General features: G+C 43.9%; 53 protein-coding genes and 1 pseudogene (1 of these 54 running past the window's edge). 24 read left to right on the top strand and 30 right to left on the bottom strand.

The window, feature by feature from the left end:
* Together ACED53_RS11620 and ACED53_RS11615 are read right to left on the bottom strand one after the other, a co-directional pair.
* A protein-coding gene (locus tag ACED53_RS11620; protein ID WP_032499333.1) for a response regulator crosses the window boundary here: on the bottom strand, positions 1–2,127 show its 5' portion. The gene continues 531 nt to the left of window position 1, outside the view; the window shows 2,127 of its 2,658 coding nt (coding positions 1–2,127); its start codon is at positions 2,125–2,127; the stop codon falls past the left edge of the window.
* Positions 2,124–3,311, bottom strand: coding sequence for an acyl-homoserine-lactone synthase (locus ACED53_RS11615; RefSeq protein WP_017101399.1), 1,188 nt, complete (start codon positions 3,309–3,311; stop codon positions 2,124–2,126). Before ACED53_RS11615 ends, ACED53_RS11620 begins: the two co-directional genes overlap by 4 nt.
* 416 nt (positions 3,312–3,727) lie before the next feature.
* On the opposite strand from ACED53_RS11615, the gene ACED53_RS11610 reads away from it, so the two are divergent.
* The gene (locus ACED53_RS11610) at positions 3,728–4,120 is read left to right on the top strand and encodes a cystatin domain-containing protein (protein ID WP_009845784.1); all 393 of its coding nucleotides are present in this window, start codon (positions 3,728–3,730) and stop codon (positions 4,118–4,120) included.
* A 125-nt stretch (positions 4,121–4,245) separates the two neighbouring features.
* Here the strand turns inward: ACED53_RS11610 and ACED53_RS11605 are convergent, their stop codons facing one another.
* On the bottom strand, positions 4,246–4,839 hold the full coding sequence (locus ACED53_RS11605) for a hypothetical protein (RefSeq protein WP_032499336.1): 594 nt from the start codon (positions 4,837–4,839) through the stop codon (positions 4,246–4,248).
* A 212-nt stretch (positions 4,840–5,051) separates the two neighbouring features.
* Positions 5,052–6,650, bottom strand: coding sequence for an isocitrate lyase (locus tag ACED53_RS11600; protein WP_017097741.1), 1,599 nt, complete (start codon positions 6,648–6,650; stop codon positions 5,052–5,054).
* 141 nt (positions 6,651–6,791) lie between these two features.
* Between ACED53_RS11600 and ACED53_RS11595 the strand changes: the two genes are divergently transcribed.
* Together ACED53_RS11595 and ACED53_RS11590 are read left to right on the top strand one after the other, a co-directional pair.
* Entirely contained in the window at positions 6,792–7,745 is a 954-nt protein-coding gene (locus ACED53_RS11595) for a LysR family transcriptional regulator (RefSeq protein ID WP_009845781.1), read from the top strand.
* Between the two features lie 174 nt (positions 7,746–7,919).
* On the top strand, positions 7,920–10,106 hold the full coding sequence (locus ACED53_RS11590) for a malate synthase G (RefSeq protein WP_017101400.1): 2,187 nt from the start codon (positions 7,920–7,922) through the stop codon (positions 10,104–10,106).
* Between the two features lie 166 nt (positions 10,107–10,272).
* On the opposite strand, the gene ACED53_RS11585 is transcribed toward ACED53_RS11590, so the two are convergent.
* On the bottom strand, positions 10,273–11,700 hold the full coding sequence (locus tag ACED53_RS11585) for an NAD-dependent succinate-semialdehyde dehydrogenase (protein WP_017101401.1): 1,428 nt from the start codon (positions 11,698–11,700) through the stop codon (positions 10,273–10,275).
* A 468-nt stretch (positions 11,701–12,168) separates the two neighbouring features.
* On the opposite strand from ACED53_RS11585, the gene ACED53_RS11580 reads away from it, so the two are divergent.
* Together ACED53_RS11580 and ACED53_RS11575 are read left to right on the top strand one after the other, a co-directional pair.
* Positions 12,169–12,741, top strand: coding sequence for a malate synthase (locus tag ACED53_RS11580; RefSeq protein WP_017094519.1), 573 nt, complete (start codon positions 12,169–12,171; stop codon positions 12,739–12,741).
* A 494-nt stretch (positions 12,742–13,235) separates the two neighbouring features.
* Positions 13,236–14,843 carry a BCCT family transporter gene (locus tag ACED53_RS11575; RefSeq protein ID WP_009845765.1) on the top strand — a complete coding sequence of 536 codons (1,608 nt, stop codon included), beginning with the start codon at positions 13,236–13,238 and terminating at the stop codon, positions 14,841–14,843.
* Between the two features lie 201 nt (positions 14,844–15,044).
* Here the strand turns inward: ACED53_RS11575 and ACED53_RS11570 are convergent, their stop codons facing one another.
* On the bottom strand, positions 15,045–15,971 hold the full coding sequence (locus ACED53_RS11570) for a M14 family metallocarboxypeptidase (RefSeq protein WP_017100697.1): 927 nt from the start codon (positions 15,969–15,971) through the stop codon (positions 15,045–15,047).
* 174 nt (positions 15,972–16,145) lie between these two features.
* Between ACED53_RS11570 and ACED53_RS11565 the strand changes: the two genes are divergently transcribed.
* Positions 16,146–17,051 (top strand): DUF808 domain-containing protein, encoded by a 906-nt coding sequence (locus tag ACED53_RS11565; protein WP_017100698.1) that lies wholly within the window; start codon positions 16,146–16,148, stop codon positions 17,049–17,051.
* Between the two features lie 153 nt (positions 17,052–17,204).
* Here ACED53_RS11565 and pyrC read toward each other — a convergent pair whose 3' ends face one another.
* Together pyrC and ACED53_RS11555 are read right to left on the bottom strand one after the other, a co-directional pair.
* Positions 17,205–18,233: a dihydroorotase gene (pyrC, locus tag ACED53_RS11560; RefSeq protein ID WP_017100826.1), complete on the bottom strand. Its 1,029-nt coding sequence runs from the start codon at positions 18,231–18,233 to the stop codon at positions 17,205–17,207.
* 192 nt (positions 18,234–18,425) lie between these two features.
* Positions 18,426–18,584, bottom strand: coding sequence for a YqaE/Pmp3 family membrane protein (locus ACED53_RS11555; RefSeq protein ID WP_017059962.1), 159 nt, complete (start codon positions 18,582–18,584; stop codon positions 18,426–18,428).
* 218 nt (positions 18,585–18,802) lie between these two features.
* Between ACED53_RS11555 and ACED53_RS11550 the strand changes: the two genes are divergently transcribed.
* Positions 18,803–20,644 carry a hybrid-cluster NAD(P)-dependent oxidoreductase gene (locus ACED53_RS11550; protein WP_017100825.1) on the top strand — a complete coding sequence of 614 codons (1,842 nt, stop codon included), beginning with the start codon at positions 18,803–18,805 and terminating at the stop codon, positions 20,642–20,644.
* A gap of 108 nt (positions 20,645–20,752) precedes the next feature.
* Here the strand turns inward: ACED53_RS11550 and nadE are convergent, their stop codons facing one another.
* Positions 20,753–21,583, bottom strand: a complete 831-nt coding sequence (gene nadE / locus ACED53_RS11545) for an ammonia-dependent NAD(+) synthetase (protein WP_017100824.1) — start codon at positions 21,581–21,583, stop codon at positions 20,753–20,755.
* Between the two features lie 109 nt (positions 21,584–21,692).
* On the opposite strand from nadE, the gene ACED53_RS11540 reads away from it, so the two are divergent.
* Both ACED53_RS11540 and ACED53_RS11535 read left to right on the top strand, forming a co-directional pair.
* Positions 21,693–22,214, top strand: a complete 522-nt coding sequence (locus ACED53_RS11540; protein ID WP_017097080.1) for a nicotinate-nicotinamide nucleotide adenylyltransferase — start codon at positions 21,693–21,695, stop codon at positions 22,212–22,214.
* Between the two features lie 22 nt (positions 22,215–22,236).
* Positions 22,237–22,728 carry a hypothetical protein gene (locus tag ACED53_RS11535; protein WP_009845744.1) on the top strand — a complete coding sequence of 164 codons (492 nt, stop codon included), beginning with the start codon at positions 22,237–22,239 and terminating at the stop codon, positions 22,726–22,728.
* A 122-nt stretch (positions 22,729–22,850) separates the two neighbouring features.
* Here ACED53_RS11535 and ACED53_RS11530 read toward each other — a convergent pair whose 3' ends face one another.
* Positions 22,851–23,477, bottom strand: coding sequence for a hypothetical protein (locus tag ACED53_RS11530; protein ID WP_017097078.1), 627 nt, complete (start codon positions 23,475–23,477; stop codon positions 22,851–22,853).
* A gap of 175 nt (positions 23,478–23,652) precedes the next feature.
* Here ACED53_RS11530 and ACED53_RS11525 point away from each other — a divergent pair, with 175 nt between their 5' ends.
* On the top strand, positions 23,653–24,759 hold the full coding sequence (locus tag ACED53_RS11525; protein WP_029223825.1) for a 1-acyl-sn-glycerol-3-phosphate acyltransferase: 1,107 nt from the start codon (positions 23,653–23,655) through the stop codon (positions 24,757–24,759).
* Positions 24,760–24,924: 165 nt separating this feature from the next.
* Here the strand turns inward: ACED53_RS11525 and ACED53_RS11520 are convergent, their stop codons facing one another.
* Positions 24,925–25,524 carry a hypothetical protein gene (locus ACED53_RS11520; protein ID WP_012600255.1) on the bottom strand — a complete coding sequence of 200 codons (600 nt, stop codon included), beginning with the start codon at positions 25,522–25,524 and terminating at the stop codon, positions 24,925–24,927.
* A gap of 101 nt (positions 25,525–25,625) precedes the next feature.
* Between ACED53_RS11520 and ACED53_RS11515 the strand changes: the two genes are divergently transcribed.
* Positions 25,626–25,928: a YnjH family protein gene (locus ACED53_RS11515; protein ID WP_012600256.1), complete on the top strand. Its 303-nt coding sequence runs from the start codon at positions 25,626–25,628 to the stop codon at positions 25,926–25,928.
* A gap of 36 nt (positions 25,929–25,964) precedes the next feature.
* Here the strand turns inward: ACED53_RS11515 and ACED53_RS11510 are convergent, their stop codons facing one another.
* The gene (locus ACED53_RS11510) at positions 25,965–26,264 is read right to left on the bottom strand and encodes a YfcZ/YiiS family protein (protein ID WP_009845739.1); all 300 of its coding nucleotides are present in this window, start codon (positions 26,262–26,264) and stop codon (positions 25,965–25,967) included.
* Positions 26,265–26,793: 529 nt separating this feature from the next.
* On the opposite strand from ACED53_RS11510, the gene ACED53_RS11505 reads away from it, so the two are divergent.
* Complete coding sequence (locus tag ACED53_RS11505; protein WP_009845738.1) at positions 26,794–27,255, top strand: TetR/AcrR family transcriptional regulator; 462 nt, start codon at positions 26,794–26,796, stop codon at positions 27,253–27,255.
* A gap of 393 nt (positions 27,256–27,648) precedes the next feature.
* Here the strand turns inward: ACED53_RS11505 and ACED53_RS11500 are convergent, their stop codons facing one another.
* The 6 genes from ACED53_RS11500 to ACED53_RS11475 form a co-directional block, all read right to left on the bottom strand.
* Positions 27,649–28,431 (bottom strand): heme ABC transporter ATP-binding protein, encoded by a 783-nt coding sequence (locus ACED53_RS11500; RefSeq protein ID WP_017100823.1) that lies wholly within the window; start codon positions 28,429–28,431, stop codon positions 27,649–27,651.
* Entirely contained in the window at positions 28,431–29,468 is a 1,038-nt protein-coding gene (locus ACED53_RS11495; protein WP_029225469.1) for an iron ABC transporter permease, read from the bottom strand. Before ACED53_RS11495 ends, ACED53_RS11500 begins: the two co-directional genes overlap by 1 nt.
* 141 nt (positions 29,469–29,609) lie before the next feature.
* Positions 29,610–30,500 (bottom strand): hemin ABC transporter substrate-binding protein, encoded by an 891-nt coding sequence (locus tag ACED53_RS11490; RefSeq protein WP_017100821.1) that lies wholly within the window; start codon positions 30,498–30,500, stop codon positions 29,610–29,612.
* 175 nt (positions 30,501–30,675) lie between these two features.
* Positions 30,676–31,089 carry a biopolymer transporter ExbD gene (locus ACED53_RS11485; RefSeq protein ID WP_009845734.1) on the bottom strand — a complete coding sequence of 138 codons (414 nt, stop codon included), beginning with the start codon at positions 31,087–31,089 and terminating at the stop codon, positions 30,676–30,678.
* Positions 31,086–31,787: a MotA/TolQ/ExbB proton channel family protein gene (locus tag ACED53_RS11480; protein ID WP_012600261.1), complete on the bottom strand. Its 702-nt coding sequence runs from the start codon at positions 31,785–31,787 to the stop codon at positions 31,086–31,088. Before ACED53_RS11480 ends, ACED53_RS11485 begins: the two co-directional genes overlap by 4 nt.
* A gap of 2 nt (positions 31,788–31,789) precedes the next feature.
* A complete protein-coding gene (locus tag ACED53_RS11475; RefSeq protein ID WP_029225468.1) occupies positions 31,790–32,551 on the bottom strand; it encodes an energy transducer TonB in 762 nt (253 codons plus the stop codon).
* Positions 32,552–32,711: 160 nt separating this feature from the next.
* Here ACED53_RS11475 and hutW point away from each other — a divergent pair, with 160 nt between their 5' ends.
* From hutW to hutZ, 3 genes are all read left to right on the top strand, one after another.
* Positions 32,712–34,121, top strand: coding sequence for a heme anaerobic degradation radical SAM methyltransferase ChuW/HutW (gene hutW, locus ACED53_RS11470; RefSeq protein WP_017100819.1), 1,410 nt, complete (start codon positions 32,712–32,714; stop codon positions 34,119–34,121).
* A gap of 49 nt (positions 34,122–34,170) precedes the next feature.
* On the top strand, positions 34,171–34,692 hold the full coding sequence (hutX, locus tag ACED53_RS11465; protein ID WP_017100818.1) for a heme utilization cystosolic carrier protein HutX: 522 nt from the start codon (positions 34,171–34,173) through the stop codon (positions 34,690–34,692).
* Between the two features lie 141 nt (positions 34,693–34,833).
* Positions 34,834–35,364 carry a heme utilization protein HutZ gene (gene hutZ / locus ACED53_RS11460; protein WP_012600265.1) on the top strand — a complete coding sequence of 177 codons (531 nt, stop codon included), beginning with the start codon at positions 34,834–34,836 and terminating at the stop codon, positions 35,362–35,364.
* Positions 35,365–35,417: 53 nt separating this feature from the next.
* On the opposite strand, the gene ACED53_RS11455 is transcribed toward hutZ, so the two are convergent.
* Positions 35,418–36,332: a chemotaxis protein gene (locus ACED53_RS11455; RefSeq protein WP_012600266.1), complete on the bottom strand. Its 915-nt coding sequence runs from the start codon at positions 36,330–36,332 to the stop codon at positions 35,418–35,420.
* A gap of 283 nt (positions 36,333–36,615) precedes the next feature.
* On the opposite strand from ACED53_RS11455, the gene ppiC reads away from it, so the two are divergent.
* Together ppiC and ACED53_RS11445 are read left to right on the top strand one after the other, a co-directional pair.
* Positions 36,616–36,894 (top strand): peptidylprolyl isomerase PpiC, encoded by a 279-nt coding sequence (gene ppiC / locus ACED53_RS11450; RefSeq protein WP_017062750.1) that lies wholly within the window; start codon positions 36,616–36,618, stop codon positions 36,892–36,894.
* A 283-nt stretch (positions 36,895–37,177) separates the two neighbouring features.
* Positions 37,178–38,563 carry an alpha-amylase family glycosyl hydrolase gene (locus ACED53_RS11445; protein WP_017100817.1) on the top strand — a complete coding sequence of 462 codons (1,386 nt, stop codon included), beginning with the start codon at positions 37,178–37,180 and terminating at the stop codon, positions 38,561–38,563.
* A 166-nt stretch (positions 38,564–38,729) separates the two neighbouring features.
* Here the strand turns inward: ACED53_RS11445 and ACED53_RS11440 are convergent, their stop codons facing one another.
* The 4 genes from ACED53_RS11440 to ACED53_RS11425 form a co-directional block, all read right to left on the bottom strand.
* A complete protein-coding gene (locus tag ACED53_RS11440; RefSeq protein WP_012600268.1) occupies positions 38,730–40,601 on the bottom strand; it encodes a methyl-accepting chemotaxis protein in 1,872 nt (623 codons plus the stop codon).
* A gap of 456 nt (positions 40,602–41,057) precedes the next feature.
* Positions 41,058–42,428 carry a YjiH family protein gene (locus ACED53_RS11435; RefSeq protein WP_012600269.1) on the bottom strand — a complete coding sequence of 457 codons (1,371 nt, stop codon included), beginning with the start codon at positions 42,426–42,428 and terminating at the stop codon, positions 41,058–41,060.
* A gap of 228 nt (positions 42,429–42,656) precedes the next feature.
* Positions 42,657–43,331, bottom strand: a complete 675-nt coding sequence (locus ACED53_RS11430) for a YoaK family protein (RefSeq protein WP_009845723.1) — start codon at positions 43,329–43,331, stop codon at positions 42,657–42,659.
* A gap of 150 nt (positions 43,332–43,481) precedes the next feature.
* Positions 43,482–43,964 carry a GFA family protein gene (locus ACED53_RS11425; protein WP_017100814.1) on the bottom strand — a complete coding sequence of 161 codons (483 nt, stop codon included), beginning with the start codon at positions 43,962–43,964 and terminating at the stop codon, positions 43,482–43,484.
* 32 nt (positions 43,965–43,996) lie between these two features.
* On the opposite strand from ACED53_RS11425, the gene ACED53_RS11420 reads away from it, so the two are divergent.
* From ACED53_RS11420 to ACED53_RS11410, 3 genes are all read left to right on the top strand, one after another.
* Positions 43,997–44,644, top strand: a complete 648-nt coding sequence (locus ACED53_RS11420; protein ID WP_017100813.1) for a hypothetical protein — start codon at positions 43,997–43,999, stop codon at positions 44,642–44,644.
* A gap of 123 nt (positions 44,645–44,767) precedes the next feature.
* Complete coding sequence (locus ACED53_RS11415; protein WP_012600273.1) at positions 44,768–45,067, top strand: isoamylase early set domain-containing protein; 300 nt, start codon at positions 44,768–44,770, stop codon at positions 45,065–45,067.
* Positions 45,068–45,312: 245 nt separating this feature from the next.
* Positions 45,313–46,605 carry a peptidoglycan DD-metalloendopeptidase family protein gene (locus tag ACED53_RS11410; RefSeq protein WP_017100812.1) on the top strand — a complete coding sequence of 431 codons (1,293 nt, stop codon included), beginning with the start codon at positions 45,313–45,315 and terminating at the stop codon, positions 46,603–46,605.
* Positions 46,606–46,755: 150 nt separating this feature from the next.
* Here ACED53_RS11410 and ACED53_RS11405 read toward each other — a convergent pair whose 3' ends face one another.
* Positions 46,756–48,600 carry a bifunctional diguanylate cyclase/phosphodiesterase gene (locus ACED53_RS11405; protein WP_029225467.1) on the bottom strand — a complete coding sequence of 615 codons (1,845 nt, stop codon included), beginning with the start codon at positions 48,598–48,600 and terminating at the stop codon, positions 46,756–46,758.
* A 180-nt stretch (positions 48,601–48,780) separates the two neighbouring features.
* Entirely contained in the window at positions 48,781–49,677 is an 897-nt protein-coding gene (locus tag ACED53_RS11400; RefSeq protein ID WP_017100810.1) for a LysR family transcriptional regulator, read from the bottom strand.
* 108 nt (positions 49,678–49,785) lie between these two features.
* Here ACED53_RS11400 and ACED53_RS11395 point away from each other — a divergent pair, with 108 nt between their 5' ends.
* From ACED53_RS11395 to ACED53_RS11385, 3 genes are all read left to right on the top strand, one after another.
* Positions 49,786–50,991: a multidrug effflux MFS transporter gene (locus ACED53_RS11395; protein ID WP_017100809.1), complete on the top strand. Its 1,206-nt coding sequence runs from the start codon at positions 49,786–49,788 to the stop codon at positions 50,989–50,991.
* Positions 50,992–51,113: 122 nt separating this feature from the next.
* Positions 51,114–51,464, top strand: coding sequence for a hypothetical protein (locus ACED53_RS11390; RefSeq protein ID WP_017100808.1), 351 nt, complete (start codon positions 51,114–51,116; stop codon positions 51,462–51,464).
* Between the two features lie 243 nt (positions 51,465–51,707).
* A complete protein-coding gene (locus tag ACED53_RS11385; protein WP_009845714.1) occupies positions 51,708–51,842 on the top strand; it encodes a hypothetical protein in 135 nt (44 codons plus the stop codon).
* A gap of 152 nt (positions 51,843–51,994) precedes the next feature.
* Here ACED53_RS11385 and ACED53_RS11380 read toward each other — a convergent pair whose 3' ends face one another.
* The 3 genes from ACED53_RS11380 to ACED53_RS11370 all read right to left on the bottom strand — a co-directional run bounded on the left by ACED53_RS11380 (position 51,995) and on the right by ACED53_RS11370 (position 54,716).
* The gene (locus ACED53_RS11380) at positions 51,995–52,612 is read right to left on the bottom strand and encodes a glutaredoxin domain-containing protein (RefSeq protein WP_017100972.1); all 618 of its coding nucleotides are present in this window, start codon (positions 52,610–52,612) and stop codon (positions 51,995–51,997) included.
* A gap of 68 nt (positions 52,613–52,680) precedes the next feature.
* Positions 52,681–53,571 (bottom strand): DMT family transporter, encoded by an 891-nt coding sequence (locus tag ACED53_RS11375; protein WP_017100971.1) that lies wholly within the window; start codon positions 53,569–53,571, stop codon positions 52,681–52,683.
* Between the two features lie 155 nt (positions 53,572–53,726).
* Positions 53,727–54,716: a porin gene (locus ACED53_RS11370; protein WP_029225491.1), complete on the bottom strand. Its 990-nt coding sequence runs from the start codon at positions 54,714–54,716 to the stop codon at positions 53,727–53,729.
* 376 nt (positions 54,717–55,092) lie between these two features.
* Between ACED53_RS11370 and ACED53_RS11365 the strand changes: the two genes are divergently transcribed.
* On the top strand, positions 55,093–56,106 hold the full coding sequence (locus ACED53_RS11365; protein WP_017100970.1) for a succinylglutamate desuccinylase/aspartoacylase family protein: 1,014 nt from the start codon (positions 55,093–55,095) through the stop codon (positions 56,104–56,106).
* A gap of 195 nt (positions 56,107–56,301) precedes the next feature.
* Here ACED53_RS11365 and ACED53_RS11360 read toward each other — a convergent pair whose 3' ends face one another.
* A complete protein-coding gene (locus ACED53_RS11360) occupies positions 56,302–56,751 on the bottom strand; it encodes a PTS sugar transporter subunit IIA (protein WP_009845709.1) in 450 nt (149 codons plus the stop codon).
* Positions 56,748–57,617: pseudogene (locus tag ACED53_RS11355) on the bottom strand (PTS ascorbate transporter subunit IIC); the annotation flags it as partial. The pseudogene ACED53_RS11355 and the gene ACED53_RS11360, both read right to left, overlap by 4 nt.
* Positions 57,618–57,671 lie beyond the last annotated feature (54 nt).

The following is a 57,671-nucleotide window of genomic DNA, read 5'->3' as shown; positions in this document are numbered from 1 at the left end:
ATCTTCCGTCGATTGGTTGTGTTTCCAACCGTTGAAATAAGGCGTACGCAGCGTCTCCGCTTTTGGAGCATTGGGTACAATAGGGAAGTACAGGTGAAACTCAGTAAATTCACCAAGTTTGGAATGGCATTCCACTCTGCCACCAAATGAGCGCATCACTCGTTGGCAATACCCCAGTCCTAAGCCGCTACCACCGCTTTTTTGGAAAGAGAAAAAGTCATCAAAGACCTTATGAACAATGGCTTCGTCAATGCCGGGGCCGGTATCACGAAATGTGAGAACGTTCTCGTAAGATCCTGTTTTGGTGCTGATCTCAATTTGGCTGTCTGGGTAAGAATCAAAGTAATAGATTGCATTGCGTATCAGATTGAAAATGACGAAGTTGAATAGAGTTTCATTTAGTTTTGCCACAAAATCAGCGTGTTGTGGTAAACGAATTCGCTCAATGATCTTCTCGTTCTCAAAGCCATAGTGGCTGACGGCTTGGTCCACGGCCTTGTGGATAGATGTCATGGTGATTGGTCCATGCTCAGGCGAGCTATCACTGACTTCTCGTAAGATGATATCAATCAGTTGCCGCCCGCGTTGAATCGCTGCTTGGCCATTCTCAATGTCAGTCAAGATTTGTTGAGTTGGTGCTTGATTATCAATGTGCTGCTTTAACACCTCAAAATGCAGTTGCACTTGAGCGAGTGGGTTACGCATCTCATGAGCGATCGAGTTAGCAAGAGCACGACTTTGGCGAATTCGTCTATCGGCTTCGATGGTGCTTTGTACACGCGTTAACAAGGTTTGCAGTGCAGAGATTTCTTCATTAGAGAACATACGATTGTTGCTTTTGTGCGATGATACTAGCAAGTGTGTGACTGATTTTTTGTGTCCGAATAGTGGCATTACCAACGCGGTGTTGTTTGAACTCATCTTGTCATAAAGTGCTTTTAGCGGCCGTTTAGCGAGCGCAGTATCATCTAGCTCTTCAGAAAGCTCATCGAACACTAGAACGGACTCTTTGCTAGATAGGTAATCTTCGTAGAAGGTTTCGTTGTAATTACTGTTAACTAGTCGAAGCTTATCTTCTGGGATTTGCAGTTGGCGACCTAAACGACGCATGGCATCGTCAATCGACAACTTAAAGCCTTCTTCTAATGCGAGTATCTGTTGTACCGGTGTCTTTTTGTTTCTATAGACAAGCAATGAGGAGTAAGGACTTACACGTTTGTAGATTGGACTCCATGTAATGCCGATAATCGCGCAGATGGGTATCGCTAATAGCCATTGGTTACCGTCAGTTAGGGGAATAAATACCGTACAAAAAGGTATCACTAAAATTGCACACACCAGCAGCACATTAAGGCTTATGTATGTAAGGTATTTGAAACTGTAGAAGCGAGAGGTCAGCAGAGCATAGCCTACAAATAACATCTCACTGAGCGACAACGCTGGGGGGAGCCAAGTGAGCGAGAAATCACGTAGGAAATAGGCAACGCCAATGTGAATCGTTGCTGTAGATAGCATGAATACCAAGATGCCTGTAATCATGTAGTTGGCTTTGGCTAATGTTAGCTTGCTGCTATTGGTACGCATGGTCACTAGATTAGTCAGTGTAAGGGCAATCAAGCTGATAACCCCCATGAAAAAATAGGGTGTATGCGGACCAAACTCGATCACGAATTGGCTTGGAGCAGTAATGGTGACATCTTCTACCGTTAACCCTGGGGTCAAATTGATATAGAAAGAGTAGCCCGTCATGCTCGCGAGAATGGTTTGTTGCCACCTATGGATTTTACCACTGCGGTTTTCGGCTGCGAGCTGACACGAGAAGTAATACGCAAAGGCAAAAGCAAGGAAAGAGCTGAGGTTGGCCAACTTTGCTGCGAATATGGCTGCTGTGGTACCAAGTCCAGGCAAAAAGCCGGTGTGGAAGTAGGCATTACTGCTGATCCACGTAATAATACAGATGGAATATGCGATGTAAGGTACATGGTGTGTCCCCACTATCGCTTCGTTCTTTTGTTTAAGGCGATAACAATAGTAGAACAGCCACATTACAACAACAGCGACCGTTGCAAGCAGAGTGATGGCTTTAGCAAAGAATATCGCCTCTAGCCCAAGATCAAACGTCTTCATATTATTTGCCACGCTGTATTTTTATTTTCACGGAGGCACCGTCTATAGTCTCGAAAGTTGACATGATTGAATGCCTTCAACATCAGTTCAATATTCCATAACCCGCGGTAAGTCAGTAAGTTCGTTTCGTTCAAGTCACAAGACCCTAGCGGCAAGTATGCTTGTGGTTCGATAGCCTTGTAAAAATTGAGTATCAAAGGTTGATCTATAATGGTGAAACCAATTTTATAGCTCGCTTGATGTAACAAGTTAAGCATCTCTTTTTGAGCAAGATAAAGGAAGTAGACTTTTTGTTGAATATTTCCACTCACGGTTAGGCGTAGAATTTCACATACAGCTTGCATTTCGGCTAATTGTAATTGGAACTTATTATCGAACTCTGGAATAGAGTCACACTTTGATAGGGCCGGTTGAGTAAAAATATGTAGCTCTGCCAGTCCCTTATAACCACGTCTGGATAAACCGTACTTCCATTTGTCGTTGCTAAACATGGGGGCGTAGCTTAGCCAAGTCTCATTTTTTGACCAGTCCTGAATTAGGGCTGAAGAGACTAGGGTTGGAAAGGCTTCATCTGTTGGGTGTTTGAGTAGAATAAAGTGCTTACCTGTTTGTGATAAGTGGAGTAAAGGCAGCATCTCATACCACTTCTCACCTTTAATAAAAACCTCAAGGTTGCTTAAAGCAATAGCATCGTTGATTGGTATTCCTTGAGGGCGACTTGGCGTTTGTACTAAGAGTGGGCTATTTTCTATTTGGTCAATGATTACACCATAGTAAGCACTATCTTTAATGGGCAGATCTATAGGATAAGGGGCATGGGTGCTCAATGGTAATTTTGCTTTGATTGCGGAAATTTCACATTCACACCAAAAGTCCAACCAATGCATATAGCATTGTCCTACCGCTTCCTCTAAGAGAGCAACTTCTGCGGATAAGGTATTTGGATAGCGCTGAACCAGATCGCGGTAGTCCATCACTTCAAACATTACTGAGTCGCTTTTTGTTTGATGTTCAGGGAAAAGCAATTCTATTTGGCTTCGACGATGTTCTGCCACTGTTTTGAAAAGAGCCGTGCGCTGTTGCGGTTGATAAGTGTCGAGTACGAGTTCAACCAGAGCGTGTTGTTTTTTTTCGATAGGCAGGCTGCTAGCCAACAGTGAACCTAAAGACGACATTAATTCCATGTAGTGAACCGCCTAAGTTTATCTAATTATTTTTATGTGACTTGTACCCGTTTATGAGAGATGTATCTATGGCTGATGTTTGAGAGTAGTTACTTTATAAAGTTGTCCTAACTTTTTGTGCGTTTAGTTTCTCAAAAACAAGCTGCATTTAAAGTGGGAGTTTACTACTTGTACTAATCCTAAACAACATGGTTTCGCCATTTTTCAATCAATTCATGAACCCCTAAATTAGTGTATTCTCAAATACTTACTTGTCTGCTTATTGTCCGGCTTTGGTTTTCTGACAGTGCTCTGTATTTACAGATTAGTTACAACATAATTTCTGATGAAGTGATGACATTCGAGGTTTAAGCTTGTCTGCATATGAAACATCATTGCGGGTAACGCCTCGTGAATGACAGAGGTAGAGAGAATTTATGAAGAAAGTACGATTAACATCATTACTTGGAGTAGCAACCTTGTTTAGTGTCGCTGTGTTAGCAGGATGCAGTCAGAAATCTGAGGTTCCAGTTCAATCACAAGAGAATACGAATCCGATCTGTAGCACTAAAAACCTGACAGGTGGTTGGTCGCAAAGCGCTATCACACCACAAGCTAAGCAAGCTTTAAATGCAGTTCTTGGCCAAATGAACACTTCAGCTGAGCTAAAGCAGATTCTGAGTGTGCGAACTCAGGTTGTCGCGGGTTTGAATTACGCTATTGAGTTTGAAATGGATAATGGTGAAGTGTGGAATACCGTTGTGTATCGCTCACTACAAGGTGACATTGAAATGACGCAACCTGCACAGCAAGGTCGTCTGTGTCCATAGATCAACTGGTCCATAAATTTACTGGTCTATTGATTAACTAGCATGTGAATAACTTCGCACATAAAAAATGGCTCCTACTTAGGAGCCATTTTTTATTCTGAATAGTGCTTACGTAATGAACCTGATTAACTGGTCAGTTCCGGCTCTGACAGCTCTGGTTCATAAAGCTCTTGCACGCAAGCACGACTGATGTCTTCATCAATGTAGGCCATTCCAAGTTTATTGAGATAATCCATACGATCCGCAGTGCGCAGTTCGATGCTTGGGCCTGCGATGTTGTTCTTTTGATAGATCTCAGTTAAGTGAGCCATGAATTGCTCGCCAACACTCATCATTAATAGGCTCATTGCGCCAACGTCAGGCCTTACTTTGGCTTGTTGTTTTTCAGATAGATTGACTGCTAATACGATAGGGCGCTCTTCACCCTCAAAACGAGTGCTGCGCTCGCGAATGGTTTGCTGAGCCCAGTAATACGCCAGTTCTTTACTCTGGGTGAGAAACACTGGTTCAACCGATTCGGTGTAGTTGTTACCGATGGTCGCCATGGTTTTTGACGCGGCTTCATTGAGCGCTTTGTCTCCAGAGCGCTTTAGCCCTTGACCTTGAATAGACGCGAGTAAAGCTGAAGATGTGCCGTGATACCAAGTATCACCCGTTGCGAAACCATTTTCTGATAACAGTGTTTTTGCATCTTGTAGGTGTGTCGGTATTGAAGTCATAGGCACTCTCAAAAAATAAGAATCTCAACAAATAGGAATCTGAACAAATATGTATACAGTTAGCTTAAACAGAAGTTGTTCGGTTAACCGTGGTGTGGAACACAAATCTGAGGCTTTGAGATAAAGCTGGCAGTAGTAGCTTTATCTCAAAGCCTTCCCCCGGATCTTACCTAAGTAAGAGAGAAGGGCGGGGGAGGCTTTAGCGTTAGCGATTAATCAAATTGATTAGACGTATTCGCTTCACCCGCTGCTTTTAGTGCATTTTCACCAGCAAAGTATTCTTTGTGGTCATCACCCATGTCTGAACCAGACATGTTTTGGTGTTTAACACATGCGATACCTTGGCGAATCTCTTTACGTTGAACATTAGCAACGTAGCCCAACATGCCTTGGTCACCGAAGTATTCTTTTGCAAGGTTGTCGGTAGACAGTGCTGCTGTGTGGTAAGTCGGCAGAGTAATCAAGTGGTGGAAGATACCCGCTTCGCGAGATGCGTCTGCTTGGAATGTACGAATCTTCTCGTCAGCGCTTGCAGACAGTTCAGTTTCATCGTATTCCGCACTCATTAGGCTTGCACGGTCGTAAGCTGATACATCTTTACCTGCTGCTGCCATTGCATCGTATGCTTGTTGGCGGAAGTTTAATGTCCAGTTGAATGATGGAGAGTTGTTGTAAACCAGTTTCGCATTAGGGTGTACTTCACGTACGCCGTCCATCATCTCTTTGATTTGACCGATGTGTGGTTTCTCAGTCTCAATCCAAAGAAGGTCAGCACCCGCGTTGATTGCTTCAATACAGTCGAATACACAGCGGTCTTCACCCGTACCTTCGCGGAATTGGTATAAGCCTGAAGGCAGACGCTTAGGACGAACTAGCTTGCCGTCACGGTTGAAGCAAACATCACCTTCAGCCATATCTGCAACATCAATCTCTTCAACATCTAGGTAAGAGTTGTAGATGTCACCTTGGTCGCCTGGCTCTTTCACTACCGCGATTTCTTTTGTTAGGCCAGCACCTTGTGAATCGGTACGAGCAACGATGATGCCGTTGTCGATGCCTAGTTCAAGGAAAGCGTAACGAAGTGCGCGAAGTTTTGCGTGGAAATCAGCATGAGGAACCGTTACTTTGCCGTCTTGGTGACCACATTGCTTCTCATCGGCTACTTGGTTTTCGATTTGTAGACAACATGCACCCGCTTCAATCATTTGCTTAGCCATTAGGTAAGTCGCTTCTGCGTTACCGAAACCTGCATCGATATCCGCAATGATTGGTACTACGTGTGTTACGTGGTTGTCGATTTTGTCTTGGATTTGGTCTTGTAGATTCACATCACCCGCTTCACGTGCTGCGTCTAGCTGACGGAACAAGCCACCTAGTTCACGAGCATCCGCTTGGCGTAGGAAGGTGTATAGCTCTTCTACTAGGCCAGCAACCGACGTTTTTTCATGCATAGATTGGTCTGGAAGTGGACCGAAGTCAGAGCGAAGTGCTGCTACCATCCAACCTGAAAGGTATAGGTAACGACGGTCTGTCTTGCCATCAAAGTGCTTCTTAATCGAAATCAGCTTTTGTTGGCCGATGAAACCGTGCCAGCAACCCAGAGACTGAGTGTACTGAGAGCTGTCTTCGTCGTAAGCCGCCATGTCTGCACGCATAATATCTGCCGTGTATTGCGCAATATCCAGACCTGTTTTGAATTTGTTTTGAGCTCGCATACGAGCTGCAGATTCAGGGTTGATTGCATCCCATGGAGCACCAGCAGCGCTTTTTGCAACTTCAATCTTTTCGATATCTTGTGTAATTTGCGACATAACTATTCCTTAGTTTCACGTGGACATGTTGGCCAATTTGGCGAGGTCATTCGATTTGGATTAAATCTAACCATGGACAAAGAATAACCATGTATGTGATAATTTTGTTAATTTATAGTTATTATATTCGGTATTTTTCTTATGAATATTGCTCGTATAGACCTTAATTTACTTGTGTATTTAGACATGTTGCTACGTGAAAGAAACGTAACACGAGCAGCAAATCAGTTAGGAATAACTCAGCCAGCCATGAGTAATGGCCTGCGTCGATTGCGTGATCTATTTGAAGACCCGTTGTTGGTGAGAACCAGTGAAGGGATGATACCGACCGAGCGAGCACATAAACTGCAGCCATTGATTAGAAACATCTTGGCGAATGTAGAAAAGACATTGCAACCGACCACGGAGTTTAATGCAGAAGACAGTGAGCGTGTGTTTCGTATCATGGCGAGCGACTATGCTGAGTCGACCATTATTCAGCCGCTATTGAAAAAGTTGAGCGAGATAGCACCGAAAATACGCTTAGATATTATGACGCCAAGTGACGTGAGTTATCAGGATGTGGAGCAAGGCACCGTTGATATTATCATCAACCGTTTTGACGATATTCCACAGTCATTCCATCAGATGAGCCTTTGGCACGACGGGTTCTCTTGCCTATTTAGTTGTGATAACCCGATAGCGGACAACTTCGATATTTTGTCTTATTTAAAGGCGCAACATATCTGGGTAAGTAAGACGGGTATGGGCACCGGCGTTGGGATTAACCCAAGCGAAGCGCAAAAGCTTGGTTGGATAGATGAAGCACTAATGCGCATTGGCAAAACGCGTAACATCACGGTGTTCACACGACACTACCTGTCGGCGATTCTCTTCGCTCAACAGAAGAACCTGATCCTGACCATTCCAACCAAAGCGGCACAATTGCAGCGCAATAATCCTCGGTTGTTAATCAAACCTGCGCCATTTGCTATTGAACCCTTTGAGGTGAAAATGGCTTGGAGTCCATTATTACAAACCAATCCAGACCATCAGTGGATGCGCCGATTGATTAAAAGTGTCGCCAATGAAATAGAGAGTGGTGTGACGGAATAACACAGTTTGTAGGGTATTTTTTATATGAATATCCAGTATAACTGGCATAAATTAGCTAAATTTATGTCCGTTGCGTAAGTTTAATCTAGTAACGTAAATTTGAGCTAGTAACGTGAATTTAAGCCAGTTACGTAGATTTAATGAGTAGTCATCAGTTAGTTTGAGAGAGATTTTATGAGCAGTCGTATTCAACAGGGAAGCTTGAACATTGATAGCACCCTCTACCAATTAATTAATGAGCAGGTCATTCCTGGAACAGGCATTGTCGCTGAAGACTTTTGGCAATCATTTGCAACTATCCTTGAAGACTTGGCTCCCAAGAACCGCGCACTGCTTATCAAGCGTGAAGATCTTCAACATCAAATTGACGTTTGGCACCAAGAGCGTGCGGGACAAACGCTAGATGCGGCCGAGTACAAACAGTTCTTACAGCAGATTGGCTACCTAGTTCCTGAGGGTGATGACTTTCAAGTAACTACTGCCAGCGTTGAGCCTGAAATTGCAACACAAGCGGGTCCGCAGCTTGTTGTACCTATTATGAATGCACGTTTTGCACTTAACGCGGCTAATGCGCGTTGGGGCAGTTTATACGATGCGCTCTACGGAACCGATGTCATCAGTGAAAGTGACGGCGCGGAAAAGGGAGGAAGCTTTAACCCGGTACGCGGTGCTAAAGTGGTGAGCTACGCTCGAGGTTTCCTTGATGATGCTGCACCTCTCAACGGTGTCTCTCATAAAGACGTCACCAAATACAGCATCAGCAACGTCAGCATTGGCAATACATTGACAGCGACCTTAGACAACGGAGAAGAAGTCACTCTGATTGATCGCAACCAGTTCATTGGTTACCAAGGTGATGCGAGTGCGCCTTCAAGTATTCTGCTTAAGCACAACAATCTACATATTGAAATTCAAATCGACCCTAGCGCGCCAATTGGCAGCGTTGATGTGGCTGGTATTAAAGATGTGCTGGTGGAATCGGCACTGACTACGATTATGGATTGCGAAGACTCAGTAGCTGCCGTTGATGGTGAAGATAAAGCACTGGCTTACCGTAACTGGTTAGGCTTGATGAAGGGTGACCTGCAAGAGTCGCTAGAGAAAAACGGCAAAACCATCGTTCGTAACCTTAATCCAGACCGCCAATACACTAGCGTGACGGGCGGTGAGATCTCGCTGAAAGGTCGCAGCATGTTGTTCATACGCAATGTGGGCCACCTGATGACAAACCCTGCCATTATTGATGCAGACGGTAACGAAGTCCCTGAAGGCATTATGGATGGCTTGGTCACCTCGCTAATCGCAATGCACGATTTAAAAGGGAACAGTGCTTACCAAAACTCGACCGCGAACAGCATCAATATTGTTAAACCTAAGATGCATGGTCCTGAAGAAGTCGCCTTCACTAATGAACTGTTTGGTCGCATTGAAGATGCATTAGGGCTAGATCGATTCACGATCAAAGTCGGCATCATGGACGAAGAGCGTCGTACTTCGGTTAACCTTAAAGAATGTATTCGAGCGGCTAAAGATCGTGTTGTGTTCATCAACACAGGTTTCCTAGATCGAACGGGTGATGAAATTCACACCAGTATGGAAGCGGGTCCGTTTGCTCCTAAAACACAGCTGAAAACCATGACTTGGATTGGCGCATACGAAGATCAGAACGTTGACCTTGGCTTAGCTTGTGGCCTGCAAGGTAAAGCCCAGATTGGTAAAGGTATGTGGCCAGAGCCAGATAACATGGCCAAGATGATGGATGCGAAAATCGGACACCCACAAGCTGGCGCGAATACCGCTTGGGTTCCTTCTCCAACTGCGGCGACTCTGCATGCTTTGCACTATCACAAGGTGAGTGTACCAAGTCGTCAGAAAGAGCTTCGTGAGCGAGTGAGAGCGAACGTTGATGATATTCTGACTATTCCGCTATTAGGTGATCAAAAGCTGACAGCTCAAGATATCCAAAACGAATTGGACAACAATACGCAAGGTATTCTTGGTTATGTAGTGCGTTGGATTGACCAAGGCGTCGGGTGTTCTAAGGTGCCAGATATTAACGATGTAGGTTTGATGGAAGACCGCGCTACGCTGCGTATTTCGAGCCAACACATTGCGAACTGGTTACGTCATGGGATTTGTAATGAAGCCCAAGTAATGAAAACCATGAAGCGCATGGCCGCAGTGGTTGATGAGCAAAATGCAGGTGATTCTAGCTACCGCAATATGGCGCCAGATTTTGAAAATAGCATCGCTTTCTCAGCGGCTTGTCAGCTGGTATTCGAAGGCTGTGCTCAACCTAGTGGTTATACCGAGCCAGTGTTGCATGCGATGCGACTGAAGCTGAAAGGAACCGCACAATAAATAATAAAAAAAGTAGTACCCCTATTTGAACCGAGCCCAAGGTGCCGCGCTAATTTAGCGCGGCTTTTTTTGTGTGGGAAGGGGAGAGAATGGGGCAGGTTAGTGATCACTAAGACTTAATTATTTCCGAGCCCTAATCACTGCCGAAACCTAGTTACTACCAACCTTATTTTCCGCCAAAGCAAAGATACTTAATGTCCATGTATTCATCGATGCCTTCTTTTGCGCCTTCACGGCCAATACCTGATTGCTTAACACCGCCGAACGGCGCGACCTCGGTTGAGATGAGACCATCATTAATACCGACCATACCGTACTCAAGTGCCTCTGCGATGTTCCATACTCGATGAATGTTCTGACTGTAGAAGTACGACGCTAATCCATAAATGGTGTCGTTTGCCATCTCAATAAGCTCTTCGTCTGTCTCGAATTGCATCACAGGAGCGACAGGACCAAAGATCTCTTGCTGAACAATGTCCATGCTGTGTTTCACATTTTTAAGAATGACAGGCTGAAGGAAAAGCCCATCAAGCTCTTGAGTTGGCGTCACAGGTGTCGCGCCTTGTTCTACCGCTCTGTCTATTAATGCTTGGATGTTGTTCTTCGCATTCTGACTGACAACAGGACCAATGGTGACACCCTCATCTAAGCCGTTACCAATCTTAAGCTGCTGAACCGCTTGATCGAATTTAGCCACGAACTCATCGTATACTTTACTGTGAACATAGAAACGGTTCGCACAGACACATGTTTGTCCCGCATTACGGAATTTCGACGCCATTGCGCCTTGAACGGCCGCGTCGATGTCTGCATCGTCAAACACAATAAAAGGTGCGTTGCCACCGAGCTCCATTGAGGTGCGCTTGATGCCTTTTGCCGCTTGAGCCATCAAGATACTGCCCACTCGAGTCGAACCAGTAAAAGAGATCTTTTTGATCAGTGGGTGTGATGTGAAAAGCTCGCCAATCTGTTCAGGGCTGTCGCCAAGTACGACTTGGAGTAGATCTTTAGGAATGCCCGCTTGGTAAGCCAATTCAACCACAGCAAATGCAGAAAGCGGCGTTTCATCTGAGGGCTTCACAATAAAACTACAGCCAGCAGCAAGGGCAGGAGCGGCCTTACGAGTGATCATCGCAATCGGAAAGTTCCATGGCGTAATTGCACACGCGACTCCAATAGGCTGCTTGATGGTCACCAAGCGTTTGCCAGCGACGGTGCTAGGAATGGAATCACCATAAGTACGCTTGGCTTCTTCTGCAAACCATTCAATAAAGCTCGCGCCATACACCACTTCGCCCGTTGCTTCTGCTAACGGCTTACCTTGTTCAATGGTCATTAGGCGAGCAAGATCTTCTTTGTTTTCAAGGATCAATTGATGCCAACCACTTAGCAATGCAGCACGGGATTTCGCGGGAATTTTTGTCCACTCTTTCTGCGCAACATGAGCGCGCTCGATAGCGCTCTCTAACTCTGCCTCAGATGAGATTGGCGCATGCCCAATAAGCTCACCCGTTGCTGGGTTTGTGACTGCAACTGCGTTGTTCGCTTCTGTCACCATAAAAGAGAGTAAGTGCTGGTTCTTAATGTTTAGCATCGTGATTCCTTTGTTGTGATTACTTTAGACGTGTTGCTTATATGCGGGTTGGCGAGTCTTTAAATGACTTCGACCAAATGTTGATTGGTCGAAGATTGTGGTTACTACTCAATAATACAGTGTTTCTTGTTTTCAAGACGAAAACACCTACCCTTTTTCTTGAAATGATTACCATAGCGCTGCGTGTTGACGGTGATTGAATCGGTGATTACACAAAATCAAACAACATGTAAAAGTGTGTCTAATGAGCTCTCAGCCCAATTAAATAAAGGGTTGGGGGCGGAAATTTCGGTTTGTGTAAAAAATCAATTTAGTAAAATTCACACTGTGAAATTTTTGTTGTGAAATTGTTTAAAAAATACAAGTAGTATGAAATACATGGAAGCCACACAGTAAAGAACACATTTGAAAAGGGTCAATCAGGATTTTTGACCTACATGAAATTCAAAGCCGTAAGAGGGAAAGATTATGAATATGCTGACACTAGACAAAACAGAACTTCACAGAAACCATTCAACATTTATTGCTGAAGCTGTCTTTGCCGTAGAAATGGTGAAAGCAGACAAGCAACTCGAAAAACAAAAAATGGCGAAACAGTTGCTTGATACTCTATTCCCTTTAGAGGCGGGTTCACACGAAGACGCAGTGAGCTACGAGATTGATTATCGACATGTTCAGGTTTACTTCAAAAACGGCGAACATACTGGCTTAAAACGAGCGAAGCACTTTGTTGCTTTCACGGGCGATAAGTCTAAGCCTTCAGCAATCCTATTTCGTGATGAAAGCGGTACACACGTTGAAGTGACAATCGGTGCTCGTAAAGGTACTGGCTACTTAGAATTGGTTGATATTCAAGATATCCAGTTAGAGACATGCACCACGTTTGGCCAAACTGAGGCGAGCCGTTCTTCTGGCATCCGTCACTGGGTGAGCTTAGTGAAAGGCGATGAGAGCGGTCGACCGAACGCTTCAAGTGAAGATAAAGAGTTCACGGCAAAAAATGGCGAAGACTATAACCTAGGTTTTTGCTTCGCCATCTAGTGTGCTGTCTTTGAAATGTACAGTTCTGTGGCGAGAAGCGTAGCAAGACATAGCACTGACATTTAAATACTGATTTCTCTTTTACCTTTGGTAATTTCCCCGCCCCTATAGCGGGGCTTTTTTATTAGAGCTATAAATAAATCAGGCTATTGTTAATATTATCTGTAGAAAGTTTGCATGAGATTTTACGGTGCGTCATTTTAATTTAACATGTTGTATTTTAATGTTTTTGTCTATTTGTTTTATTCTGCTTTTATTGGGTTAACTATCACTATCAATGGCGGTCTGGGTAACTATTGAGCTAAAACTCAGTCAAAATGCTTCGACCTGTGCTATAATACGCGCCTTGGGATTGAGCCAGTAAGTCCATTTATCACCAACCATTGTGATTTTTATCGCCTCTATTTAGGTGGTGCGGCGAGCCAATCAAGTAGTAATTGGATATGGAGAGCGTCCTTATATTCGTTGATTCGGATATGTGAACATCATAATTTATGAGTTTTAAATCAAAAAAATACAGTATCGATTCTACTGACTATCAAGTTGGTCAAGATAACGTCAGTAAATGGGGCATGGATGTCCACAACACCGTCTTCATAGCCTCAGTAGGCTTATCTCTTCTCTTCATCATCACTCTTCTTGCTCTTCCTCCAGCAGACGCTAAAGCTGCTATTGATTCTATTAAGGGTGCTGTTTTATCAAAGTTTGACTTCCTGTTTATGTGGGGAGCTAACATCATGCTAGCGTTTGCTGTTGTTCTAGCATTTTCACCGTTGGGCAAGATTCGTCTAGGTGGCGAAGATGCGACGGCGGACTATTCGATGTCATCTTGGATTGCGATGTTATTCGCAGCCGGTATGGGTATCGGGCTTATTTTCTGGGGTGTTGCTGAGCCAACCGCGTTCTTCACGAACTGGTTCGGAACACCATTAGATGCGGAACCTTTTACAGAAGCAGGCCGTGAACTGGCACTTGGTGCAACCGTATTCCACTGGGGCTTTCATGCATGGGCTATCTATGGCATGACGGCGCTTTGTCTAGCGTACTTTGTTTACAACAAAGGCTTACCGCTATCAATGCGTTCTGTGTTTTACCCAATACTGGGTGAACGAGTTTGGGGTAAAACAGGTGATGTGATCGACGTACTAACGGTACTGGTTACTCTGTTTGGCCTTGCGACTTCATTGGGCCTAGGTGGTACGCAAGCAGCAAGTGGTATTAGCCACGTGTTTGGCTTGGAAAACAACATCTACCTTCAGCAATCTATTATCGTTTTGATTATGGGTTTGGCGATCATCTCTGTTATGCGTGGCATGGACGGTGGTGTTAAGTTCCTAAGTAACCTGAACATGGTTATAGCGTTCGTATTCCTTGGTCTTATCGCTGTATTGAACTTTACGACAGTGCTTGATTCTGTGGCGACTGCGGCAACGGGCTATGTGAAAAACATCGTAGCTTTGAGCCAAAGTGCGGGTCGTGAAGACACAACATGGCTGCATGGCTGGACTGTGTTCTACTGGGCATGGTGGGTTGCGTATGCACCATTCTTCGGTATGTTCGTAGCGCGTATTTCTAAGGGCCGTACGGTTCGTGAGTTCTTACTTTGCGTACTGATTATCCCAACATTGGTAACGTCGGCTTGGATGTCGATCTTCGGTGGCGTGGCTATCGAGCAAGTAATTAACCATGTGGGACAACTTGGCCTCGACCAAGGCATTACAGACGTATCTCTAAGCTTGTTCTACATGCTAGATGCTTACTCGTTCGGTAGCATTCTGTCAGTTCTCGCAGTCGCACTGATCATTGTGTTCTTCGTTACAACGCTAGACTCAGGCTCTATCGTTATCGATGGCATGACGGCGGGTGGTAAGCTTGAAGTTCCTGTTAAACAGAAAGTGGTTTGGGCGGTTATCTCAGGTGCTATCGCAATGGTAATGCTGTGGATTGGTGGTACTCAATCTATTCAAGCTCTGCAATCGATCACGATCATTGCTGCACTGCCGTTTACGATCATTCTTCTTATTGGCTGTTTTAGCTTGTTGAAAGGTCTACTGACTGAAGTAGATAAAGGACAAGAAAACGTTAGTGAAACCGCTAAATAAAGTAATCGAGTATGGGGAGTATATAGTTCGCTAATTATTCCTTATTCAGTGTTATTTCAAAGCTCTCTTGTACTGTGTGCAAGGGAGCTTTTTTATGCCCAAGAAGAAATCAAAGGTAAGAGAAAAGACAAAAAAAAGAGCCACAAGTGAATCGTCACTTGTGGCTCTTTTTAGTTTTAGGGAGCCGCTTTAGCTAATAGCTTACGCGTTCAATTCATGTTGAATTACGTAATCCAAAGCACCGACTACCGCTGCAACTTGAGCGTCATTACACTCTTCGTCAGTCACTTTGTCGCTGTCTGGGTAAACCTCTGTGGTTGTTCCGTACTTACAGTCGGTCACGCCGCCACATAAGCCAAGCTTCTTCATTGGGTAGTTGATCACACCGTGTTGAGTGACGTCTGAACCAATGATCTTGCCTTCGTCATCCGCAGGCGCAATATGCGTTACTTGCTCTACTGATTTAATTACAGCTTCTTGGAATTCTGGTTGCGGGTTTTCAGTATCGCCAACCGTGTAGAAACCATCTGGAATCATACCTTCGATGTACTCAATACCATCACGAGCTGCGAGTGCTGGTCGGAATTCAGTTTCATCAGAGTCTGTTGTCTCATGTAGGTCAACGTGAACCAATACTTCTGGCAAAGAGGCCACTAAAGCTCGTAGGTTTGCTGATTCTTCTGCTGGCGTACCGTCATAGAAAGAGCGGTTTGGATCAACAGCATTTGGATTCCAGCGGTTGATCACTTCGTAACCCCAAGGGCTTACACAAGGTGCTACTACAATGTTGAAGTGCGCTGCGTATTGTTCTGCTTGGGTCGCTGCAAATTTGATAGCGCCATGTACACCACTGGTTTCGTAACCGTGAACACCACCGGTTACCAGAATCGTCGGCTTTGACTCGTCCCAGTTTTTGCTCTTAATTGCGAAAAGTGGGAAGCGAGCTTCGTCGTAGCTCAGTGCACCGTATTGTTCGATATCAAAACGGTCTGCAAGTGCTTTAATCTTTGGCACAACTTCTTGTTGGTATTCACGCTTAACCGTTTTTTGAGCTAACCATGCTTCACGTTCTGCTTGTTGCCACTTTTGTCCTGGCTTACCAATTGGGTAGGTAGATTCACTTTTCATCTATACTTTTTCTTTTATGTTCGTGAAAGATTAAGACAGATTATTCCTGTCTAACAGAGACAGCAATAGAAAACACAACTTGTGACTTTATTTTTTACAGACTCATAACTTTGATGAGTGGATTGATGGTGTTACATTTTACCAATTGTTTAATCCCTTAAAAGAGACCATAAAATGGCTGGAGCAAGCTTATTAACGCTACTGGATGACATTGCAACCGTGTTGGATGATGTCGCACTGATGTCTAAGGTGGCAGCTAAAAAAACCGCTGGTGTGTTGGGGGATGATTTAGCGCTGAACGCTCAGCAGGTATCCGGTGTTTCTGCTGAACGAGAGATCCCAGTGGTGTGGGCGGTTGCCAAAGGCTCATTTAAAAACAAGTTGATTTTGGTTCCCGCGGCATTATTGATCAGTGCCTTTATTCCTTGGCTGATCATGCCTTTGCTTTTAATTGGTGGTCTGTTTCTTTGTTTTGAAGGCGCAGAGAAAATCTTAGAGAAGCTATTTCCTCATTCTCATCAACATGACGAGAAGGGAGAGGATACGAGTACTGGCGAATCTATAGAGGAATACGAGAAGAGAAAGGTCGCAGGCGCGATTCGTACCGACTTCATATTATCCGCGGAAATCATCGTGATAGCACTGGGTACCGTAACGGGTACAAGTATCGTTACTCAGATTCTTGTCGTGAGTTTGATTGCAGTTGTGATGACGATTGGTGTTTATGGCTTAGTTGCTGGGATCGTGAAATTGGACGATTTAGGTTTCTATCTCCAGCGAACATCGAATGGGGGGGCCATTAAAACTCAATTGGGTAACGGGTTAGTCGCATTTGCGCCCAAGTTAATGAAGACGCTTGCGGTGGTTGGAACGGCTGCGATGTTTTTGGTTGGCGGCGGTATTGTGGTTCACAACGTCCCTGCGATTCATCATTTAATTGAACCGATTATTATGGACTTCAGTGGACATACGATAGCGACAGCGGTGGCTCCAACTCTGTTGAACGGTGTTATCGGTGTCTTAGCTGGATTGATCGTCGTTGCTGTTTGGACTGTGATTGGAAAAATTCGCGGTAAGTAATCGCTCATTATTTATCTTAATAAAACCCTCTCTCCACGAAACGAAAAAGGGGCACCATAATCATTATGGTGCCCCTTTTAATCTAATGGGTCGTGTTTAATTAACACCACGCTCTTGTTTTGCAATATGAGCGCTTATTTACCGACTAAGCGTTTATTTTACAGACCAAGCAATCGTCTCGCCGCCACGGATTGGCACAACGATGTCTGAGCCGAAAGGCATGGTTTCAGCAACGTTCCACTCTTCTTTAACAAGAGTGATGGTGTCCGTGTTACGTGGAATACCGTAGAAGTCAGGGCCGTTGTGGCTTGCAAACGCTTCTAGGTTTTCGAGCTTACCCTCTAGTTCAAACACTTCTGTGTATAGCTCTACGGCTGCGTGCGCAGTGTATGAACCAGCACAACCACATGCTGACTCTTTTGCACCTTTTGCGTGTGGCGCAGAGTCTGTACCCAAGAAGAACTTCTTGCTGCCGCTTGTTGCCGCCTCGATAAGCGCTAATTGGTGAGTGTTACGCTTAAGGATAGGTAGGCAGTAGAAATGTGGCTTAATGCCGCCAACCAGCATGTGGTTACGGTTGTAAAGCAAGTGGTGAGCTGTGATGGTTGCCGCTACGTTCTCGTTAGCGTTCTTAACGAAAGTCGCTGCATCTGCAGTCGTGATGTGCTCTAGAACGATCTTCAGGTTAGGGAAGTCGTTAACAATCGGTGCTAAAACCGTGTCTAGGAACTCTTTTTCACGGTCAAAGATATCAACATCGTGAGCTGTTACTTCACCGTGTACCAGTAGCAACATATCCACTTCTTGCATTGCTTCTAACACGTGGTAAATCTTTTGTGCTGACGTCACGCCTGAATCGGAGTTAGTCGTCGCGCCCGCTGGGTAAAGCTTTGCAGCCACTACTGCACCAGACTCTTTCGCTTTGCGAATTTCTTCAGGTGTTGTGTTGTCTGTCAGGTAAAGTGCCATTAGAGGCTGGAATTGCTCGCTTGGCTGCTCTGCCATGATGCGTTCACGGTAAGCTAAAGCCATTTCGGTATCGGTTACCGGTGGGATGGTGTTTGGCATGATTAACGCTCGACCATTGTAGCGGCTGATATCGCGCACTGTATCTTTTAATACTTCGCCATCACGTAGATGAACGTGCCAGTCGTCAGGACGAGTAATCGTAAGTTGTGTCATTGAAGGCTCCCACCATTTGAAGTGTTATGTAGTTGGAGCCTAAACTCAGCGAAATCTGTGAAAGCAATCGCTTACGTTTAGGCGACAGGATGATAGTGGAAAAGCACTTTCATTTCATCCTATTTTTAACTCTTCAGGGTTAGGAGCTTGTTTTTATGGATATTTTATTCGGTATCTATTTGTTAATAAGGGTTATCGGGTGGCTACCCACAGACCATGGATCATTCCTGGAACCCAGAAGAAGAAAGTAAGAATGATATTGATCACCAAATCTTTCCCGGCGCCGCGAGCGAAGAACACACCAACGGGCGGAAGCAATACACATAAAATGATAATGACGAGTTTGTTCATGATAAATCCTTTTTATTCAATGAAAGTTCAATGCGATAACCGTGTTCATATTATAGAACGTATAGAGAGTGTTAATGCATTGCTGTCTTAATGTATACAAGGCAGTGATTTAAACATCTCAAGATATTAGCTTAGTATCAAGTGTTTAATGCCTGCCAGTTTATCTATTTATAACCATTTGTTAGCATTGGGACAAACAACAAAACATTGGAATCGTTATGTCGCAGTCACCTTTAGATCAAGCTCCCTCTTTATCTCAAATCAATGTGTTTCCGGTTAAATCAGTGGGCGGGATCGCACTCTCTTCTGCTTGGGTCGAAAAACAGGGTCTTACTTTCGACAGACGTTTTATGTTGGCACTGGCTGATGGCTCAATGGTGACAGCGCGTAAGTATCCGAAAATGGTCAAGGTATCTTCAAGCCTGCAACCAGACGGTTTGATCTTTACTTATGAAGGTAAAGAGCCGCTGCGTCTAAAGTATGCAAATTTCAAGATGCAAGAAGCACCAGCAACGGTTTGGAAAGACAATTTTACGGCTTACACCACCAATGATGAAGCCGATGATTGGTTCAGTGATGTGCTCGGAGTTCGTGTTGAGTTGCTGTTTTCTGGTGAGCAATCGAATCGAGTGCGTGAAAAGCTTGGCCATAATGTCAGTTTCGCTGACGGCTATCCAATGTTAGTGATCAGCCAAGCCTCTCTAGATGAGCTTAATCGCCGCAGCCCTGAAGTTCACTCTATGGATCAGTTCCGGACCAACTTTGTTGTTTCGAATACAGAAGCTTTTGCTGAAGATGGTTGGAAGCGTATCCGTATCGGTGAGGTTGAGTTCGAAGCGGTGAAGCCTTGCGAGCGTTGTATCCTAACGACAGTTGATGTTGAGCGTGGCGAATTTAGATCAACAAAAGAGCCTCTTAATACCTTCTCTACATTCAGAGCTAACGAGCGTGGTGGCGTTTTCTTTGGTCAGAATCTTGTGGCTAAAAATGAAGGTTTGGTTAAAGCGGGTGATGTGGTTGAAGTACTCGAAACCAAAGAGAAAGAACACTACGAAGACACTTGGGTTGAGTCGTTACATTTAACGTGTGTTGAGCGTGAAGAGATCGCTCGTGACTTTACGACCTTTTGGTTAGAGCCTGCCAAAGAAAACCATTCATTGCCAAGTTATCAGCCAGGGCAACATCTTCCGATTGAGATGGTGATTGATGGCGAGAAGGTTTCTCGTCGTTACACGTTATCTTCTAGTCCTTCACGAGCGGGTCGTTTAGCGATTTCAGTAAAGCGAGTGGACGATGGTCAAATCTCAAACTGGCTCAATGATCACTTCCAAGTGGGGGATACTCTTGTTGCTCAAAACCCAGATGGTGCTTTCTATCTAGAACAAAATCCAACGCACCCGTTATTGCTTTTGTCTGCAGGCAGCGGTATTACGCCAATGCTGTCGATGCTTCGCTACCTAGCCGACCATGGTCAAATTGATGACGTAGTTTTCTATCATCAATGCAGCAGCGAAGAAGACATCCCTTATCAAGCTGAGATTGACAAGATCGCCAGTGAGCACGCGGGACTTCGTGTGATTTATTCACTAAGCCAACCAACCAAAGAGTGGGATGGTTTATCTGGGCGTTTGAGCGTGTCTCATGTCGCTAAAGTTGAAGAGTTACACAAGCGCCAAGCGTTCGTGTGTGGCCCTGACGGCTTTATGGATAATGCTAAGAAACTGCTGATTCAAATGGGGCTCAACCCTCAGCATTACCATCAAGAAGCGTTTGGTGTCGCTCAGTCAACAGAAGAGACGGTGAAGCAGCTACAGTTAAGTGTGAACGGCTACCTGTTCGAAGGTAATAATCAATCAACCTTGCTAGAGCAAGCGGAGTCGGCGGGGGTGTCTATTGCTTCAAGTTGTCGTGCGGGTTTCTGCGGTGCTTGTAAAGTGACGCTTGAGTCCGGACAAGTTCATCAACCGGATGTCCCTGCATTGCAAGATCATGAACGTAATATGGGGCAGATCTTGGCGTGTTGTAGCGTGCCTCAAACCGATATCGAAGTTGTAGATTAACGACTCGTTAGATCATTACGAAAAACGCATTAAAGAACACTAAATAGAAAAGGCCGGAAGTTCGTAAATGAGCTTCCGGCCTTTTTGATTCTGAGACTAATTCAAAAATTAATCGTAGATCGTTGGGATTGGTTGACGCTTGTGCTGTGTTGCTTTGTAGGTGCCAACTAAGCGATCGGATACGTCTTGAGGCACTTCTTTGCCTTCAAGGAAATCATCAATTTGATCGTAAGAAAGGTTTAAGGCTGCTTCATCGGCTTTCTGTGGATCAAGCTCTTCTAGATCAGCAGTAGGTACTTTCTTAACAAGTTGCTCTGGAGCGCCCAGCGTTGCTGCAAGCTCACGAACTTGGCGTTTGTTCAAACCAAACAGTGGTGCCAAATCACATGCGCCGTCACCGTGCTTAGTGTAGAAGCCAGTGATGTTTTCCGCTGAGTGGTCAGTACCAATCACAAGACCGCCAACGTAACCAGCAATTTCGTATTGTGCGATCATGCGAGCACGAGCTTTCACATTGCCTTTCACAAAGTCGATTTTTGCAGAATCTGTTGGTAGTAAGCCTGTGCCTTCTAAAGCCACGTGAGAAGCTGCGTGAAGCCCGTCAACACCCGCTTTAATGTTGACAGAAACAGATTGAGAAGGCTGAATGAAAGAGAGAGCAAGCTGTGCTTCGTCTTCATCTTTTTGTTCACCGTAAGGTAGACGAACCGCGATGAATTGGTACTCGTCGCTACCAGCGCTTTCATTTAGGCTATCAACGGCCATCTGTGCCAAGCGGCCACAGGTTGTTGAGTCGACACCACCACTGATACCAAGGATCAGTGATTTGCATCCTGACTGTTGAAGTTTCGTTTTGATAAACTCCACACGACGAGTCACTTCGAAGTGAGGGTCAATTGAAGGTAGTACGCGCATTTCGTCACGAATTAACTGTTCCATTCGTATTCCTTTCCTGCAAGCAAATTAAAAATCTAGTGTTATCATACCTAAATCATCCGATTTAAAAACCTCTTTGCACAAGCTTAGAAAGAGAAGGCAGCAATAAACCATGGAAAAAATAGCCATTTTCGGTAGTGCGTTTAATCCACCGAGCTTAGGTCATAAAAGTGTGATTGATTCACTGGCTCACTTCGACAAAATTCTACTCGTTCCAAGCATTGCTCATGCTTGGGGAAAAGAGATGCTAGACTTTGATACGAGATGTCAGTTAGTTAACGCATTTATTAGCGATCTTTCATTGGATCAAGTAGAACTTTCTTTGGTCGAAAAGAGCCTATTTACTCCAGGTGAAAGCGTAACGACTTATGCGGTGCTCAGCGCACTTCAGAAGTTACATCGTGATGCGGAACTCACGTTCGTTATAGGTCCTGACAACTTCTTTAAGTTCTCATCTTTTTATAAATCAGATGAGATTACCGAGCAGTGGTCTGTAATGGCTTGCCCTGAAAAAGTGAAAATTCGTAGTACTGATATCCGCAATGCGCTGATAAGTGGAAGCGATGTTGCAAAACTGAGTACAAAGTCAGTTACAAAGATATTGCAAGATAGTGGACTGTATACAATAATGTAGATTCACTCACTCAAGAGGTCTGATGACTATGCTAAAGCGCGCGATACCAGCGACGATGATCATTGCAGCATGCAGTTTACCTGCATATGCTGAGTGTGATTTTTTTAGCCTAGATTCGGTAATGCTGACTTCTGATGACGAAAATAGCTGTTTAGACTTTTCTACGAGCCTTGAAGCTTTCGGCCAAAGTATGTTGGAGCTTAGTGGGTTAAGCGAACCAGAACCTCAAACTAAGCCTGATTACTGGTCTGATTGGGTTATTCAAAGCAAAGATGCGCCTTTGTTAACTCAGAGCCTTGAGTCTAACTATGTTGGTCTCGGTATGTGGTTTCCAGAAGAGCTGGAAGATGAACAGTATAATATGTCGACAGAAGAGTGGTTGATGAACCATGGTCTTCAGCTGAGCATAGGTTTTGGTGATAAAGTAGAAGGGCAGCCGCGTATGCGTTTTGATTACCGTTGGCATGACTCTAGTGATGCAGACTTAATGATGCAGGTTGAGCTGCCATTCTAGACAGGTAGTTCATTCTTTTCTGTCTAAGTGCTAAGAATTAAAAAAGCCGCGAAAACTGAGTTTTTGCGGCTTTTTAGTATTTGGCTTGCTAGTTTTAATACCAGCTCTCACTTACCGCCAAGCTATAAATCTTCACCAAACACGAGCATGCACAGTTGCTCGAACTCTTCTTCTTTACCTGAGAACAGGTCATCAATCACAAGAGTACGTTTCTGACCTGATTGCATGCGTTTCTTCGCCTCGCGCATTACCATCACCAATGTGTGCTCTTGCGGTAAGTTCGAATCATCAACATTCCATTGATTGAATCGCTGAGACAGAGCACTTTCACAAAGCAGTGGTTTAAACGACAACACTTCTTGCTTCAATACAGAAAGCATATCTTTAAACGCTTGCTCAGTATTATTCGTTTTTAGACTACGAGACTTAGTAACTTCTAGCTTTTCTAGCAACGCAGAAGAGAGGTTCGTTTGCGTGACGTATCCCGCTTGTCTTGGGAATGAATCCGTCAAGCGCACAGAAAAGTCGACACGATTGACCTGTGTGTTTGGAAAGTAGGTCAGTGATGTTAGGCAGTCATATGGAACCCAGACGCTCTGACCTGGCTCGACGGCATACTCTTGTTTGCCCAGCTTAATCAAAACCAAACCACTTTGAACCGATACAAGGCTATGCTTAAGTACTTTTTTGCGTGGTGTAATCACCAGGTGTGAAAAGTAAGCCGATGTATATTCAATAGCGAAGTTCATAGATAGTACCTTAGTCTTGGGGCGTCAAGATTACCGTTAATCTTAAAGAATGCCAATAATAACAGGGCATTTTCGATGTTTCTGGTCTGACCTTGTCAAAAGTATGGGCTCTGTAGCTGCGATAAGTCAAAACAACGCGTAGAATGAGCCAGCTTTTTATTATATGAATGAAAAAATGACCTCTCCAACCGATCCATATGTTGATATTCGTCCTTACGGCGATGATGAAATTCCAGCGGCACTAAACCGTCTTATTAATGATGAAGAATTTATCAGTGCGATCTTGCACTATCGTTTTTCAAACCATGCGTCTTGGTTCAAAGCGTTAATGAGCCCGATCTTGCGAGTGTACTTGAAAATGAAATGGAGCAAGCTGACTAGCGTTGAATCCATTCAGATCGAAGTGAAAAAGTACTTACGCGATACGCTCGCTAAAACCACCAAAGGGGTGACATACACGGGTTTAGAGTCACTGGATGCGAACCAAGCGTACCTGTTTGTATCAAACCATCGTGACATTGCTATGGATCCAGCGTTAGTTAATTACGCTTTGCATCTGAAAAATCATCAAACTTGCCGTATTGCCATTGGTGATAACCTACTAAAGAAGCCATGTGCGACTGAATTGATGCGTCTGAACAAAAGCTTCATCGTAAAGCGTTCTCTAAAAGGGCCACGTGAAATGATGAAAGCGCTTGGACAATTGTCTTCGTACATTAAGCACTCTCTAGAAACAGGTAACTCTATTTGGATCGCTCAGAAAGAAGGTCGTGCAAAAGACGGCAATGACTTCACAGAGCCAGCAATTCTGAAGATGTTCCATGTTGAAGGGCGTAAGCAAAAAATCGTATTTCCTGAGTACGTGAAATCATTGAAGATCGTTCCTGTGGCTATTTCATACGAAAACGATCCATGTGACACCGCGAAAGCAATAGAGCTTTTTGAAAAAGACGTAAACGGCAGTTACGAAAAGGGTGAGTTTGAAGATATCGAAAGTATCATTCAAGGCATCATCGGTAATAAAGGGCGTGTTCATGTTGGTTTTGGTCAGGTTATTGACCAAGATTTCGATACGCCTGAAGCACTTGCTCAAGAGATTGACCGCCAGATCCATGATAACTACAAACTATTTCCTGTGAACTTACTGGCTGCAGAAAAAGAAGACGAGTCGATTACAGCTGCGGTGAAGCAAGAGTTTGAAGATAAACTATCGAGTTTGCCACAAGGTGCTCGTCAGTACTTGATCGATAGCTATGCGAACCCAGTGAAGAATATTGGTTAACGAGCGTTAGCAAACAAGTTCGTTGATTGAATTGAAAAAGGAGCCTAAGGCTCCTTTTTTATAGCGGTATAGGTGTCTTTTTCTAAGTACTGCTATTACCGTCAATCAATCAATCAATCAATCAATCAATCAATCAATCAATCAATCAATGAATCGAACGGCAGGTTAGCGAGCAACAGCACCACCAAGATCTAATTGGGTCGGCCACGTGGTAATCGTGTTACCACCTAGGTAGATATTGCCTTTGACCGTCATGGTATCGGGAAATTCTGTAATTGCAGATCCGCCAATATATAAATCGCCATCAACCACTATCCCGTTGGGTAGCTCGGTTAAAGGAGTACGGATCACGCTTAGGTCTCCTTTTACTCTAAAGCCGTTGGGAAGCCGTATTAGGGGGGTATCTGTGAGGTTGATGAATCCACCCACTCTCACACCTTTTGGCCAACGGGTAATCTTACTTCCTATCAAGTCGGCGTAGCCTTTTATTTTTACGCCCGATGGAACTCGGGCTAGTAGACTGTTACCGCCTTTAAGGCTTCCCTTAACTTCCAACCCTTTGGGAAGGCGAGTGATTGCGGTTTTTTCTATATTTAAATTGCCATCGACGACCAATCCTGTCGGTAGCGATGTATAGGGCTTATTTCGTAAATATAAGTTTCCGTAATTATCCAGATGGTTCAATATTTGATACTGATCGAGTGGTTCTGCAGTCACATTTGTTATGGTTAAAGAACCAATAATAAGTACGATTATTCGGAGCATAACAAGCTTCTTATTACGATAGACGTTAACACTATAATGAAAAAATTATTCTCGCATAGTGTTTTACTCATTTGTTGGTCGGTAAAAAAGAATAGAACACAATGAAAGGCGAATCTGTGATTGAAATAAAGCGTCAAATTCTAAAAGGCTTTGTGATTGTAACTTCTGTATTTTGTTCAGCATCAGCGAATGCTAATAAAATAATATCAACGCCCGCTAAGGCTGCAGTCGTCGTCACTCAGAGTGGTTCACAGCAACGAGTTTGTTATTATGATGATAAGGCCTATAGCCTAGGTGCGGTCGTTGAAGTTTCAGGAGTGTTGATTCGATGTGCTGCCGAAAATGATTTTGAGACCAATGGTGCTCTAGGCTGGATTGAGATTATAAAAAAAGACGAGAAATAAACTCGTCTTTCATTGGTATGAGTGTTGGTGCTTATATTAACGTGCTAGAGAGCGAGTCTTAAGTTCGAAAATAATCTTCTCAGCGCTGACTTCAAACTTAAAGCGAGCATTTAATTCTGTGCTTTCTTCTGTCAGTTCTGATGCTTCAAACTCAACGTTGCTAGACACTTGTTTAGCAAGCTCAACGTACTTAGCAAACTCAGTTTCAATGAGTGCTTTAGAGTTACCGTAAACCGTTACTTCGGCAACATCGTCGCCTTCTTTAATGATAAACCCGATTTCACCTGCGCAGCCGCAAGCCTCACATACATCATTGTTACCAATATCTTGGCTCATAAATAATCCTCTTACAAAGTCTGCGGTTATTCTAGCGAGCAATTTGAACTGTATCTACAAAAATCAAAATCTTTGAACTAATTTTTACTGGTATGCTATGCTGTTTGATAGGATATTTAATGAATATGTATATTCGCGACGATAAATATGTATGTGATTAATATCACGTTTTCCTGAAGAGGTACGTTATTTATTTGTCAGAATATCATTCACTTAGTTGCGCCAGGATTGATTTTATAAGAGTATCTATCGCTTGACAGTTATTTATACAATGAATTTTTCGTTGGGTATTTCATATTCTAAGTAGTTATTTAAACTTATCGACTTAGGATTGTAAGGTGATTTTCGAAGAATAATTAAACAAAGTGCCCAAAGAGGCAACACTGTAAAATTGTTCGTACAAAGTATTTGTGGGTATTTAATGGAAATACTTGCGAAAAAATACCTTGCTCACATAATGCTGATAACGATTTTCATTCTGACTTCATTCGGTTGAGTTAGATGGATTTACAAAGAGAAGAACCTGAATATGCCAAAGCGTAGTAAAGAAGATACAGAAATCACGATCCAGAAGATCATGGATGCCGTTGTAGACCAGTTATTGAGATTGGGTTACGACAAAATGTCATACACGACGTTGAGTCAACAAACAGGCGTTTCTCGTACAGGTATAAGTCATCACTTTCCAAAGAAAACGGATTTTACTGCTGCTCTAGACGGTCGTATTTTCAAGATGTTTATGGAACACATTGACTTTGAAAATGGCCTTGATGCATTTTCGGCTAGCTGGGTTGCAGCACTTGAAGATGCTGAGTTCCTAGCGATCTTACGTTTACTTTTCCATCATATCGTTACTGCCGAGAATGCACATGAGTTTGCGGCAAACGGTATCGACCGCTTGTACAAGCTAACTGAAACTCAGTTTGGTGATGCTAGTGGTAAAGAACTAGAGTGGTTGATTGGTAAGTCATTGATTCATATGAGCCAATAATCAACACGCAATGAAAGAAGCTCCTGAGGGGGCTTTTTTTGTACCTGTAGTTTCACTTTTCTTTCTTTTTTCCTCTAGCTCTCACACCGTTGTCGTTATCTTGTCTTTGTGCTGAATAAAGTTATTTCTTTTCTTTTTAGATATTTAGGGTTTCGCCTGCATCTTTCTGAGTAACTAAAAGCTTACTAACATTAACTGATGGTGTTTATTTCTAGAGCCTCAAACGCTCAAGGTGAGCCGTTTTAAGGGGTATTGCCATGGTAGCTAACAAAATTGATTTTAAGGCGAGAGAGGGGCTGTGAGACAATAAAAAGCCTCGAAGAAATCGAGGCGGTGAATGGTGTGGTTGTTAGAGAAAGCGAATACTCAAAACGAACCTGTTCTTAATCGAGCTTATTGTGCGGGATGAACCTGGGGGAAGTTCATGGTTGGGTGCTTTTCTACAATACTTATGTAGCCGTACACATCTTCAATCATCGAAGGCTTAAGTGCTTCCCAAGGGCTGCCATCGCAAACTAAGTTTCCCTCTTTCAAAACTATCAATCGATCTGAGTATTGAGCGGCTAGGTTTAAGTCATGTAAAACTACGATAACCGCGGCATTGTGGTTGTCGGCTAACTCTCTCGCGATCTTTAACGTGTTGTGCTGATGGGCAAGATCCAGTGCTGATGTGGGTTCATCAAGCATCAAGATACATTGGTCACCAGAATAGTGAAGTTGGGTTAGCACTCGAGCCAAGTGAACACGCTGTTTTTCACCGCCAGATAGAGAAGGGTAGAGCCTTTTGCTTAGGTGAGACACATCGGCAACATCCATTTTCTGGCTAGCTATGCTAGTGAGCTTCTTGTTGGACTCTTGCAACGGGATACCACCAAGCTCGACAACTTCGTGTGCCAGAAAAGGGAAGGTCAACGTACTATGTTGAGGAAGCATCGCCAAGTGCTTAGCCAACTTTTGAGAAGACCACTTGTTTTTGGTGTGTCCAAAATACTGAATATCACCAGTGCTCGATATCTCCTGACATAAAGCTTTCAGCAGCGTACTTTTTCCTGCGCCGTTTGGTCCAAGTAGTGTGGTTACCTTTCCTGCTTCAATCTCAATAGAAACGCCATCTAAAATCACTTTGTTGCCGAACTTCACTTCGATGTCGGTTGCTTTTAACGCTGCAGGAAACATTAAAGGATTCTCCCTTTCTGTTGAAATAGTAGATACAAGAAAAATGGAGCGCCGATGATTGCAGTGACAATACCAACTGGCAATTCAGCTGGAGCCAGTGCCACGCGTGAGGCCATGTCTGCAGCTGTTAATAGTAACGCGCCTAACACTGCTGATAGTGGCAACAGAATTCGGTGGTCAGGGCCAGCCAACATACGACCTAAATGAGGAATAACCAGTCCGATGAAGCCAATCATGCCAGACAAGCTAACCGTGATACCAACGCCCGCAGCCGTCAGTAGAATCAGCTTTCGCTTGAGTTTCTGTACTGGGATGCCAAGGTGTTGCGCTTCTGACTCGCCCAGTAATAGAGCATTCAGTGACATTGCTTGGCGGTAGAAAACAACAAACAATCCAACGAGTGTGACTGCAGCAAGCAAAATGCCTGACCACTTCGCTCCTGCTAGTGAACCCATCGACCATAACGAAAGATCACGCAGCATTTGGTCATCAGCGATGAAGTTTAAGAACCCAATACCTGCGCCTGATAGTGCGCTGATCGCCACACCTGCTAACAACATGATGGTAACTGAAGTACCGAATTTTCCCGTACCTAGCTTATAAACCAGCAGCGTGGTTAAAGCGCCACCTAAAAAGGCAAATACTGGTACGGCCGCAAAGTTCATAAAAGCAGGGTATTGCAGTGAAAGTTCAGAGAAAAGAACAATAGCCAACGCCGCGCCTAATGCAGCTCCGGCAGAGACGCCGATGATCCCAGGTTCAGCAAGCGGGTTTCTAAATAGCCCCTGCATGACGGCACCACATAATGCGAGAATCGCGCCTATTAGCATACATAAGATGGTTCTCGGTAAACGGATCTCTTGAATCACCAAATTGATGTGGGGAGCTAAGTCATTGCTGGGTTGGAATAGGCTAGCTGCGCTGTCAGCTAAGCTTATGTCCATAGGCCCAACGGTGACCGAGTACAGCGCGGTTAAGACTAGGATAGCGCCGAAGCCTAACATCGATGTTTTTAGTGGGACGGATCGTAACAACATAAAGAGCCTCAATGTCTATCACTAGCTTCAAACCTCGTAGCCGACTTTACGAAAGCGACGCGGTAGTGAGGATTGAGCAAGTAACAGTAAAAATAGGGTAGTGAGTTATAGCGGGAAGATAAGTTATAACGGGTAAATAAGTTATAGCGGATAGATAAGTGCGTTTATTCGCTTCGCTTCAGAGAGGCTTTCAAGACCAAGCCCTCCAACTAGAGCGCTGCCCTTTACGGTAATGATTTGCTTGTTCATGCCTGCTGGCGTTGCCGCTAGCATAGGTAACGATTTAAGAATGGCATCAGCGCCGCCTATTTTCTGGTAGCTACGGCCACTGACTAAAATCACATCTGGTTGCATTTCTACCAGTGATTCCATCGACAGTGGTTTGTAGGATGTCAGGCTTTGAGCGGCAGGGTTAACACCGCCAGCCAGTTCAATGATCGCGTTTGGTGATGTTTCACCGCCAGCAACATTTGCAGGACGGCCTTCATGCAGTAATAGGAACAGAACTTTCTTCGCTTCGTTGTTGGGTACTTGGTTAGCTTTCAGTGCTGCAATTTTTTGATTCACTTCGGCTTTCACTTGCTGTGAGTGAGCTTCGGTATGGGTAATCTTTGCAATTTGGTCGATACGCTTTAGTAGCCCTTCAACGTTTGCTTCGGTGTTGACGATCTCGACATCGATACCCACAGATTTTAATTGAGAAATGGCGTTGTCTGGCCCCATCTCATCTGAGCCAATCAGTGTGGTTGGCGACAAAGCAATCAAACCTTCTGCAGAAAGGTTTCTGTGATAACCAATCTTTGGCAGCTTTTTTGATTGAGGTAAGTGACTGGTCACATCAATTGCAATCAACTGCTCTTCAGCACCCAGAGCAAGAACTAATTCGGTAACGGCGCTGCCAGCACTGATGATTCTAAGTTGTTTTGCGTCGTCAGCATTGGCGATAGGTGCTGCAAGTACCAACCCCATCGCGGCGATTGCGAGTAAATGTTTGTTGTTCTTTAATTTATTGAGCACTTTTAAGTCTTTCATAATAATGTATTTGTACTTTCTTTTGATGGAGAGTAATCGCGAAGATGCTTTGTGAACAGCCTGTCCGCATGTTGAGTTTGAATCGATAGAGAGCTGGCTTTGGTTATTTGGTCTTATCAATAAAGAGTCCAATCTCATAAAAGGTGCTAGGTCTCATGAAAATTTAAGAGTCGTTCTAGCCTTCCTCCGTGAGTAATTGGGTTGCTGGAATACCGTTTTCTTGTAAGAACGACAACAACTTCACTAAGTTCTCAACGTTAGCTGCTTTATCGGCGCCAATGATGATCGGTTTTTTATCCGATGTGCCTGTTTCTTCTAACAGTGCGATCTTGAAGTTTTCCCAGTCGATGTACTCTTGGCCGTTGATCGCCCAGTAAGGTTCGTGATCTAAGATATTGACGCTAATCGAATCTTTATGAACTTCAGAAACGTTTTTAATATCAGAACTCGGAAGCTCCACCTCTAATGACTCCAACTTCACTGATGCTGTCAGTAGAAGGAAAACCATCACGATAAATATAATGTCCAGTAAGGGTGTTAAATCCGGAACTAAGCTCTGTGTTTGAGATGAGTGGGGCGTTTTAATCATGCTTGGCTCACATCACCGATAGAGGCTTTGCTGACAGGAGTCCCTTGAGTGTCGCCAGACTGACTGGTTTGAATTGACATGCCTTCTAGCCAAACATTCACATAATTCAGAGTGTGTTCTAACTGAGCTAGCACTCGATCGGCCCATAACCCGAGTAGTTGAGCTCCTGAAATCGCAGGAAGCGCAATCATCAAACCCGCAGCAGTGGTTCTCATTGCTAATCCAAGACCGTCTGCCAAATCATTAGGCGTGATGCTGCCTGTTGTAGCGGCAACGCCTTTAAACATCTCAATAAGCCCAAGTACTGTGCCAAGCAGGCCAATTAGCGGGCTGATGACGCCGATCAAGCCAAGCAATCTTAAACCTGCGTGAAGCTGGTGGCGTTTCTCTTGTAGCCAAATCCCTGCTGCATCTTCACGTAAACCTTTTGAGAAAGAGTGGTGAGCAAGCAGCATCGACACGCCCTTGTACAGCAGAGGTCGTTTACCAGAAATAGATTGTGCTAATGCTTCGATTTCTTTGCTATTGGTTGGTGAAATCTGATTGAGCTCATGACGAATAGCGCGTTTGCCAACCCCAATGCTTAGCATGACTTGGAAGATACGCTCTGCGATGATCATTGCTGTTAATGCTGAACAGATAAGAAGAGGCCATGTCATTAGGCCAAGTTGATCTTGTAAGTAACTGATTTGTTGCATGGTTAATCCAACTTAAAACGAACAGGTATTTGCACACGGTGAGCAATTGCTCGACCATTTACAGTATGAGGTGAGAACTTCCATTTCTTAATGGCTTTCAAAGCAGCGTTGTCGAGCATTAGTGCGCCTGATGAGTTGACTAATGCCTGTTTAATTTGTTTTCCTTCAGCATCTAACCAGACCTCATAAGTTGCGACACCTTCAACGCCTCGGCGCCTTGCTTGGCGTGGGTAGCTTGGTGGTGTTGGACGAGCTGAAAAAGAGGGCCTAGTGATTAACACCGGCTCTTGGTTAGATACGCCTTGGTTAACTTGTCGAGGTTGGTTGGCGGACTCGTCCATATTTTTATCGACTTTTTTGTCGGCCAGCTTTTCTGGTTGAGTCACTGGTTTTTTTTGAATCGGCTTTTTCTCGACTGTCTTCTCCACAACCTTTTTCTCTACTTTCTTGGGCTGAGGCTTATTGGTGATCGCTTTTTTCTTTGGTGCGGGTTTGGCTTGCTTTGGTTCTACTGCTTTCGGTTCGACAGGTTTAGGTTCTGGGTGTGAGACAGTTTCCTTGATTGGCTCAGGCTCAACTGGCTCTGTAACGGTTTTTTTCTGAGCTTGTGAGGGAACGCTCTTTGGAGTGAAGTTGATCGATACCGTGTTCGATTGGCTACCTGCTGGCATTGCAAAGACTTTGGATTCTTGAGCGACAAATAACATCGCCGCATGAATCACTAACGATGCACCGCCTGCAATAACATATCTAGGAACGTTCACATTCAATCCTTCACCAAATCTAAAATATGTATCGGATTATTACTTAGAATCTAAATAAGATCAATTATCAATTGCATTATCATTTGCGTCTATTTATGATTCTCTCAGTTTTAGCAAACAGTCTTCCAGGCTTTGCTATATAAGTGTTTAGAGAGATTATATGAGCGTTGATATACATAAGTTTGACGAATCAATTCTGGGCGTTTCTAGCCCAGACCCACTTCGTTTTGCATTTGCCAAAAAGCAATCTGCACATGCTGGGGGAAGCTCAATCCCGGTCGACCCGAGCAAGAAATTGGAAATCTTTGATGAATTGATGCTAAGTGAAGGAAAGAAACAGGATAAACGTTGTTTGTATATCCATATTCCTTTTTGTCGCGTGCGTTGTACGTTCTGCAATTTCTTCCAAAATGCCGCAAGCCGTAAATTAGTGGATGAGTATTTTGATGCACTGATGGTTGAGCTAATGCAAAAAGCTAAAACCTCTTGGGCTCAGTCTGGACTATTTCACGCCGTCTATATTGGTGGTGGAACACCCACCGATTTATCTCCTCTACAAGTTGAGCTGTTAGGTAAGGCTATTCGTCAACACTTCCCATTAGCGAACGATGTGGAAATGACCTTAGAAGGGCGGATTAATCGATTTGGCGACGAGATGTTTGATCGTTCGCTGGAAGGTGGCTTCAATCGTTTCTCATTCGGTATTCAAAGTTTCAATACTCAAGTTCGACGCAGTGCTAAGCGCTTGGATGACCGAGAAGTTGTGTTGGAACGTATCAGTTCACTGAGTCGCACTGAACAAGCGCCTATCGTTCTTGATTTGCTATACGGGTTGCCACACCAGTCTATGGAAGTATTTCAACAAGATTTAGAAGACTACATGTCGACTGGCGCACACGGTATTGACCTCTACCAACTGATTGTTTCGGGCAACGCGCCTATGCTTAATCTTGTTGAGAAAGGAAAAATCCCACCACCTGCTAATACGCCAGATAAGGCGAGTATGTACTTGGCGGGCGTTGAGTTCATGGCAAAGCACAAGGTTAAGCAACTGAGCGTGAATCACTGGACTCGTGATAACCGCGAACGCAGCATTTACAACAGCTTAGCGAAAACTTATGCCGAAGTTCTACCCATTGGTTGTGGCGCTGGTGGCAACATCGGTGGTCATGGTGTGATGCAACATCGAACTTTAGACAGCTACATGGAGTCTATAAAGCAAGGTCAATTGCCAATAGCCATGATGACCAAGCAAAGCTCACTAGAGCCAACCTTCTCTTCATTGAAAGCCGGTTTTGATTCTGGTGTTGTAAGAAGAAGTAAGTTGCCGAGTTTTATGGGGCAAGACACGTTTGACTACCTGAAGCCTCTGTTTTCACATTGGGAAAAGAATGGCCTAGTTGATCTTTCGGAAGATTACCTGAGCCTGACTATAGCTGGCAGTTTCTGGGCGGTAAGCCTTGCACAGAGTGTGATTCAAGTGCTTAACACTGAATATCAGACCTCGCACCCAGCACCAACTGCCTCTGGCTTGGGTGCTCACCCGCATGCAAGTTTGAAGCGCGCTTAGTCTCGAATTTTTAATTCATAACTTACTTGTTTATACGGAAATCTATTCAATGAAAGATACAACATTAGCAATGACAGAAACTTTAGAACAACGTGTCGCACGCATTCTAGAAGAAGAACCAAAACTGCTTCCTACTGCGATTGCTGAGAAGCTAGGAGTTTCAGAAGTTGAAGTAGTGGCTGCTTTTCCTGGAGACATGGCGGTGATGCTAGATGGCAGCCGTGCTCAAGATATTCTAGAAGGTTTGGTTGGTTGGGGCCCAGTGACCACAATTATGCATTCATTTGGCTCAATCTTTGAAGTAAAGGCGCCGTTTCCTAAAGGTAAAGTAGCGCGTGGTTACTACAATCTGATGGGTAAAGAAGGCGAGCTGCATGGCCACTTAAAACTGGATAACATCAAACATATTGGTTTGGTGAGCAAGGCGTTCATGGGGCGTGAAAGTCATTACTTCGGTTTCTTCAGTGAAACAGGCGAAAACATTTTTAAGATTTACCTAGGTCGCAATGAAAAGCGAGAGCTGATTGTCGACCAAGTTGAACGCTTCAAAGCACTAAAAGAACGAGCTTAAGTACAGTCAACATCAAGCTTAAATAAGATTGCCAGCTAGCTTAAAGAAAATATGAATGCTCGAGGTCCACTTAGTTTACTAATGAACGCTCAACCTCGGGTAAAAATAATAAATAAGAGAAAGTGAAGAAAGGAATTATCGATGGAACAACAAGTAAAACAAGAACGCCTACAAGGTCGCCTAGGTCCGGAAATAAAAGAGTTTCGCCAAGAGCGCCGTACTCTTCAACTTGCAACAGTTGATCAAGACGGTCGCCCGAACGTAAGTTACGCGCCTTTCGTACAGAACCAAGAAGGTTACTTTGTTCTAATTTCTGACGTTGCTCGTCATGCTCGTAACTTAAAAGCGAACCCACAAGTCTCTTTGATGATGATCGAAGATGAAGAGAGCTCTAAGCAGCTTTATGCACGTAAGCGTCTAACCTTTGATGCACAAGCAAGTGTTGTAGAGCGTGAAACGGAGCTTTGGACTCAAGTTATTGGCCAGATGCAAGAACGTTTTGGTGAGATTATTGATGGTTTAAGCCAACTTCAAGATTTTTCTCTATTCAACCTTAAAGCAGAGAATGGCCTGTTCGTAAAAGGTTTCGGTCAGGCATACCAAGTATCTGGCGACGACTTAGTGGATTTCGTTCACCTGCAAGAAGGTCACAAAAAAGTGTCTAACGAGTAAGCTCGTTTAACGGATTACTTTAGGAGCCCTCTAATGTGAGGGCTTTTTTGTGTCTAAGCAGTCATAGCCGCGTCGTTTAGGACTTTCGCTCCGCGCAACATGGCTTCGATTAATTCGCCTGCATTGAATTTCTCTAGCGCTTCATGTGCTCCCACCTGATTGGCTCGGTCAACACATATCTCACTGGATAGTGAAGTATGTAAAATACAGTAGGCATGACTGAGTGCGCTGTCGTTTTGTACTTCAAATGCAAGTTCATAACCATCTAACCCGGGCATCTCGATATCACTCACGAGAAGATCAATTGCTGTACCTTTTGCAGCCTCACCTCGCATCAGGTCAATCGCATCTAAGCCGTTATTACAAATGCTGTAAGGGATGTTGATGCTGTCTAAGGCATCAGACAGCTGTTTTCGTGCGATCAAAGAGTCATCAACCAGTAGAATATTCAGCGCTTTTAGGCGTTCTCTTTCGACATCAGTCAGCATCGGAATATGTGCGTTTTCATAAGCAGGGTAAATCTTAGAAAGTAATAACTCTACGTCGAGCATCTGCACGATACGATCTTCAAAACGTGTAATGCCGGTAACAAACACATTGGTTCCTACACTTGCGGGTGGCGACTCAATACTCTTCCAGTCACATTCAATGATTTTATCAATCGAACGAACCAAGAATGCGACAACGGTTCTTAAGCAATCTGTCACGATGAGCACACAGTCTTGGTATTCAGTCGGTGTGATCGGCCGAAACCCAATAGCTGCGGACATATCAATAACTGGAACCGTAAGATCGCGAATCGTGACGGTACCAATCACATGGTGATGAGAGTAAGGGATTTGGGTCATTGGCTGGAAAGGAACGATTTCTCTGACCTTAAGCGTGCCTATCGCAAAACTTTGAGTGAGGGATAACTTGAACATCAGCATTCCCTGTGACTGACTCGCTTTACTTATCGGTTTGGCCATAAGTGGCTCCTACTTAATACGCGCTTAATCTATAAGGATTAATTTAAAGGGAAATGGCATCCGCAGCAAGTCACTATGCGGTTTTTAAAGATCTTTAAGGGGGTTGTTTTCGGTTATAGAGTGAAGAATGATGATTCTTGGGTTAAAATCACGCTAAACGCAGGCGTTTGATGGACTTTTGTCGACAAGTCGTTAGCCGTAAGCTGAATTACAACAGTCAGTACTCTGATGAATTCTACGTAATCATCACAAATAAACTGACCGCAACAAACTGAGAATTATCATGGCAAGAACAGCAGCAGCGCTTCATATATTGGTGAAGCATAAAGAATTAGCAGAAGACATCATGACGCAGCTTAAAAAGGGCGCTAAATTTCAAACGCTAGCGAAGAAGCATTCAACCTGTCCATCTGGTAAAAAGGGCGGCGACCTAGGCGAGTTCAAAAAAGGTCAAATGGTGCCTCAGTTTGATAAGGTTTGTTTCTCTGGCGAGACGCTTGTACCACACCTGGTAAAAACAAAATTTGGCTGGCACGTAGTGAAGGTTCTTTACCGAACTTAGTTATTAATATGTGTTAAATTGAATAAGAGGAGCGTAGATACGCTCCTTTTTTGTCATTTTTGAGCGCATTTAAAAACATTATGGCTGAGTGTTCATCCCAGACGTCATGCGATAATTGGCGCTACGCCCTTAACTATCCACCTTGACTAATCGGTGGGAGGAGGAGGGGTTTTAATGAGTAACTCATATAATAAACACCATTCTTAAGGAAATTTATGCAGCTTTGCCTTTTAGCCTTTGTATTTATCTAGAAAGCTGTAAGCGAGTTTGGTAGGAGAACAACATGGAGAGTTCAGCTATGTTAAGCACCCCAGCGACGGATGTTATATTGCATGCTTTTGACTGGTGCTACGCTGACGTAATGAAGAACGCCCCTCTGATCCAAGAGTTGGGTTATAAATCTGTTTTAGTATCACCGGCGATGAAGTCGTTACGCGGCCCTAAAGGTTGCGACCGTGATTCTGGCACCCAATGGTGGCAGCGCTATCAACCCCAAGATTATCGTGTGATTGATAATCAGCTTGGTGATACGCAAGACTTCACTGCAATGGTGAACACGTTAAAGCAACATGGGCTTCGTACCTATGTGGACGTTGTGTTTAACCACATGGCTAACGAGTCGAGTATTCGCGGTGATTTGACGTATCCAAATCAACAAGACATGGCGTCTTACCAACAAGATTCTGAGTATTACGAATCCGTTCGTTTGTTTGGTGATCTTTCTAAACCTTTGTTTGATGAGAACGACTTTGTCGAAGCGTTTGGTATCAAGAACTGGAAAGACACTTGGGAGGTGCAAAACGGACGTATTACTGGTGGAGCAAGCGATTCAGGCCTGCCAACGCTGTTAGACAACGACAATGTGGTCGCGCAGCAGCGAGCTTACCTAAAAGCCTTGAAAGTGATTGGTGTGAAAGGGTTTCGCATCGACGCAGCGAAACACATGACACTGTCACATCTACGTAAGGTTTGGACTGATGATATCTGTGAAGAAATGCATATCTTTGGCGAGATTATTACTGACGGTGGTGCAACCAAAGAAGAGTACGAACTGTTCCTCGAGCCTTACCTTAAACACACTCGTTTAGGGGCGTATGATTTTCCGCTATTCAATACCATCTTCAAAGCTTTTGAAGAGCAGGGCAGCTTTAAATCTCTAATCAACCCTTACTGTTTTGGTCAAGCTCTGTCGAACATGCGAGCGATCACTTTTGCTGTCACTCATGACATTCCAAATAACGAGGTGTTTTTGGAACATGTGATGGATGAAGTCGACGAGCAATTAGCTCACGCCTTTATTCTTGGACGAGATGGCGGTGTGCCGCTTGTTTACAGTGAGCTCAGCACCAGCGGTATTCTGGACAAGAGTGGCCAACCTCGTTGGCTTAACGACTGGCAAGCGCCTTATATGAAAAACATGATTCAATTCCATAACCATGTTCATGGCGAAGCGATGCAGGTGGTTGAAGCCAATGATGACTTGTTGGTGTTTGTTCGTGGCGACAAAGGCATTGTGGTGATTAATAAATCGAAACGAAGCAAGACGGCCTCATTAAATTGGACAGGTGCTGTGACGGATCTGTTGTCTGGCGAAGTGTTCGAATGTGTTGGTAAGGACTTAACTATTAAGGTTGAATCCAACCAGTGCATGATGCTGACGACCAACTAGCTCGAGCCTGTTACGAGTTAGAAAGCAAATTTTGCAAAGAAAACCTTGAAAAGAAAACCCCGCTTACTGATTACCAGTAAGCGGGGTTTTTTATTTAAAGCTGTTTATTGCTTACTAAACAGGGTGTTAGTTAAACAAGGTGTTAGTTAGCTAAACGCTAAGGCGGTTAAACTGTAAACTTGTTTAATAGTTCGTCTTGTTGGCGAACATTGTCAGTTTGAACTTGCATTGCTGTGTTTGCGTCTTGAGCTGCGTTCGATACCTGTGTTGAAAGGTCTTTGATCTTAACTGTGTTGTTGTTGATCTCTTCCGCTACTAAACTCTGCTCTTCAGCTGCTGAAGCAATCTGAATATTCATATCAGAGATGCGCTGAATCGCGTCGCGGATGCGGTCAAGTGAAGAGTTTGCTTGCTGAGCGCGTTCAACGGCGTCAGTGGCTGTGTCTTTACTTTGATTCATCGCGTTAGATACAGAGCTTGCACCCGCTTGGAGCTGCTCAATCATGTTGCGGATCTCTGTGGTCGATTCTTGAGTACGTTGCGCTAGTGTGCGAACTTCATCGGCAACGACAGCGAAACCACGGCCCGATTCACCAGCACGCGCCGCTTCAATAGCAGCATTCAATGCAAGTAGGTTGGTTTGGTCTGCGATATCGTTGATTACTTTAAGAATCGTCTCGATATTTGCTGTTGCTGATTCAAGTACTTGTACTTCTGCAACCGCTTGGTCGATACGCGCTGAAAGGTTATCAATCGCTTGAGTCGTGTCACTTACTACAGATGTACCGTCTAGTGTCGCATCGTCAGCTTCACGAGCCGCGGCGGCTGCGCCTTGAGCGTTGTTTGCTACTTCCGTTGCGGTAACGGCCATCTCGTTCATTGCGGTGGCTAGCTGTTCAAGCTCTTGCAGCTGAGTATTCATCGCATTCGCTGACTCACCCGCGCCTTTTACTGTGATTTCAGTGCCACGTTTAATCTCAACACCAATCGCTTTGGATTGAATGATTTGATTTTGCAGGTTTTCAGTAAAGGTGTTGAAGCCTTTCGCAAGGTCAGAGAACTCTTTATCTGTATTGGTATCTAGACGTTTAGTTAAGTCACCTTGTCCGCTCGCAACATCTTGAATGGCTTGGTTAAGCGTCTCAAGCGGGCGCATTAACACACGAATAAGGACGGTTAATGCAATGATGCTGAGAATAACCGCAATTAAAGAGTAGATTATCGAGCTGTTTTTCAGATCTTCAACCGTTTGGAATGCGATCTCTTCATCAAGTATTGCGCCGATGTACCAATCTTCACTTGGGATGTGAGTGAAGTTCACTAGGAATTTTTTACCGTCGACTTCAATTTGTTGAGATCCCTCGCGAATAGTCGCTTGTGGCAGGTAGCTTGATAGCGTTTCGCCATTGTTCTTAGCATTAGGGTGAGCAATCGTCGTGCCGTCGGCAGTGACTAGGAATAAGTAACCCGCGTCAAACAAGTTCACTTGGTTTACCAAGGTCGCAAGGTTGGTTAGTTCTAAGTCGTAGAACATACCTGCAGTGAAACGGCCGTTTTCTTGCACTGGCGTACCAATTGAAATGATGACTTTCTTGCTTGATACGTCCACATAAGGGTCGGTAACAACTAAACTGTTTTTGGACTTAGCATCAATGAACCAAGGGCGGATTCGTGGGTCGTAATCCGGGCCAGCTTCCCAACCATCATCATTTTCAATAACGAAACCGTTCGCGTCATAACCAAAACCAACCGCGAGAAAGCTGCCTTTAAGTTTTGGCTTTTCTAGGATGTTTTGAACGTATGTACGATCTTGAGGGTTGATTTCGATGACTTCAGTCGTCGACTGAGCCAGTGCTTTTTTAGCATTCATCTCTGATGCTACGGTGTTCTTAATCCCAGAGACCATCTCTTTCAGGCTTGCATTGACGTGGTTCTCTACAGCACTTTTTACGGTGTAAAGTTGCTGTATTGAAAGCAATGATACTGTCACTAATAGCAAGGCTGATGATGCTGCAACCACCTTATGGCTAAATTTCATTGTGTTTTCCTCTTCTCACAAGCTTTGCGAAAACTAAAGCTAATCGTGTTTTTGTAATTATATATATATCGACACTGTTGGGATTTACTTGAATGTAATTTCACAAAATAGACTACAAAAATACAACAACCCGCACAACGTAAAACTCAGTTAATTACATACTTGCTACTTTTGTTTTTTGGTTCAATGAGTTAAAGAGTTGGCTTAATCAAAGGCAAACAAAGTGAGGAGGGTATTAATTAGGCTAATATGCGTATGATTTACTATATAAGGGAGAGGTGTAAGGGAATTAATATGAAATCAAATGATATTCTCAATTCGTATATTGGCGATATTTCAAACAGGAGAGTGTATGTATTTTAAACCGGAGAGTGAATATATTAGGCAAAAAAAGCCCCACAAAAGTGAGGCTATTATAAATCAGGTTATTTATTACACTGTATCAGTGCGTCTAATTTAAAATATTAGATGCGCTACACCAGCGATAACCGGAAGTGTAATTAACGTACGTAGAATAAAGATAATAAACAGTTCTAAGATGTTCACTGGAATCTTACTGCCTAGAAGTAGAGCGCCTACTTCAGACATGTAAATCAGCTGAGTTACCGACATTGCTGCAATAACAAAGCGAGTCATCTCGTTGTCGATAGAAGCGGCAAGGATCGCTGGGATGAACATATCCGCAAAACCAACAACAATGGTTTCAGATGCTGCAACCGCTTCAGGTACTCCAAGTAGCTCAAGGAATGGAATGAAAGGCTGACCTAGGAATGAGAACACAGAGGTGTATTCTGCAATCACCAATGCCATTGTACCTAGCCCCATTACAACAGGAAGAACGCCGAATACCATGTCGACTGCGTTACGAATGCCTTCACCAAATACAGACTTAGCAGACTTCACTTGTGATGCCTTATTTACCGCGAGTTCAAGACCCCAAGAGAAAGTCGAGTGACCCGCTGGGATTGCATCAGCATCTTTGTGAGGCTTTGTACCATCAATGAAGGTGTCTTTCTTCATGCTCAGTGGAGGAAGGCGAGGGATGATTACCGCGGCCACAATACCTGCTAAGCAGATTGCTGCGTAGAAAGGTAGGAATAGGTGCTCTAGTTCTACTTGAGCAATCACTACAAGGCTGAACGTGATAGATACTGCTGAGAAAGTCGTACCAACAACAGCGGCTTCACGTTGAGTGTAGAATTTCTTCTCGTACTGTTTGCTTGTAAGCAGGATACCAACGCTGCCGTCACCTAACCAAGAAGCCATACAATCGATAGCACTACGACCCGGCAGGTTGAAGATTGGACGCATCACTTTACTTAGTAAGGTGCCAAACAGTTCTAACAAACCGAAGTTAAGTAGAAGTGGTAATAGTAAACCGGCAAAGATGAATACTGAAAATAGAGTCGGCAATAGGCCCTCTAACACCAGACCACCGGTGTTTTCTTCCCAGATAAACTCAGGGCCAACTTGGAAGAAAGCCATGAATGCTGCAGCACCACCGATAATACGAACCAACAACCACAGTGGAGATGGGTTGAAAAGGCCGTTTAGAAATGAATTCGATGTAATGAATGTAGGTTTGAAAATGGTGCTTAACACGGAAGCTACAGACATGAAGGCAACGATTGCAGTGATAATAGCAACTAGAGACTCACCGAAAACCGCTTGAATTGATTTGGCTAGAATAGCGACAGGGATCGTGAGATCACCTTGGTAGCTAATTGGCGCCATGAAGAGGAACAAACCAATTAGAGATGGGATTAAGAAAACCCAGAAACTGCCTTTAGATTTCTCTGGTTGAGCAGTATTCGTGTTGTTAGACATGTTAATTATTCTCGTATTTCTACATGTAAAAAAGCCACATCCTTGGCATTTTTATTCTCTAAACATCCGTATTTTCTCATTGGGTGCAAGATTACCGAGTATTAATATCACTTGCAATACTATTCATCAAATATCGCTAAATATTCACGCAGGTTATTCTGCAACAAATTATGAGTTTAGAATAAAGTGTTGCAGATGTTACATATTCTCATGGTTATTACTAGGCGTTTATAAATTTACTGAGGCTTCAGTTCGATAAGTTAGGTAGAGCCAGTAGCTAAACGCGACAATGAACGCGAAAGAGGCAGGGAAAGCCAGTGCCAAAATTTCAAAGCGCTGGAACAGGCAAGCACCACTTAAACCACCAAACAGAAAGCCAACAACGATGAACATAAGAAGTTTGGCTTTACGGCGGTCAAAAGGCATCCCCTTTAAGCGTGCGCCAATCATGATCCCAAGGTCTGTGATGATCCCGCTCATGTGTGTGGTGCGAATGATCGCCCCGCTATAGGTGGTGATCATTGCGTTCTGCAACCCACACGCGGCTGAAGCGAAATACTGGCCTGAAGTGTAGCCTTGTAACAGTGCCCAAAGCGCCAAGAACAGCAATCCACCCTCAATACATAGCGCAACACCGTAACGGCGTCCTAACTTCAATGCTTGATTTTCGATAAAGAATCCGCTGAACGCGGCACCTAGCATAAAGCTCATAATGATTAGCAGGAGGTGCATAGAAGTTGAAGTCGGCGTGAGCAGGCTGCTGCCAAGTAAAGACATGGTGCCTGAAATATGGGAGATAGCTTGATGTTGGAAGCCGAGTAAACCAATAGCATTAACGCTGCCAGCAAGGCCCGCTAACAGTAAGGCGCCGTATTCAACCCAGCGAGGTAGTTTAGAAATCATGTGGTTCACCCTGGGTTAAAAAGAGGAGCAGATTATAACGCTAGCGAAAAGATACGCTAGCGTTGTAGAACGTTGATATTTGATCTTAGGCAACAGTCTTGCAGTTTGTTCCAATACTGTTGCTTTATAGAGAAAATGGTCAGTAACAGGCTAGTTGTAGTGACTCATCTGGTGGTCAAATTTGACCCATCCGTGTTTGCGTTCTTCGTAGACTGAAAAGCTTGGTAGCGGAAAGTCTTGCTCTTTAAATAGTCCGAGCGGGACGACATAAAAATCGGCGGCGGCAACCGACTGCAATAGCATGGTAGTGCCACATTTAGGGCAAAACTGGTAGGTGACTTCATTGCCCGTGTCACTGATACGTGAAAAGGAGGTGACCTCTCCGTTGAGTGTCACTTGTTCTATGGGAAATCGAGCCTGAACCCCGAACACACTTCCGGTGCGCTTCTGACATTCATAACAATGGCATACGGAGGTGCGTTGAGGCTCGCCTCTGCAGACTAAATTGACGGCTCCACAGCGGCATTCGCAACTTCTGATATTTCTCTCTTTAATATGATTGATATCCATCCATGCTCCACTTCTGGTTAACCCTGTATTGATAATTATACTAAAGCCCTTTATGGTCTGCACAACTGGATGAAAACAAAAGAATATAATTGCTCATGAAAAAGAAAATCTTACCTATACCTCTGATTTTACTGATTCCTATTATCATGCTGGTTGTGGTGATACTGGCGGGTATTTATCGCTTTAGCTTAAGTGACGAAGAGATCTTGGCGAAGTTTCCTTCTTCTCAAGTCAGTTATGACCCTGTTGTTGAAACCGTTTTTGATTTGAAGACGACTAACCCATGGACAATCAAAGTTCCTGAAACCAACGCGTACGCCTTTATTAATGAAGTCGATGGACCAAGATCAATCGCGTTTGGGCGGTATGACTCCGGTGTTGAGCGTGGTGTGGTCACCGTAGACACCAACAACCTTTCAAGTGTCAGGTTAGGCAAGGCGAGTTTCTTTGTTGCACCTATGTGGGTATCTAACCAAGGCAGTGGCGTTTTCTATTATCTTGGCCTGTTTAAACATGACCAGCATCGAAGCCGCGTCGTGTTAGTTGACCAATTCTTTCTTGGTGACCGTGTGAGAATCCAAACTTTAGAGATTACTCAGCTGCTCGATTCACAAAGCAAACTCTCTGGGGAAGGTTTTATCGGCTTTACTCGACATTCTGCGGAACAATCTTTTCCAGAATTGCAATCTGAAAAGGTGTTAATGAGTTTTTCTTTCAATACGCAATCAATTGATGAGCAATGACGTTTTTGTTAGAGCAAGGAACTGTTGTTTATGTGAGCTAAATTACATATTATCTTAAGTAGATGAATGAAATTTAGACACACTTAGCTTTGTGTCTGCTTACTTTACAAATGGAGCTTGCGAATGATTAATAAACGTTTTTTTAAGACGAAAGATGAAGTTGAAGTGACTTTCGAGCTAGAAGCTCAAGAAGCTAATTCTGTATCAATCGTTGCTGACTTTCTGGATTGGAAAGCGACGCCAATGAAAAAACTGGCGAAAGGGAAGGTTTACAAGTTTAAAACTCGTCTTCCGAAAGATGGCGAGTTTCAATTTCGCTACTTAGTTGATGATCAACAATGGGTGAACGATGCGAATGCTGATCGTTATATCCCGAATGAATTTGGTGAAGATAATTGCTTGGTATCGACAGTTAACGTTTAATTGAAATAGCACGACTTAATTGAAATAGTATGAATTAATTAAAAAGCAGGAGCTAGATGTTTCTGCTTTTTAATGTCTAAATCGTTCGTTCATTAAATTTTTGAGTTGTGCCTATTTCATTAACGGTAACTCAATGACTTAGCCGAGATTGCGCAGATTCACATCATATTATGACAATGCAATGATGATTTATACGCCTGAAAAGCATATCCTGTGCTTTTATATCGTAGAAAGACCTGTTTACCGTGTATTCAAAAATATTTTCCTCTCCGTTTGCTGAGCTTTCACCTGTAAAAAAAGCAGCAATTTTAGGACTGCCACTTATTGCAGCGATTAGTGTTGCTTTGCAATATTCACAATCAAATCTGACGAAAACGATCGATCTTGATTTGCCAGACTCAACCGTTATTGAGTCAATTCTGTCACCTCCTTCTGCTACCGTTATTGAGCCACCGACGTTTGAATATCAAATTCAATCAGGCGATAACTTAAGTAGCATCTTCACTCAGCTTGGGTTTTCTTATAACTCGATGATGAGCGTGATGGAAACCGATTTGAACTTCCTTGCGTTAGACACGCTTCGTCCGGGTAATACATTACGTTTTTGGCGTGACGAAGCGACGGGCAACCTTTCAAAAATGGAACTTCAATTTAGTGTCGCGGACAAAGTGGTTTATCGACTGCTTGATGACGGCAGCTACGAATTCGAAGACATTTCTATTCCGGGTGAATGGAAGCAGAAACCTCTAGTGGGTGATATTCAAGGCAGTTTCTCTATGTCAGCGAACAAAGTTGGCCTGAACAGTATTGAGATTGACCATATTGTGACTCTTCTCAAAGATAAACTAAATTTCAGCCGAGACTTACGTGCTGGCGATCAGTTTGAAGTACTTCAGAAAGCGCAATTCGTTGATGGTATTGCAACCGGAAAACGTGAAATAGAAGCCATCAAGATCATGAACCGTAACCGTGTTGTGTCAGCGTACTTACATACTGACGGACAATATTACGATGCCAATGGCGATAGCTTACAACGCGCTTTCCAACGTTACCCTGTGAGCCGTGGTTGGCGTCAAAGTTCTCAGTTTAATCCTAAGCGCTTACACCCTGTGACTGGGCGAGTCTCTCCGCATAACGGCACAGATTTCGCGACGCCAATTGGCACACCCGTTCAAGCAACAGGTGATGGTAAAGTGATCATGACTCGTAAGCACCCATATGCGGGTAACTATGTGGTGATTCAGCATGGCAGCACATACAAAACACGCTACCTACACTTGAGTAAGATCCTCGTTCGTAAAGGGCAAACGGTATCTCGTGGTCAGCGTATTGGTTTATCAGGTAAAACGGGCCGAGTGACGGGGGCGCACTTACATTACGAATTGATCGAACGTGGTCGTCCTGTCAATGCAATGAAAGCAAATATTCCGATGGCCGATTCCGTACCTAAAAAGGAAAAAGCGACATTCGTAGCCGCTAGAGATGAAGCCGACAAGCTATTAAAGAAAGCTCTAGAAAAACAATCGAATAATAGCTAGCAGCTGACTATATGTCGTCAAGGTAACCGTTAGCTAGATGGTTGCGAGTAATGATGTAGCCTTTAAAGCCGTGAGTGCAGAACTAAATACTTAAATGTTTAGTGATACGCTCGCGGCTTTTTGATTTTAGGTTGAGGTAGTAAACGGCGTTTAGGCTAGAGGTTCTGAGTGAGTGACGTAGCTAACGATAGCTTCTGGTCGCATAGGTGGAGAGTAGAGGTATCCTTGAATTTTGTCACACCCCATTGCGTGCAGCTTTTCTAATTGCTCACGCTTCTCTACGCCTTCCGCAACCAATGACACATTGAGTCTGTGTGCCATTTGAACAATCAACCACACAACACTTTCGGATGTTGAGTTTGTCAGCAAGTTTCGAATAAAGGTGGCATCAATTTTAATACAATCGATAGGGTAGCTATGAATGTAATTTAAGCTTGAGTAACCAGTACCGAAATCATCTAGAGCGATCGTGAACCCTTGTCCCCTTAGAAAGTCGAGTGCTGACTTTGTTTCTTGAGTTGGAGATAACAGCACGGTTTCGGTTAGCTCAATGACAAATTCGTTTGCTTTAAAGTGATGCTGTTCAATCGTTCGAGTGAGATAGGAAATATAACGCTTAGAATCGGTAAGCTCGTGAGCGGAGCAGTTTATTCCAAGCTTAACTTTGTAGCCTAAGCCTCGCTCCAATATTGTTTTAGCGCGGCATACCAATTCGATGATCCGTTCACCCAGTTCTACAATCAACCCCGACTCTTCCGCTACCTGAATGAACTCCACTGGCGAGATGTCGCCATGTCTTGTGGTTTTCCAACGAGTTAACACCTCGAAGTAATCCCATCGTGTATCAATGTGATCAACAATTGGTTGTACAACCACGTACATTCCATTGTCATTAGGTGCCTGACTGTCTGATATGGGGCTGTCAAGCTCACTTCGTAAGGCGGCGATTAACTCGGTTTTCCTTTGGTAACGAACCCTTAGGTGAGTGTCGTAACATTGAATGTATGTATCTTGACTATGCTGGCACTCTTTTAGTGCCAAACTGGTGTTGAAGATGATTTGTTCTACGTCTTTATTATCTCCATCTGACCGGGCAATGCCGATACTGACGTCGAAATCGATTTTGATATCAATACTATTGTAACCTTGCTTTATCTTATCCAGTATTTGCTCGCAAACAGCTATTGGGTCTGAATGATAGGTAATGAATGCGAACTCATTGCCAGCCGTCCGGAACGTCAGGTTGTTGTCGGGCAAGGTTCGGCGCAAGGTCTCTGCAACGAACTGAAGCACCTTATCGCCAATATAATTACCGTGCATATCATTAATGGCTTTGAAGCTATTGATGTCGAGCAGAGCGAGCGTGAAGGGAGTGACACTCTGCTGAGTGATCGATTCTAAGGTGTCTGATAAGCAGCTACGGTTTAATAGCCCAGTTAGACTATCGTGTGATACTTCGTAGCTGAGTTGATTAACCAGTTGCTCAGAACGGTCGTTGAACCACATTTCACGCAAGGTGTGAATGACGATATCTGCGAACAACTGGTGGTGTTTTATCACGTCTTGTTGCTGATCTGTACTCATAGGCGAACTAAAGGTTGAGAAAAGCACACCCATGACTTCGCCACTTTGACTGCGTGCTGGGATAGCGATTGAGTTTTGTGAGGTGATTTCTTGCCTAAATACTGATGTTGGGAGTGACTGAACGATATACTGAGCAAATGAGCAATCTGGGTGTTTTTGATTAACGGCTTGTTGGTATATGTGACCATGGCGTGCGTTTATTTTGTCATGCAGTACATGGTCAGAATGGGCAATGACCAAAGGAACCATTTGATCGGGAAAGTGCTTTTTCTCAATGATACTGGTGTATTGAGTACCGAAGGTTTGATGCAAAGTAAGCACGGCAGACTCTAAAAGGTCGATACCTTCCAATTTGAGTAAGCGCCCAATGCGCTCTGTGTCTATCATGCTATTGCGTGTATGTTGAGTCATAGTCACCATCCGTAGCCAACCAGAATCGTGTGTAAGCTGTATGTGTATGATCTTGTGTATTCGATCTTGTAGCAGCACCGTCTTAAATATTAACAATGCAACTTGCATTAATAATCTTGATATGCGTCTAGTTTATTATTGGTCGTGTTGTGTGATTTTTCAAATTTAGTGCGATATATTTCACAAAACTTGACTATTTCTTTCTTTGTCTAGCCTATCTTTTAGGTGGTCTAAAAATAGCTTGGTTCGTGTATGCGAGTAGTCAAGCTTAGGGTAGTACGCGTAAACCATCACTTCGTCGGCTGTTATATTTGGTAATACTGGAACCAGTGTCCCTTGTTTAAGATCCTCTTTGATCATTGCTTTGATGGTTAACAGTACGCCCATTCCTCGCTTCGCGGCATGAAACAAAGCCTCAGGGTTGGTGGTCGCAAAGTTACCGTTCAGAGTGATGCGTTGTCCTTTAGTTAGCGTGACTTCACGAATAGGACGCTCTCCCCATATTAAGGAGTTGTGTTGTTCTAAGTCTTGCTCGTTGATGGGATAACCATGTTTAGCCAAGTAACTTGGTGCGGCATAAAAGCTGGCTTTGTGTTCGAACAGTGGTGTTTTCTTGAAGCTTAACGAGTTGAGTTGTTCCAGTTCACGACTGATCACCAGGTCCAAGCCAAGCTCAGGTAATTGACCTGGCGTGGTGGTGATAAGCTGTACTTTAATGTCTGGATACTTTTCTAAGAAGTCGTCCATGTATTGCACGAGAAACTTAGAACCAACAGCAATGGTTGCGCCTATCTTTAGTAGGCCCGCAGGCGTTTGGTTAACCGATCGAGTTTCATCAATAATCGATTGCCAATTATCGAGCTGATCCTTGGCTCGCAGATAAAAGAGAGCTCCCGCTTCGGTTTGGCTGATTGAGCGCGTGGTGCGCTTTAATAGTTGAGTGCCGATACGTTCTTCTAACCAGTTCACTCTTTTGCTGATCGCTGAGCTGGTGGTATTGAGTTTACGTGCTGCGCCATTGAAGCTGCCTTCTTCCACCACTTTTACATAACTTTTTACGTTAAGAATCCAATCCATATTATTTCCTGTTGGGACTTAATTAAATTCCAATTTAGCTAATTATCAATTATTGGTTTTGAATGTAAACTCATCTGATGAACAAATAACAAACGAATAGGGAATTTTTTGAGCCAATCGACCTTTAAAAAAACACCGCTACTCTTAGCCATGATGATCATAGCTACAGGGCAGGTAGGGGTGAGTATCTATTTACCATCATTGCCGCTAATTGCTTCAGACTTAAGTGTGACTCAGGTAGATGTACAGCTGCTCGTTACGCTGTTTCTTGTGGGTTTTGGCTTGTCTCAGCTATTTTATGGGCCGATGTCCGATGCCGTGGGGAGAAGACCTATCTTCTTGTTAGGTCAGGGTGTTTATTTGATTGGTACTGTTGTTTGTGTTGTTTTTTCCGACAACATGACGGCGTTAGAGGTTGGTCGCTTGTTGCAAGGTCTAGGGGCGGGTAGTGCCTCGGTTCTTGGGCGAAGTGTGCTGCGCGACAGCTATGATGGCCTTCAACTGACCAAAGCGCTGTCTTATATTTCGGTCACCGCTTCGATCATGCCGATTATTGCGCCCGTGTTTGGTGGTTGGATCTCATTCCACCTCGGTTGGCAGGCGGTGTTCCTGTTTGTTCTTGTGTATTTACTGGCGATATTCACTCTCGGCTACTTTGTTCTTCATGAAACTTTACCATACGGAAAGAGCCGCTTTGAAGTCAGTCAAGTGGTCAAGAACTATGGCCGTTTGTTGACGAATCGCCAAGTGTTGACCAGTGCCAGTTATAATTGGATGAGTTACATGGCGAGTTTGGTGTCGCTATCACTGTTTCCATTCTTAATGCAAGAGCAATTGGGGCTGACAGCCGCCGAATACGGATCGTTGATGATAGTCCCTTCGGCTGGCTTACTGATTGGTAGCGTGGCTTTGAACTTGCTCAATCGTAGGTTTAGTACACCACAATTGATGAGTCTTGCGATTTTGATCATTTTAGTTTCAGGGACTTGGTTGCTTACTCATGAGTTATCCATCTTTAACTTAGTGTGGGCATTTACGTGGTTAGCTATCGCTCAAGGTATCTCCTTCCCTCTATCGATCAGTATGCTATTAGAACCTCATAAGAAGAAAGCGGGCGCGGTGTCGGCACTGTCAGGTTCAATTCAGATGTGTTTGGCGGGCTTACTTGGTGGATATCTAGTCGAGAGTTGGGTGACGACTCACCTACAGCTCGGCGTGTTTTATCTGATTATTGGCGCTTGTATGGCTACAGTACTTTGGTCTTCAACGAGAATGAATAAGAAAGCCACAGCTACCGAAGTTGAATACAGTTAAGCAGCTGAAGTACAGACCAGTTAAACAGCTCGCTCGCTATAGTTCAGCATACAGTCGTTAATACGTTGTATTTGTATGGATGGTTTTCTACAATACCTACGTCCATTTAATAGGTAATAAACATGCAGCAAAATGAATTTGAAGTACTGGTAAAATCTATCTGCGCACTAGATGGCCTGCCTCAAGCACTTGAGTTATTGAAATCCAATGAGGATACAGAAGTCGCTGAGGCTGCTGGATCACTAACAGGTCAATTTGCGCTAGCTGAAGTTGAAGGCGAAAAGCGTATTTACCACGTGACGCTTCAAGAAAATGAACAAGGCGAAGAGCAAGAGTACATCGAACATGTGATGAATGAAGGCGATGACTTAATCAAATTTGCAGCTTGGTTCTTTGAAACTATGTTCGAATTAAAGCAAAAAGACACATACCAAATTGCAGGTAAAACTTACAGACAGCCAAAGCGTAGCTAGTTTTCTTGACAGTTTGTTTTATAGGCTATTTTTTCATGTAAGTTGATTTCTAAGCAATTAGGTTTCTAAAAAACTATTTTTAAAGCAGCTCTCTTGAGCTGCTTTTTTTATGGATGTTTAAATGAAAATTTTAATTGTAACTTAATGGTGAGATTACATTGAAAGTGTGATTTGGATCTTGTTTTTGAGCGATTTAAGTGTAGAATCCGCGCATAAGAAAATCGATTATGTGCGGAGATAAGCATGAATTACGAACTAGGCCACGCATACCTTGGTCAAATGGTAGCAAAAAACATGATGCACGAAGCATTGTATGGCAAGCCAAAGCCAAAAAAAGCATCATTCATTAAGCGAATGATGAAGAGAATGGCGAAATAAGTATTTTCAAAAACGGATTTTAAAAAGGCCTTAAACTTATTTAAGTTTAAGGCCTTTTGCGTTTTAGCGATTAATGAAGGTCATCGCTCGTTTTGTTGTGGATGGACACAAAAAACACTGATAAAGCTTCTGACTAATGACTGTTACTGAATTCAGCCTGTCGATTGGTTGGATAGGTCGACAACATTATTCGGGATGGTATCTAAACCGTTCTCTTTCATCCACGCTTCTAAGTTGTCAGCTCCACCAATGTATTTACCATCAAGCCAAATCTGAGGAACTGTTACTGGTGTTTTTTCACCAATGTGTGCTTTTACCTCTGGAATCATACGATACAAAGCTGCGCTGTCTTTTACGACATCGTGGTATTGGTATTCAACACCCGCTTCATCAAGCATTTTCTTGGCCTTAACGCAGAATGGGCAGGTCGCTTTACCATAAACGATGTTGCCTTTTAGGCTGTCGCGTTTGGTCCACTCTTTGATCACGGATTGAACTAACACACCGCGGTTAAGCGCTTCGCCTTGGCTTACAACCTTGCCTTCAACAACAAGGATTGGAGCATGCCAAGAACCCAGTTTTAGCGGCTCCCACCAGTGAGACAACCAATCTTTCACTTCCAGTTCGACATCGACACCTGATAATTCATTCTCAAAAGTATCCTTAAGAATGTCTTTGGTAAGGGTACATTCCCCACATGGGATATTAACTTTAAATGGCCCCCAGCTGCCTGCCCAACGGTATAGTGTAATCTTGACTGGTTTCTTCATGCTTACGGCCTCGTTTGAATTCTCTTATCCATATAGAACGGACAGTCGAACTATTTATTTCATCGATCCTAAACTTTCTTTATTTTCGCCGGTTTTTTCGTTTCCCAATGGGTAATAAATGCAACTGACGCAATAATAATAGCAGCCCCTAGCCATAAACGACCCGGTGGAACCCAACTAAATACAATCCAACCCGCTAGAACATTTAACGGTAATTTCGCGTGGTCAAAAGGTTGCACAAACGAAGCATCAGCAACTGAGTAGGCTTTTACAATTGCCCATTGAGCGAGTGCCGTCATAACACCGATCACAATCAAGATAGCCCAAATTGTACCGCCGCTTGGAGTCTGCCAATCTGGCGCGGCAAGCAGGATGTTAAATGGTGTGATCAATAGCAGCAAGTACACCACCATGGTTGAAGGACTGTCTTGCGAAGAGAGTTTTTTCACCATGAGTGAGTAGCATGCCCAGAAGAAAGCTGCGCCAACCGGTAGCAGTGTTGCCCAGTTAAAGTCTTCTGCCCACGGCTCTAGAATCACCATAGCACCAGCGAAGCCGGCTAAGGTCGCGCCCCAGCGAGCTGCCCCAACTTTCTCTTTGAGGAAAAGTCCTGAGCCTATGGTTGCAAACAATGGCGACGTCATGAGAAGGGCAATGCCTTGCCAAATAGGTACTGGGTAAGCCAATGCCCATATCCAAAGTTGAATACCAATAACAGACAAGAAGACACGGAATACGTGCAACTTTAGGTTGTCGGTTTTTAGCGCGTGGCGAATGCCCAGCGTTTTCAGATAAGGAAGAATAGCGAACAACGCGATGGCGTATTGAATGACGGCAACGGTGGTAGAAGTAAGTCCGAAATGAATGCTAGCGACTTGAGTTAGGCTATTAATAACGGCAAAGGCTAGGCCTGCGGTTAGCATCCAGCTAGCGCCTTGGATCGGATGGTGTTGTGACATGATGCTTCTAATTATTTGATGTGGTTCACCTATGATACGGATTTAGCACCACTTAACCAGAAAAAGCATTGATGAAGTTGGTCAGAATATTTGAATATGAAAAAAAGTTGAGCAACCGCCCAACCTTTCTAGTCTCTATCTAAAGTCGATTTAGATTAGAAATCGTAGCGGACACCTAGGCGAAGTGTGTCTTCACCAGCTGTCACGATACCTTTTGCATTTTTAACTTCGTCTAAACCGTTAACGTAGTAAGAAAGGTATGTGCGGAAATTGCTGTTTAGTTTGTAGTAACCGGCTAATTCAATACCGTCGACAGCGTCTACTTTTGCTCCGCTGTTGATTTCATCTTCCTGGTAAGTATATACGACTGCAGCAGATACTTGCTTGGTGAATTTGTATTGCGCTGCAAACTCCATAGCAGTGAATGACTTAGCATCGGTACCTGTCGCTTTATCATCTAGGTCGCCTGTTGAATAAGTCGCTGCTAAGTACAGGTTGTCTAGAGAATACGCTAGGCCGGCAAGGATTTGGTCTGCGCTACCTTTATTTTCCCCTAGGTCTTCACCTGAGTAGGCTAGGCCAAGATCTAAGCCCATTGGTAGTGAGTAAACACCAGAAATGCCGTAGCCGTCAGAGTCTTTTTTGCTGTTGGTTTGGTAAGTGGCTTCTAGTTGCAGAGCATCAAAACCGCCACGGTACGCAAATACGCCATCTTCTTTATCAGAAGCTGCACCGAATGCTTGCTGCACACCAGAAAACTCAGTGATATCTGTAAAGTCAGATACGATAACTGAAGCCATATCTTGGCGACCGACAGAAACGGCTTGGCCGTCAAAATCAACACCTGCGTACATGTAACGGTTTTCAAACTTATCAGAACCTGTGTCTTGCTCTGCTTCGTAGAAACCGAATGCCGTTGCAGTATCTGTAAGTTCTGTTTTACCACCAAGGTTTAAACGGAAACGAGTTTTATCTTTCATTGAACCTTCAACTTCAGCACCACCAGAACCAATGAAATCACCACGGAATTCTGCACGACCGCCAATTTTAAGTTCTGTACCATCAGAGCTGTAAACCGTTGCTGCTAACGATGAACCTGAAACTAGTGCCGCTACCACTGCAGAAGCTAGAACTGCCTTTTTCATAATCACTTACCTTGTATTTTAAAATCCGTGAGCAATGCGCTCTCCGTTTCGATATGAAACTAATCTAGAGCAGCTAAATTAAGCTTTCATTTCTGTAAAATTACATTTTCGTGAATAGGGAACTTTTTAAGTGTTGATTTTATTGCACTTTTATTTCAGGAACCTGAGTGGTTTGTGAATGGGTATACCACTCGTATTTCCTTATTCGGTTACTTTTTCAAGTTTCTATTTGGGTGAGGTGATAATGATATGGGTGAACCTTATGGTGAGGTTAGAGCTTCTTCATCTTATTAACTGTTTGTACTGATTAAGATATCCTCTATGATGCCAAAACTTAGAAAAGAATAAATTTTGCTCAACAAGATGGAGACGTTGGATGAAAACAGAGTACTTAGGCGATGTTTTACAAGGTAGGCAGGTTATTGGCGCCTTAAATGTCGAAGACTTACCGATTGGAGAGCATCAGTTTTGGTTTCAAGTAACCAGTGATGGGTTAGGGCAACCTAAAAACATGCCGGTTTCTGTTTTCAAAGGCAGTCAAGACGGCCCGAAGTTGATGATCACTGCCGGGATTCACGGTGATGAGCTAAACGGTGTGTTGGCTGCTCAGCAAATTATCCGAGATTTAGTAGGCAAAACATTAAAAGGCACGGTGACAGTTGTACCAACTGTGAATTTGTCTGGCTTGCTTAACCACAGCCGCGATTTTATCTCTTCGGATCCGGGCTCTTGCCCTGCCAACCTTAATCGACTCTTTCCTGGTGATGCACACGGCTTAGCCGCGGAGCGATTCGTCGCATCTCTGTGGGATCGCTTACTCAAACACAACGCGACATTTGCTGTTGATCTGCATACCCAAACTCGTGGTGCCGTGTATCCACTTTATGTGTTTTCTGATTACCGAGTAGAGCAATGTTTAGAGATGGCGAGGTTAATGCAGCCCGATTGTGTTCTTAATGATCCCGGCGATCCGGGTATTCTTGAAACGGTCTGGAATCGAAGTGGAATTCCGAGCATTACAGTGGAAGTCGGGATGGGGAAATTTACTCAACCTGACATGATTCAACGAGCCGTAGATGGTGTTTTTAATATTCTTTCTTACTACGAGATGCTTGATGCTGAAGGTTTACGAGACAAAAAGCCACTGCCGAGTATAGATTGGATAGAGGGCAATAATGTAGTGTCTATCCGCGCTGATATTGGTGGGTTTGTGTTGCCTCAGGTCGAGCTTTTACAAAGCGTAGAGCAAGATGATCTTTTGGCGATTCAATACGACGCTTTTGGTAATGAATGTCGTCGTTATCATGCGCCGTCTGCCGGACGTGTACTTAGCTATAACGTGGATGCATTAAGGGAGCCAGGGGCGCTTGTCTGTCGATTATTGAGTTGAGCTGCTTTTAGGTGAGATGCTCGCAGTTGGTAAGTTCTGAGTTGAAAAGCTCTTAATTGGTAAGTACTGAGTTGAAAAACTCTTTGGCGGGTGTCTCTTTGTTCATCTGGTGCATCGTCATTTGAAACGCGTAAAAAAAGACCGAGCAGGGCTCGGTCTGATAGCTTTTCTCTGGAGTAACAGTTTTTAGCGTAACTAGTATCGCTTTAAGATCTCGATGATCTCTTGCTCTGTTTCCGCTGCGATAATGGCATCAATGTCATCATCATTTTGGAACAACTCTGATAGCGCCATAATAGTATGGATATGGCTATCTGAGTCCATCGCTGCCAGAGTGATTGAAAGGTAAACGTCACCGTTGTCTTCCGACTCTAAATCAACACCCTTTTTGAATACTGTCACCTGCAGTGATGCTTCGTTCACACCATCTTCAGGACGAGCATGAGGCATCGCAATCTTTGGTGCTAGAACATAGTACGCGCCGATGTCTTTGTGCTTTTGCTTGATAGCTTCAACATAGCTTGCTTCAATTTTCTTGCTTGCTAACAGTGTTGAACAGGTTAAATCAATCGCAGCATCAACCGTTAGGTTCTCTTCAGAGTTGATGATAACGCCTTGGTTACCGATTAAATCGAATAGGCTCATGAAACAATCCATCCTAGAATCAGACCAACAACACCGAAGTCGAAGTCAGCAAATGTTGTCGCTTCAAGCCCAAGACCACCTAGTACTGGAAGTAGTAGCATTGGTAGGAAAGAGATACACAGACCTTGCGTGAATGAACCTAGAATTGCACCACGTAGACCGCCAGTCGCGTTACCGTAAACACCTGCCGCACCACCTACGAAGAAGTGTGGAACCACACCCGCTACAATGATTGTCCAACCAAGTGCACCTTGAACTGCCATTGCTAGTAGACCAGCCGCGAAAGAACAAAGGAAACCGATTAGTACCGCGTTTGGTGCTACTGGGAATACCATAGGGCAGTCTAGAGCAGGTTTTGCACCTGGTACTAGTTTGTCAGAGATACCTTTAAATGCAGGAACGATTTCAGCAATTAGCATCTTCACACCTTGCAATACGATGTAAACGCCACCAGCAAAGATTAGAGATTGCATGAAGGTAAATACAACCCAGTTTTGACCGCTTGATACTGTTTCTACAAACTCGCCGCCCGCAATAATAGACGCAAGCATGAAGAAGATAGCCATTGTTGTTGCTACGGCTACTGGCGTATCACGCAGGAACATTAAGCTTTTGGGAACTTGGATGTCTTCTGTTGATTTTGATGTGTCACCGAATTTGCTACCAATGAAGCCAGACACGATGTAAGACAGTGTCGAGAAGTGACCAATAGCCAGTTGATCAGTACCCATCACTCTTTCAGTGTACTTTTGGCCTAGCGCTGGCATCACAACCATTAATGTACCCACAATGATAGAGCCGATTGCGACTAGAACTGTGCCTTCAATGTTTGCTGTAGACAGAATTACCGCTACTAGCATAGACAGGCTTTGTTGCGTAATTCAATGGAACTAAATCAAGAACCTACGATCTGATCAGCT

The sequence above is a fragment of the Vibrio sp. 1F169 genome (assembly GCF_041439605.1).
GTDB lineage: Bacteria > Pseudomonadota > Gammaproteobacteria > Enterobacterales > Vibrionaceae > Vibrio > Vibrio tasmaniensis_A.
The sequence above is the reverse complement of the archived record's forward strand: the minus strand, read 5'-3'. Positions and strand labels throughout refer to the sequence as shown.

Coding starts and splice junctions, on each gene's coding strand:
- ACED53_RS11615 (WP_017101399.1), bottom strand. CDS start 3,311: ATGGAATTAATGTCGTCTTTAGGTTCACTGTTGGCTAGCAGCCTGCCT.
- ACED53_RS11610 (WP_009845784.1), top strand. CDS start 3,728: ATGAAGAAAGTACGATTAACATCATTACTTGGAGTAGCAACCTTGTTT.
- ACED53_RS11605 (WP_032499336.1), bottom strand. CDS start 4,839: ATGACTTCAATACCGACACACCTACAAGATGCAAAAACACTGTTATCA.
- ACED53_RS11600 (WP_017097741.1), bottom strand. CDS start 6,650: ATGTCGCAAATTACACAAGATATCGAAAAGATTGAAGTTGCAAAAAGC.
- ACED53_RS11595 (WP_009845781.1), top strand. CDS start 6,792: ATGAATATTGCTCGTATAGACCTTAATTTACTTGTGTATTTAGACATG.
- ACED53_RS11590 (WP_017101400.1), top strand. CDS start 7,920: ATGAGCAGTCGTATTCAACAGGGAAGCTTGAACATTGATAGCACCCTC.
- ACED53_RS11585 (WP_017101401.1), bottom strand. CDS start 11,700: ATGCTAAACATTAAGAACCAGCACTTACTCTCTTTTATGGTGACAGAA.
- ACED53_RS11580 (WP_017094519.1), top strand. CDS start 12,169: ATGAATATGCTGACACTAGACAAAACAGAACTTCACAGAAACCATTCA.
- ACED53_RS11575 (WP_009845765.1), top strand. CDS start 13,236: ATGAGTTTTAAATCAAAAAAATACAGTATCGATTCTACTGACTATCAA.
- ACED53_RS11570 (WP_017100697.1), bottom strand. CDS start 15,971: ATGAAAAGTGAATCTACCTACCCAATTGGTAAGCCAGGACAAAAGTGG.
- ACED53_RS11565 (WP_017100698.1), top strand. CDS start 16,146: ATGGCTGGAGCAAGCTTATTAACGCTACTGGATGACATTGCAACCGTG.
- pyrC (WP_017100826.1), bottom strand. CDS start 18,233: ATGACACAACTTACGATTACTCGTCCTGACGACTGGCACGTTCATCTA.
- ACED53_RS11555 (WP_017059962.1), bottom strand. CDS start 18,584: ATGAACAAACTCGTCATTATCATTTTATGTGTATTGCTTCCGCCCGTT.
- ACED53_RS11550 (WP_017100825.1), top strand. CDS start 18,803: ATGTCGCAGTCACCTTTAGATCAAGCTCCCTCTTTATCTCAAATCAAT.
- nadE (WP_017100824.1), bottom strand. CDS start 21,583: ATGGAACAGTTAATTCGTGACGAAATGCGCGTACTACCTTCAATTGAC.
- ACED53_RS11540 (WP_017097080.1), top strand. CDS start 21,693: ATGGAAAAAATAGCCATTTTCGGTAGTGCGTTTAATCCACCGAGCTTA.
- ACED53_RS11535 (WP_009845744.1), top strand. CDS start 22,237: ATGACTATGCTAAAGCGCGCGATACCAGCGACGATGATCATTGCAGCA.
- ACED53_RS11530 (WP_017097078.1), bottom strand. CDS start 23,477: ATGAACTTCGCTATTGAATATACATCGGCTTACTTTTCACACCTGGTG.
- ACED53_RS11525 (WP_029223825.1), top strand. CDS start 23,653: ATGACCTCTCCAACCGATCCATATGTTGATATTCGTCCTTACGGCGAT.
- ACED53_RS11520 (WP_012600255.1), bottom strand. CDS start 25,524: ATGCTCCGAATAATCGTACTTATTATTGGTTCTTTAACCATAACAAAT.
- ACED53_RS11515 (WP_012600256.1), top strand. CDS start 25,626: ATGAAAGGCGAATCTGTGATTGAAATAAAGCGTCAAATTCTAAAAGGC.
- ACED53_RS11510 (WP_009845739.1), bottom strand. CDS start 26,264: ATGAGCCAAGATATTGGTAACAATGATGTATGTGAGGCTTGCGGCTGC.
- ACED53_RS11505 (WP_009845738.1), top strand. CDS start 26,794: ATGCCAAAGCGTAGTAAAGAAGATACAGAAATCACGATCCAGAAGATC.
- ACED53_RS11500 (WP_017100823.1), bottom strand. CDS start 28,431: ATGTTTCCTGCAGCGTTAAAAGCAACCGACATCGAAGTGAAGTTCGGC.
- ACED53_RS11495 (WP_029225469.1), bottom strand. CDS start 29,468: ATGTTGTTACGATCCGTCCCACTAAAAACATCGATGTTAGGCTTCGGC.
- ACED53_RS11490 (WP_017100821.1), bottom strand. CDS start 30,500: ATGAAAGACTTAAAAGTGCTCAATAAATTAAAGAACAACAAACATTTA.
- ACED53_RS11485 (WP_009845734.1), bottom strand. CDS start 31,089: ATGATTAAAACGCCCCACTCATCTCAAACACAGAGCTTAGTTCCGGAT.
- ACED53_RS11480 (WP_012600261.1), bottom strand. CDS start 31,787: ATGCAACAAATCAGTTACTTACAAGATCAACTTGGCCTAATGACATGG.
- hutW (WP_017100819.1), top strand. CDS start 32,712: ATGAGCGTTGATATACATAAGTTTGACGAATCAATTCTGGGCGTTTCT.
- hutX (WP_017100818.1), top strand. CDS start 34,171: ATGAAAGATACAACATTAGCAATGACAGAAACTTTAGAACAACGTGTC.
- hutZ (WP_012600265.1), top strand. CDS start 34,834: ATGGAACAACAAGTAAAACAAGAACGCCTACAAGGTCGCCTAGGTCCG.
- ACED53_RS11455 (WP_012600266.1), bottom strand. CDS start 36,332: ATGGCCAAACCGATAAGTAAAGCGAGTCAGTCACAGGGAATGCTGATG.
- ppiC (WP_017062750.1), top strand. CDS start 36,616: ATGGCAAGAACAGCAGCAGCGCTTCATATATTGGTGAAGCATAAAGAA.
- ACED53_RS11445 (WP_017100817.1), top strand. CDS start 37,178: ATGGAGAGTTCAGCTATGTTAAGCACCCCAGCGACGGATGTTATATTG.
- ACED53_RS11440 (WP_012600268.1), bottom strand. CDS start 40,601: ATGAAATTTAGCCATAAGGTGGTTGCAGCATCATCAGCCTTGCTATTA.
- ACED53_RS11435 (WP_012600269.1), bottom strand. CDS start 42,428: ATGTCTAACAACACGAATACTGCTCAACCAGAGAAATCTAAAGGCAGT.
- ACED53_RS11430 (WP_009845723.1), bottom strand. CDS start 43,331: ATGATTTCTAAACTACCTCGCTGGGTTGAATACGGCGCCTTACTGTTA.
- ACED53_RS11420 (WP_017100813.1), top strand. CDS start 43,997: ATGAAAAAGAAAATCTTACCTATACCTCTGATTTTACTGATTCCTATT.
- ACED53_RS11415 (WP_012600273.1), top strand. CDS start 44,768: ATGATTAATAAACGTTTTTTTAAGACGAAAGATGAAGTTGAAGTGACT.
- ACED53_RS11405 (WP_029225467.1), bottom strand. CDS start 48,600: ATGACTCAACATACACGCAATAGCATGATAGACACAGAGCGCATTGGG.
- ACED53_RS11400 (WP_017100810.1), bottom strand. CDS start 49,677: ATGGATTGGATTCTTAACGTAAAAAGTTATGTAAAAGTGGTGGAAGAA.
- ACED53_RS11390 (WP_017100808.1), top strand. CDS start 51,114: ATGCAGCAAAATGAATTTGAAGTACTGGTAAAATCTATCTGCGCACTA.
- ACED53_RS11385 (WP_009845714.1), top strand. CDS start 51,708: ATGAATTACGAACTAGGCCACGCATACCTTGGTCAAATGGTAGCAAAA.
- ACED53_RS11380 (WP_017100972.1), bottom strand. CDS start 52,612: ATGAAGAAACCAGTCAAGATTACACTATACCGTTGGGCAGGCAGCTGG.
- ACED53_RS11375 (WP_017100971.1), bottom strand. CDS start 53,571: ATGTCACAACACCATCCGATCCAAGGCGCTAGCTGGATGCTAACCGCA.
- ACED53_RS11370 (WP_029225491.1), bottom strand. CDS start 54,716: ATGAAAAAGGCAGTTCTAGCTTCTGCAGTGGTAGCGGCACTAGTTTCA.
- ACED53_RS11365 (WP_017100970.1), top strand. CDS start 55,093: ATGAAAACAGAGTACTTAGGCGATGTTTTACAAGGTAGGCAGGTTATT.
- ACED53_RS11360 (WP_009845709.1), bottom strand. CDS start 56,751: ATGAGCCTATTCGATTTAATCGGTAACCAAGGCGTTATCATCAACTCT.